The 41,291-nt window shown below is 46.7% G+C and carries 49 protein-coding genes and 1 tRNA gene; 29 read left to right on the top strand and 21 right to left on the bottom strand.

Features of this window, described 5'->3' with window-relative positions; all coding sequences use genetic code 11:
• Positions 1-600 (top strand): DUF8196 domain-containing protein (locus H528_RS14135; RefSeq protein ID WP_084677697.1); only part of this gene is annotated, 600 nt, incomplete at its 5' end.
• 56 nt (positions 601-656) lie between these two features.
• Entirely contained in the window at positions 657-1,250 is a 594-nt protein-coding gene (locus tag H528_RS0109110; protein WP_022854013.1) for an RlmE family RNA methyltransferase, read from the top strand.
• Here the strand turns inward: H528_RS0109110 and H528_RS0109105 are convergent.
• From H528_RS0109105 to H528_RS0109090, 4 genes are read right to left on the bottom strand one after another with little or no spacing between them, the layout of a single operon-like run.
• Positions 1,240-2,322, bottom strand: coding sequence for a M24 family metallopeptidase (locus tag H528_RS0109105; RefSeq protein WP_022854012.1), 1,083 nt, complete (start codon positions 2,320-2,322; stop codon positions 1,240-1,242). The two genes, H528_RS0109110 and H528_RS0109105, sit on opposite strands and share 11 nt — an antisense overlap.
• The gene (gene coaBC, locus H528_RS0109100) at positions 2,297-3,493 is read right to left on the bottom strand and encodes a bifunctional phosphopantothenoylcysteine decarboxylase/phosphopantothenate--cysteine ligase CoaBC (protein ID WP_218969830.1); all 1,197 of its coding nucleotides are present in this window, start codon (positions 3,491-3,493) and stop codon (positions 2,297-2,299) included. Before coaBC ends, H528_RS0109105 begins: the two co-directional genes overlap by 26 nt.
• Before the next feature lie 10 nt (positions 3,494-3,503).
• Positions 3,504-3,944 (bottom strand): hypothetical protein, encoded by a 441-nt coding sequence (locus H528_RS0109095; RefSeq protein ID WP_022854010.1) that lies wholly within the window; start codon positions 3,942-3,944, stop codon positions 3,504-3,506.
• Between the two features lie 58 nt (positions 3,945-4,002).
• Positions 4,003-6,318, bottom strand: a complete 2,316-nt coding sequence (locus tag H528_RS0109090; RefSeq protein ID WP_033396472.1) for an excinuclease ABC subunit UvrA — start codon at positions 6,316-6,318, stop codon at positions 4,003-4,005.
• A gap of 82 nt (positions 6,319-6,400) precedes the next feature.
• On the opposite strand from H528_RS0109090, the gene H528_RS0109085 reads away from it, so the two are divergent.
• The 6 genes from H528_RS0109085 (at position 6,401) to H528_RS0109060 (ending at position 10,743) form a co-directional block, all read left to right on the top strand.
• Positions 6,401-7,261, top strand: a complete 861-nt coding sequence (locus tag H528_RS0109085) for a glycine--tRNA ligase subunit alpha (RefSeq protein ID WP_022854008.1) — start codon at positions 6,401-6,403, stop codon at positions 7,259-7,261.
• Positions 7,254-9,332 carry a glycine--tRNA ligase subunit beta gene (gene glyS / locus H528_RS0109080; RefSeq protein ID WP_022854007.1) on the top strand — a complete coding sequence of 693 codons (2,079 nt, stop codon included), beginning with the start codon at positions 7,254-7,256 and terminating at the stop codon, positions 9,330-9,332. The genes H528_RS0109085 and glyS overlap by 8 nt, the downstream gene beginning before the upstream one ends.
• 159 nt (positions 9,333-9,491) lie before the next feature.
• Positions 9,492-9,719, top strand: coding sequence for a type II toxin-antitoxin system RelB family antitoxin (gene relB, locus H528_RS0109075; protein ID WP_022854006.1), 228 nt, complete (start codon positions 9,492-9,494; stop codon positions 9,717-9,719).
• Positions 9,703-9,975: a type II toxin-antitoxin system RelE family toxin gene (locus tag H528_RS0109070; RefSeq protein ID WP_022854005.1), complete on the top strand. Its 273-nt coding sequence runs from the start codon at positions 9,703-9,705 to the stop codon at positions 9,973-9,975. The genes relB and H528_RS0109070 overlap by 17 nt, the downstream gene beginning before the upstream one ends.
• 142 nt (positions 9,976-10,117) lie before the next feature.
• The gene (locus tag H528_RS0109065; protein WP_022854004.1) at positions 10,118-10,342 is read left to right on the top strand and encodes a hypothetical protein; all 225 of its coding nucleotides are present in this window, start codon (positions 10,118-10,120) and stop codon (positions 10,340-10,342) included.
• Entirely contained in the window at positions 10,342-10,743 is a 402-nt protein-coding gene (locus H528_RS0109060) for a type II toxin-antitoxin system death-on-curing family toxin (RefSeq protein ID WP_022854003.1), read from the top strand. Before H528_RS0109065 ends, H528_RS0109060 begins: the two co-directional genes overlap by 1 nt.
• Here the strand turns inward: H528_RS0109060 and H528_RS0109055 are convergent.
• From H528_RS0109055 to H528_RS0109040, 4 genes are read right to left on the bottom strand one after another with little or no spacing between them, the layout of a single operon-like run.
• On the bottom strand, positions 10,733-11,194 hold the full coding sequence (locus H528_RS0109055) for a hypothetical protein (RefSeq protein ID WP_022854002.1): 462 nt from the start codon (positions 11,192-11,194) through the stop codon (positions 10,733-10,735). The two genes, H528_RS0109060 and H528_RS0109055, sit on opposite strands and share 11 nt — an antisense overlap.
• A gap of 14 nt (positions 11,195-11,208) precedes the next feature.
• Positions 11,209-11,940 carry a Sir2 family NAD+-dependent deacetylase gene (gene cobB / locus H528_RS13340; RefSeq protein ID WP_022854001.1) on the bottom strand — a complete coding sequence of 244 codons (732 nt, stop codon included), beginning with the start codon at positions 11,938-11,940 and terminating at the stop codon, positions 11,209-11,211.
• A complete protein-coding gene (locus H528_RS0109045) occupies positions 11,937-12,623 on the bottom strand; it encodes a haloacid dehalogenase type II (RefSeq protein ID WP_022854000.1) in 687 nt (228 codons plus the stop codon). Before H528_RS0109045 ends, cobB begins: the two co-directional genes overlap by 4 nt.
• Positions 12,613-12,909 carry a hypothetical protein gene (locus H528_RS0109040; RefSeq protein ID WP_022853999.1) on the bottom strand — a complete coding sequence of 99 codons (297 nt, stop codon included), beginning with the start codon at positions 12,907-12,909 and terminating at the stop codon, positions 12,613-12,615. Before H528_RS0109040 ends, H528_RS0109045 begins: the two co-directional genes overlap by 11 nt.
• Positions 12,910-12,991: 82 nt before the next feature.
• On the opposite strand from H528_RS0109040, the gene H528_RS0109035 reads away from it, so the two are divergent.
• The 5 genes from H528_RS0109035 (at position 12,992) to H528_RS0109015 (ending at position 16,639) form a co-directional block, all read left to right on the top strand.
• Positions 12,992-13,759 (top strand): MBL fold metallo-hydrolase, encoded by a 768-nt coding sequence (locus tag H528_RS0109035; RefSeq protein WP_022853998.1) that lies wholly within the window; start codon positions 12,992-12,994, stop codon positions 13,757-13,759.
• 370 nt (positions 13,760-14,129) lie between these two features.
• Positions 14,130-14,366, top strand: a complete 237-nt coding sequence (locus tag H528_RS0109030) for an AbrB/MazE/SpoVT family DNA-binding domain-containing protein (protein WP_022853997.1) — start codon at positions 14,130-14,132, stop codon at positions 14,364-14,366.
• Positions 14,353-14,745, top strand: coding sequence for a type II toxin-antitoxin system VapC family toxin (locus H528_RS0109025; protein WP_022853996.1), 393 nt, complete (start codon positions 14,353-14,355; stop codon positions 14,743-14,745). The genes H528_RS0109030 and H528_RS0109025 overlap by 14 nt, the downstream gene beginning before the upstream one ends.
• Before the next feature lie 140 nt (positions 14,746-14,885).
• A tRNA-Arg gene (locus H528_RS0109020) sits at positions 14,886-14,959 on the top strand.
• Positions 14,960-15,043: 84 nt separating this feature from the next.
• On the top strand, positions 15,044-16,639 hold the full coding sequence (locus H528_RS0109015) for an imidazole glycerol phosphate synthase HisHF (protein WP_022853995.1): 1,596 nt from the start codon (positions 15,044-15,046) through the stop codon (positions 16,637-16,639).
• On the opposite strand, the gene H528_RS0109010 is transcribed toward H528_RS0109015, so the two are convergent.
• Genes H528_RS0109010 through H528_RS0108980 form a run of 7 tightly spaced genes read right to left on the bottom strand, consistent with a single transcriptional unit; the run spans position 16,636 to position 22,252 of the window.
• A complete protein-coding gene (locus H528_RS0109010; protein WP_022853994.1) occupies positions 16,636-17,385 on the bottom strand; it encodes a dihydroorotate dehydrogenase electron transfer subunit in 750 nt (249 codons plus the stop codon). The two genes, H528_RS0109015 and H528_RS0109010, sit on opposite strands and share 4 nt — an antisense overlap.
• Positions 17,382-17,906 carry a YeeE/YedE thiosulfate transporter family protein gene (locus H528_RS0109005; protein ID WP_022853993.1) on the bottom strand — a complete coding sequence of 175 codons (525 nt, stop codon included), beginning with the start codon at positions 17,904-17,906 and terminating at the stop codon, positions 17,382-17,384. The genes H528_RS0109010 and H528_RS0109005 overlap by 4 nt, the downstream gene beginning before the upstream one ends.
• Position 17,907: 1 nt before the next feature.
• On the bottom strand, positions 17,908-18,438 hold the full coding sequence (locus H528_RS0109000) for a YeeE/YedE thiosulfate transporter family protein (RefSeq protein WP_022853992.1): 531 nt from the start codon (positions 18,436-18,438) through the stop codon (positions 17,908-17,910).
• Positions 18,439-18,447: 9 nt separating this feature from the next.
• Positions 18,448-19,494, bottom strand: a complete 1,047-nt coding sequence (locus tag H528_RS0108995; protein ID WP_022853991.1) for a hypothetical protein — start codon at positions 19,492-19,494, stop codon at positions 18,448-18,450.
• Between the two features lie 59 nt (positions 19,495-19,553).
• Entirely contained in the window at positions 19,554-20,189 is a 636-nt protein-coding gene (locus H528_RS0108990; protein WP_022853990.1) for an RsmG family class I SAM-dependent methyltransferase, read from the bottom strand.
• On the bottom strand, positions 20,179-21,852 hold the full coding sequence (locus H528_RS0108985; RefSeq protein ID WP_022853989.1) for a CTP synthase: 1,674 nt from the start codon (positions 21,850-21,852) through the stop codon (positions 20,179-20,181). Before H528_RS0108985 ends, H528_RS0108990 begins: the two co-directional genes overlap by 11 nt.
• Positions 21,824-22,252: a hypothetical protein gene (locus H528_RS0108980; RefSeq protein ID WP_028845881.1), complete on the bottom strand. Its 429-nt coding sequence runs from the start codon at positions 22,250-22,252 to the stop codon at positions 21,824-21,826. The genes H528_RS0108985 and H528_RS0108980 overlap by 29 nt, the downstream gene beginning before the upstream one ends.
• Positions 22,253-22,369: 117 nt before the next feature.
• Between H528_RS0108980 and H528_RS0108975 the strand changes: the two genes are divergently transcribed.
• From H528_RS0108975 to H528_RS0108955, 5 genes are read left to right on the top strand one after another with little or no spacing between them, the layout of a single operon-like run.
• The gene (locus H528_RS0108975; RefSeq protein ID WP_022853987.1) at positions 22,370-23,881 is read left to right on the top strand and encodes a YifB family Mg chelatase-like AAA ATPase; all 1,512 of its coding nucleotides are present in this window, start codon (positions 22,370-22,372) and stop codon (positions 23,879-23,881) included.
• 26 nt (positions 23,882-23,907) lie between these two features.
• The gene (locus tag H528_RS0108970; protein WP_022853986.1) at positions 23,908-24,834 is read left to right on the top strand and encodes a dihydroorotate dehydrogenase; all 927 of its coding nucleotides are present in this window, start codon (positions 23,908-23,910) and stop codon (positions 24,832-24,834) included.
• Between the two features lie 5 nt (positions 24,835-24,839).
• On the top strand, positions 24,840-25,673 hold the full coding sequence (gene ybgF / locus H528_RS14130) for a tol-pal system protein YbgF (RefSeq protein ID WP_022853985.1): 834 nt from the start codon (positions 24,840-24,842) through the stop codon (positions 25,671-25,673).
• Between the two features lies 1 nt (position 25,674).
• Positions 25,675-26,790 (top strand): ABC transporter substrate-binding protein, encoded by a 1,116-nt coding sequence (locus H528_RS0108960; RefSeq protein ID WP_169352791.1) that lies wholly within the window; start codon positions 25,675-25,677, stop codon positions 26,788-26,790.
• Between the two features lie 15 nt (positions 26,791-26,805).
• Positions 26,806-27,210, top strand: a complete 405-nt coding sequence (locus H528_RS0108955) for an Hsp20/alpha crystallin family protein (protein WP_022853983.1) — start codon at positions 26,806-26,808, stop codon at positions 27,208-27,210.
• On the opposite strand, the gene waaC is transcribed toward H528_RS0108955, so the two are convergent.
• From waaC to waaF, 3 genes are read right to left on the bottom strand one after another with little or no spacing between them, the layout of a single operon-like run.
• The gene (gene waaC / locus H528_RS0108950) at positions 27,190-28,194 is read right to left on the bottom strand and encodes a lipopolysaccharide heptosyltransferase I (RefSeq protein ID WP_022853982.1); all 1,005 of its coding nucleotides are present in this window, start codon (positions 28,192-28,194) and stop codon (positions 27,190-27,192) included. The two genes, H528_RS0108955 and waaC, sit on opposite strands and share 21 nt — an antisense overlap.
• Entirely contained in the window at positions 28,191-28,736 is a 546-nt protein-coding gene (gmhB, locus tag H528_RS0108945) for a D-glycero-beta-D-manno-heptose 1,7-bisphosphate 7-phosphatase (RefSeq protein ID WP_022853981.1), read from the bottom strand. Before gmhB ends, waaC begins: the two co-directional genes overlap by 4 nt.
• Positions 28,733-29,722 carry a lipopolysaccharide heptosyltransferase II gene (gene waaF, locus H528_RS14125; protein ID WP_022853980.1) on the bottom strand — a complete coding sequence of 330 codons (990 nt, stop codon included), beginning with the start codon at positions 29,720-29,722 and terminating at the stop codon, positions 28,733-28,735. The genes gmhB and waaF overlap by 4 nt, the downstream gene beginning before the upstream one ends.
• Before the next feature lie 345 nt (positions 29,723-30,067).
• Between waaF and H528_RS0108930 the strand changes: the two genes are divergently transcribed.
• The 3 genes from H528_RS0108930 (at position 30,068) to rsmI (ending at position 32,499) form a co-directional block, all read left to right on the top strand.
• The gene (locus H528_RS0108930; RefSeq protein WP_022853978.1) at positions 30,068-30,808 is read left to right on the top strand and encodes a DUF4197 domain-containing protein; all 741 of its coding nucleotides are present in this window, start codon (positions 30,068-30,070) and stop codon (positions 30,806-30,808) included.
• A 262-nt stretch (positions 30,809-31,070) separates the two neighbouring features.
• A complete protein-coding gene (locus H528_RS0108925; protein ID WP_022853977.1) occupies positions 31,071-31,661 on the top strand; it encodes a CDP-alcohol phosphatidyltransferase family protein in 591 nt (196 codons plus the stop codon).
• Entirely contained in the window at positions 31,636-32,499 is an 864-nt protein-coding gene (rsmI, locus tag H528_RS0108920; protein WP_022853976.1) for a 16S rRNA (cytidine(1402)-2'-O)-methyltransferase, read from the top strand. The genes H528_RS0108925 and rsmI overlap by 26 nt, the downstream gene beginning before the upstream one ends.
• Here rsmI and ispG read toward each other — a convergent pair.
• Complete coding sequence (ispG, locus tag H528_RS0108915) at positions 32,483-33,559, bottom strand: flavodoxin-dependent (E)-4-hydroxy-3-methylbut-2-enyl-diphosphate synthase (RefSeq protein WP_022853975.1); 1,077 nt, start codon at positions 33,557-33,559, stop codon at positions 32,483-32,485. The two genes, rsmI and ispG, sit on opposite strands and share 17 nt — an antisense overlap.
• A gap of 97 nt (positions 33,560-33,656) precedes the next feature.
• Here ispG and H528_RS13325 point away from each other — a divergent pair, with 97 nt between their 5' ends.
• The 7 genes from H528_RS13325 to H528_RS0108880 all read left to right on the top strand — a co-directional run bounded on the left by H528_RS13325 (position 33,657) and on the right by H528_RS0108880 (position 38,025).
• Positions 33,657-34,043: a YkvA family protein gene (locus H528_RS13325; protein ID WP_022853974.1), complete on the top strand. Its 387-nt coding sequence runs from the start codon at positions 33,657-33,659 to the stop codon at positions 34,041-34,043.
• A gap of 102 nt (positions 34,044-34,145) precedes the next feature.
• The gene (locus H528_RS0108905; RefSeq protein ID WP_022853973.1) at positions 34,146-35,252 is read left to right on the top strand and encodes an inositol-3-phosphate synthase; all 1,107 of its coding nucleotides are present in this window, start codon (positions 34,146-34,148) and stop codon (positions 35,250-35,252) included.
• 8 nt (positions 35,253-35,260) lie between these two features.
• Positions 35,261-36,424 carry an LL-diaminopimelate aminotransferase gene (locus tag H528_RS0108900; protein WP_022853972.1) on the top strand — a complete coding sequence of 388 codons (1,164 nt, stop codon included), beginning with the start codon at positions 35,261-35,263 and terminating at the stop codon, positions 36,422-36,424.
• Positions 36,425-36,435: 11 nt separating this feature from the next.
• The gene (folK, locus tag H528_RS0108895) at positions 36,436-36,927 is read left to right on the top strand and encodes a 2-amino-4-hydroxy-6-hydroxymethyldihydropteridine diphosphokinase (protein ID WP_028845880.1); all 492 of its coding nucleotides are present in this window, start codon (positions 36,436-36,438) and stop codon (positions 36,925-36,927) included.
• On the top strand, positions 36,915-37,196 hold the full coding sequence (locus H528_RS13320) for a YHS domain-containing protein (RefSeq protein ID WP_022853970.1): 282 nt from the start codon (positions 36,915-36,917) through the stop codon (positions 37,194-37,196). Before folK ends, H528_RS13320 begins: the two co-directional genes overlap by 13 nt.
• Positions 37,142-37,741 carry a lytic transglycosylase domain-containing protein gene (locus H528_RS0108885; RefSeq protein ID WP_022853969.1) on the top strand — a complete coding sequence of 200 codons (600 nt, stop codon included), beginning with the start codon at positions 37,142-37,144 and terminating at the stop codon, positions 37,739-37,741. The genes H528_RS13320 and H528_RS0108885 overlap by 55 nt, the downstream gene beginning before the upstream one ends.
• A 71-nt stretch (positions 37,742-37,812) precedes the next feature.
• Entirely contained in the window at positions 37,813-38,025 is a 213-nt protein-coding gene (locus H528_RS0108880; protein ID WP_022853968.1) for a hypothetical protein, read from the top strand.
• Here the strand turns inward: H528_RS0108880 and folE2 are convergent.
• Together folE2 and H528_RS0108870 are read right to left on the bottom strand one after the other, a co-directional pair.
• On the bottom strand, positions 38,022-38,804 hold the full coding sequence (folE2, locus tag H528_RS0108875) for a GTP cyclohydrolase FolE2 (RefSeq protein WP_022853967.1): 783 nt from the start codon (positions 38,802-38,804) through the stop codon (positions 38,022-38,024). The two genes, H528_RS0108880 and folE2, sit on opposite strands and share 4 nt — an antisense overlap.
• Positions 38,791-39,558, bottom strand: a complete 768-nt coding sequence (locus H528_RS0108870; RefSeq protein WP_022853966.1) for an ATP-binding protein — start codon at positions 39,556-39,558, stop codon at positions 38,791-38,793. The genes folE2 and H528_RS0108870 overlap by 14 nt, the downstream gene beginning before the upstream one ends.
• A gap of 463 nt (positions 39,559-40,021) precedes the next feature.
• Between H528_RS0108870 and H528_RS0108865 the strand changes: the two genes are divergently transcribed.
• Positions 40,022-41,291 (top strand): ATP-binding protein (locus H528_RS0108865; protein ID WP_022853965.1); only part of this gene is annotated, 1,270 nt, incomplete at its 3' end.

Raw genomic sequence — 41,291 nt, 5'->3', positions numbered from 1 at the left:
GAATTCCAGACTGAGATGAAAGAAATGCGCGAAGAATTCCGGGCTGAGATGAAAGAGATGCGCGAAGAATTCCGGGCTGAGATGAAAGAAATGCGCGAAGAATTCCAGACTGAATTGAAAGAGATGCGTGATGAATTTCAAACTGAGATGAAAAAAATGCGCCAAAAATGGGGTGAGATTGCAGAGCGAATGGGCACCCTTGCAGAAGATATTTTTGCTCCTGGAGTTCCTTATCTGGTAGAATCTTTTGGATACACCATAAGCAAACGCATGCTTGATGTAGGATACAAAAAAGCAGGAAAATTTCGCCAGTACGACGCTATCGTGGTGGCAGAAGATGAAAAGGGCCAAGAATTAATATTTGCCGCCGAAGTAAAAAGCCAGGCACGCAGTGAAGATTTCAATCAGCTAAAAAACGCCTTAGAAGACTTGATGTTTTTTGAGCCAGCATACCGGGAAAAGAAAATTATTCCAGTTCTTGCAGCTTTTCGTATCCCTGAAGACTTAATAAACCTTGCCAACAAGCGGGGTGTGCTTTTGGTGCGCATGGGAGGGGAATACTTAGAACCCCTTAATCCTGAAATAGTTAAGAACACCTAAAAGCTGGTAAGCCTGTAGGACCAATTTTAAATCTGTGCTATTTGGGGATAGCCTCTATGCCTTATAAACCCCGTGATTACTATGCCAAAAAAGCCAAGCAGGAAAAATATCCCGCCCGCTCTGTTTACAAACTCCAAGAAGCAGACAAAAAATACCGCCTGCTTAAACGCGGCCAGATAATCCTTGACCTTGGAGCTGCGCCTGGCTCCTGGAGCAAATATGCCCTTCAAAAGGTAGGTAAAACCGGAAAAGTCGTGGGCGTTGACTTAAGCCCGGTAAAAATCACCGCCCCGAATTTTGTCTTCCTCCAAAAAGACATTTTTGAAATTGGACCAGAAGAAATTCTCAAGGCTACAGAAACCGAAGCCTTTGACGCGGTATTAAGCGACATGGCCCCTAAAACCACAGGCGACCGCTCAGGAGACCACTTTCGCTCTATAAACCTTGCTGAAAGAGCCCTTGAAATTGCTGAAAAAACCCTTAAAACCGGGGGAGTTTTTTTCGTCAAAGTTTTTGAAGGAGAGGCCTTTCCGCGTTTTGTTGAGGAAGTAAAAAAAAGGCTCGGACCAGTCAAAAGATTCCGCCCAAAGAGCACCCGTTCAGAAAGCCGCGAAATTTTCGTCTTAGCCCGCAAAGAAGTTAAAAACTAAGAAATCCAAGGGAATTTAAACGTTTAAAGCCCTGCTTAGTTATCACGACCATATCTTCCAGGCGCACCCCGCCCCATTCGGGAAAATAAAGCCCGGGCTCAACGGTAACTACCTGGTTTGGCCTCAAATGGCGGCGGGAGCGAAAAGAAAGGGTAGGGGCTTCGTGGATGGCGAGCCCTACGCCATGGCCCAAAGAATGCCAAAAGTTTTTATCAACGCCTTCTTTTTTAAATACCTCCCTGGCAGCAAGGTCAGGAAGAGCCCCTTTTACCCCGGCTCTTATCTGAGCCTCGGCGGCCTCTTTGGCTTTCTTAACCAGGGAATAGACCTTTATAAAACGCTCATCGGGCTCCCCTACCCAAAAAGTACGGGTGATGTCAGAACAGTAGCCCTGCCACTTAACTCCCATGTCGATGATAAGGGGCTCGTGAAGGGCTAGCTTTTTGTCTGATGGCTCCGCATGAGGCCGAGCAGCATTCCTTCCACTTGCCACGATAGGCGGAAAAGACGGCCCTTCTGCCTTCAAATGGCTCAACATAATGATCCTGGCAGCGATTTCTTTCTCAGAAACCCCCGGCCGAATTTCTTTGGCAACGACAGCCAAAATCTCTTCTGCAATGCGAAGAGATTCCTGAATGAGTTTTATCTCGTGTTCGTCTTTTACCGCACGGAGCTTTTCTACTAAAGGCCTGGCCTCAACGATTTCACAGGAAAGTTTTTTTTCCATAAGTCTAAAAGAGGAAAGAGAAACATACGATGGCTCAACCAGAAGCTTTTTTACCCCGAGTAAAGGGAGAAGCTTTTCAAGCTCAGCAACAAGGCCTTTGCGATAAATACAGGGCTCAAAAAGAGGCGCACATTCTTTGGCTTCTTCCTGATAGCGGGGATCTGTGAGCAAAAAAGCTTCTTTGCTGGTTATCAAAAGTGCCCCTGAACTCTCCGTAAGGCTAACATCACTAGGGGAAAAACCTGAAAGATAGCGCCTGTTTTCCGGACAGGTGATGAGGATGGCATCCGCCAGGCGTGCCAGGGAAAGCCTTAACCTCTTAAGCCTTTGCTGATAAAATTTCACCAAGCTGCTCCTTTAACGCATCAAGTATCTGCCAGGCTATCTTCTCTTTCGGGGCCAGGGGAAGCTTAAGCTCTTTACCATTGGCAAAAAAGAGAAAAACTTCGTTCGTCTCGGTTTCAAAACCGGTTTCACAACGAGTAATGTCGTTAGCAACGATTAAATCGAGGTGTTTGGCCTTTAACTTACGCCTGGCTTCTTCAGGCAGTTTTTCTCCTTCTTCTGCTGCAAAGCCTACAACTACCTGGCCCGGGCGCTTCTTAGCGGAAACTTCTGCCAAAATGTCAGGGGTCTTTTTGAGGGTGAACACGAGTTCTTTTTCCTTCTTTTTGAGTTTTCCTGAAAAGGTTTTCACAGGGGTGTAATCAGCCACGGCAGCAGCCATAACTAAGATATCAACTCCGGGAAAAAGCTCATTTACCACCTGATACATCTCCTGCGCGGTTTCAACAGGCCTTTGGGATAAATAAGAGGGGATTTTTACCGAAAGCGGCCCGTGCACAAGCATGACCTCTGCTCCGCGTAGCCAAAACGCCTTGGCAAGGGCAAGCCCCATCTTCCCTGAAGAGCGGTTTGAGATAAAACGCACCGCATCAATGGGCTCCCGGGTAGGACCTGCAGTTATCAAAACCTTTTTGCCTTGATAATCAGCAGGCGCAAGGAGCCGTGCTAAAAAATCGGCGATTAGTTCTGGCTCAGGGAGCCGCCCTGGGCCGACATCACCACAGGCAAGTTCCCCCCCGCACGGCGCCAAAACCTCGTAGCTCCAGGAACGGAGCTTGGCAATATTTTCTTTTACCGCAGGGTGCTCCCACATGTTTACATTCATAGCAGGGCAAAGCAGCACCGGGGCTTTGGTAGCCATGATGGTTGCCACAAGAATGCTCTGGGCATCACCAGAAGTAAGAGAGGCCAGGAAAGAAGCAGTAGCAGGCGCAACTACCACCGCTTCAGCAAACCGGGCTAACTCGGTATGGGGGATGAAACCTCCCTGAGGCTTTAAAAAATCGGCCTGAGTAAAGACTTTTTCCTGGGAGAGGGCCTCAAAGGTAAGGGGAGAAATAAAAGCCTCTGCGCCTTCTGTGAGGATAACCCGCACATTGGCGCCTACTTTTTGTAAAAGCCTTAAGAGGGCTGCGGCCTTATAAGCCGCAATCCCTCCAGTTACTCCCAACAGAATCCTTTTATTGGTAAGAAACATCTTCTAAGGTTTCGCTTGCCCAGATTTGGGCTTCGGTGGTCATGGGATGATCAACGATATAGACCATGCAAAAACCGTTAGCGCGTTTAAAAGTGAGCAAAATATTTTTGTAGTAGATGCTTCCGGTGAGTTCCCAACCACGAGAAGCTAGCTGGTCTTTAAAAAAGCGTTCAAGAGAGCGGGCCTTAACCCGACCTTTTAACACCAAAACCCCGCCTATGTAATTCTTGGTGCGGACAATCATAGTCTTTTCCTGATCAACGCTCATATCTCTTGGGGCGACTATGTTAGGGAATTCCGTTCCCGTATAAAGAGGACGCTGAACCTGAGGGGTAGTTTTGGGCCTTTCTTGCCCTGGGAGAGTACAACTTGCCACCAAAAAAAGCACCACTAACAAAACGCCTAACTTGGGCCAGTTCTTCATAGCTAAACCTCCTTGTTTTATTTAGGCTAAAGAATAACATCTTTTCGGCAAAGAAAAATCAGCTTTCTATAAACGACCGATATTTGTCAAAATACCTGGCAAAATGATCTCTCCTGGAAAGCCAATCGTTAGGACTGCCGGAAAAGATGACTTCCCCTTCTGAAAGTTCCCATAACTCGTCTGCAAGGAGCACAAAAGCGGGATGATTATCAGCCACCACGATGGAATAGCCCTCTGCCATTAAACGTTCAAATAGAATGAGAAGCTTTTCCACGTCTTTTAAATGAAGCCCAACGGTAGGCACATCAAAAAGAAGAAGCTTGCTTTTTTCGCGCTTAAGAAGGAGCCTGGCAAGTCTTAAGCGCTGACGCTCACCCCCAGAAAGACTTGCAAGCTCTTGGCCAAGAATCAAGTAGCCAAGCCCAACTTCAGCAAGTAAAGAAAGCCTTTCTACCAAGGATGGCACTCTGGCAAAAAAAGAAAATGCTTCGTCAACAGTGAGCGACAAAACTTCGTGGATGTTTAACCCACGGTACCTTATTTCAAGCACATCGCGTCTGAATCTGGTTCCCAGGCATTCTTCACAAACAGCCCACAGGGAAGGAAGGTAAGGAATTTTTACTTCATATTTTCCCTGCCCTTTGCACAAAGGGCAGCGCCCCTCTTTGGCAAAAAAACTAAAATGCGAGGGCTTAAGCCCTCTGGCGCGGGCTTCTTTGGTGGCTGCGAAAAGCTCTCTTAACGGGCGCAAAGCCTCGATATAGCTTGCTACAATGCTTTCTCTTCCCCGGGCCTCTGCAGGCGTAATAAAATTTGCTAAAGGGCTCCTGGCAAGTTCCTTAAGAAGAGATGTTTTCCCTGCCCCTGAAGGTCCACAAAGGCAGGTAAGCCCGCCTTGTATAATTTTTTTTCCACAAACCTCCAGGTATTTCTTGGCCGCTATTTTTCTGCGCGAAAGTCTTTTCTTGCCAGAAAGAAAACTCCCGGTGGGAAGCTCTGCTCGCCTTGCGAGTTCTTCAGGAGGGCCGACAAAAAGAATTTCTCCGCCTTCTTTACCAGCCCCTGGCCCCATCTCCACCACCACATCCGCCGCGGTTATAAAAAAGGGATCATGTTCCACTAAAATCACGGTATTGCCCTGAGCGACAAGCTCCCGGAAAAGAAAAAGAAGCCTTTCTTTTTCAAAAGGCGAAAGACCCACCCCAGGCTCGTCAAATACATAAAGGCAACCAGAGAGCCTTTCTCCAAAAAACGCAGCGACCCTTAGGCGCTGAAGCTCGCCCAAAGAAAGCCTGGTAGCAGGACGGAAAAGTTCAAGATGCTCCAGGCCTAAATCAAGAAGTGCACGCAGCCGCGGGGCAATTTCGGTAAAAAGCCCTTCAAAAACCCGGGCCTTTTGCCCTGAAAACGAACACTGGGACAAAAAGCTATCCAGTTCTGCAAGAGGCCTTTGGCAAAGCTCAACGAAGTTTTTTCCATTAACAAAAACATTTTGCGCTTCTTTTTTGAGGCGAGCGCCCTGGCAAATCGGACAAATTTGACCTTCTTTTTCTCCCAAACCTTTGCAATGGGGACAGGCACCAAGCGGATGATTAAAAGAAAAAGACTCAGGCCGAATTTCCGGAATACGTGCCCCACAAAACGGACAAAGTTCCCCCCGAGTTAGCCTAAGTTCTTTTTCCCCTTTAAAGGCCTTTAACCAGATAAGCCCACGTGTCAGGGAAAGCCCAAGACGTAAAGCCTCTTCAAGGCGACTTTTAGCGTCTTCTTTAAGCACCAGGCGATCCACCAGCACCGCAAGCTCCCTCAGATCCTGAGGAAGTCCTTCTTCTGTAGTGTCTATCAAACGGCCGGAAACATAAAACCGAAAAAAACCCTGAGAGGTAAGATAAGAAACAGCTTCTTTGCCAACATTGAAAAGCGGCGCAAGCACAAGAAGCTTTTCATTCTCTGGGAAAAAAGAAAAAATGTCATCAAGCATTTCCTGTAGCGTAAAGCTCGCCACCATTTGGCCACAGGATTCACAGCGAAAGCTTCCTAGCTCCGCAAAAAGCACCCGCAAAAAATTCAAAATCCCGCTAAGGGTGCCCACGGTGGAGCGCGGCGAAGGCGTAGGAACCTTTTGAGGAAGTCCCACTGCAGGGGGAAGACCCTCTGCCGCGTCAAGGGGCGGAGCTTCCCCAAAAAAGGCCTGGGGTTCAGAGACCTTGAGCATGGAAAGATAGCGCCTGCGCGCTTCCTGGCAGATGGTATCAAAGGCCAGACTTGACTTGCCAGAACCAGAAACCCCGGTAACACAAATAAGAGCCCTTTCCGGTAGCTCAAGGGATACGTTTTTTAAGTTGTGAATCTTGGCCCCTTTTATGCGCATCATGTTCTATGTTTTAAGATAAACCCCTTGAGAAATCAAAGGGTTGCGTCTAAGCTTTGTGCCAAGACGTAAGCGGAGGCGGAAAATGTATTTTCAGGACGTAATCAAAACCCTTAACAAGTTCTGGGCAGAAAAGGGTTGCCTTATCCTGCAACCTTATGACATGGAAGTAGGCGCGGGGACTTTCCATCCAGCCACTTTTCTGCGTTCTCTGGGGCCTGAGCCCTGGAAGGCAGCCTACGTACAACCCTCCCGCCGCCCTACAGACGGCCGCTATGGAGAAAACCCAAACCGCCTGCAGCACTACTATCAGTATCAGGTGGTCATTAAACCTTCGCCAGACAATATTCAGGAGCTCTACCTTCAAAGCCTTGAGGCCTTTGGCCTTGATCTTCGTAACCACGACGTGCGCTTTGTAGAAGACGACTGGGAGTCCCCTACCCTGGGAGCATGGGGCCTTGGCTGGGAAGTCTGGCTTGATGGCATGGAAATCACCCAGTTCACCTATTTCCAGCAGGTGGGAGGCTTTGACTGCTACCCGGTAACCGTGGAAATAACCTACGGCCTTGAACGGCTAACCATGTATCTCCAGGGCGTTGACAACGTCTTTGAACTTGCCTGGAATGAACATGTTAAATACGGCGAAGTGCATCACCGCGGTGAGGTGGAATATTCCATCTACAATTTCGAAGCCGCAGATGTAGACATGCTGCGTAATCTTTTCGATGCCTGGGAAAAAGAAGGATTTCGCATCCTGGACGAAGGCCTGGCGCTACCTGGCTATGATTGTTGCATAAAATGCTCGCATATTTTCAATCTCCTTGATGCCCGCAAGGCCCTTTCTGTGGCAGAGCGCACCACGTACATCGCAAGAGTGCGGGCCCTTGCCAAAAAATCTGCTGAAGTTTGGCTTAAAAATCCCCTAAAAGGTGAGCAAAATGGCTAAAGATTTGCTTTTTGAAATTGGCACCGAAGAGCTTCCGGCAAGGTTTATAGACCCTGCTCTCAAGGCCTTAAAAGACCTGGCCAAAGCTGAGTTTGAAAGGCTCTCCCTTTCTTTTGGGGGTATAAAAACCCTTGGCACCCCCCGGCGGCTTACCCTTTACGTGGCTGAACTTTCTGACAAACAGCCAGATAGAACCGAAGAAATCATGGGACCCCCTAAACAAGCTGCCTTTGACCAAGAAGGAAACCCTACCAAAGCAGCCCTTGGTTTTGCTCAGAAACAGGGAGTTTCCGTAGAAGAACTCAAAATAAAGCAAACGCCCAAAGGCGAATACGTATACGTGCAGAAAAAAGTTCCCGGAGAAGAAACCATCAAGCTCTTGCCCAAGGTGCTGGAAAAGCTTGTGACAGAGCTTCCTTTTCCCAAGACCATGCGTTGGGGGGCTTATCGTTTGCGTTTTGCAAGACCCATTCGCTGGTTTTTAGCTCTTTATGGAAAGCAAATTGTCCCCTTTGAGATAGCAGGACTTAAGGCTAGCAACGTCACCTATGGACATAGGTTCATGGCGCCCAACCCTATTGAAATCGAAGATTTTGTGGGCTATGTGCGTAAGCTCCGTGAGGCCTTTGTCATTGTTGAGCCAGAAGAAAGACTTGCGCGCACCAAAGACGAAATAACCGACGCAGCCCTTGATGTTTCCGCAAAAGTGCTGGAAGATGTCGAACTTCTTCACGAAAATGCCAACCTAATAGAGTTCCCCTATGCCACCCTGGGAAGCTTTGACGAAAAGTTTTTGGCACTACCAAGGCCGGTGCTCATCACTGCTATGAGGGAACACCAGCGATATTTTGCCGTGGTGAACGAAAAAGGCGAACTCCTTCCCCATTTCATCGCAGTAAACAACACCAGGCCCGAAGACCCTTCGCTTCTTAAGGCAGGGCATGAAAGAGTTCTTCGCGCACGCCTTGAAGACGCAAGTTTTTACTTTGAACGCGACAAAAAAATCCCGCTGGAAGAACGAGTGAAAGAACTTGCCCACGTGGGATATCATGCTGAACTTGGAAGTCTTTACGACAAAACTAAGCGCATGGAAGCGCTTTCTGCCTGGCTCGCCCGGGAGTTTGCTCCAGACAAAGTCGAACTTGCTTTAAGGGCTGCCCACCTTGCCAAGGCGGACCTCGTAACCGAACTTGTCCAGGAATTTTCAAGCCTGCAGGGAATCATGGGCAAGGAATACGCCCTTCTTTCAGGAGAACCTGAAGAAGTAGCCCAGGCCATCTACGAACACTACCTGCCAACTACTTCAGGCGGAGAGCTTCCCCAAAGCATTTTGGGAGCTATCGTAGCCCTAGCAGATAAAATGGACACCCTTTGTGCGTTTTTTGGAATTGGAGAAAAACCAACGGGCGCCACAGATCCCTTTGGCCTGCGCCGTGCAGCTTACGGTATCATCGAAATAATCCTTGATAAGGAACTTCACCTATCTCTTTCTGCATTCATAAACGAAGCCCTTAAGCTGCTTGAGGAAAAATTAAAACTCCCCAGGGAAGAGATTCACCAAGAAGTTAAGCAGTTCATAGGAAAACGCTTTGAAGGGAGCCTTGCTGCGCGAGGTTTTCGCGAGGACATTATCAAGGCGGTCATGGCTACTGGTTTTGACGACCTGGTAGATGCCCTCAATAGGGCTTCTGCCCTTAAAAAAGTCTATGAAAGTAAGGACTTTCCTGAACTTGCCGTGGCTTTTAAGCGTGTCATGAACATGGTGAAAAAGTTAGACTCCCGCCTTCCTTTTCAGGAAAAATTCCTGGTAGAAGAGGCCGAACAAAAACTCTACGAAAGCTACCTTGCGGTAAAAGAAGAAACCATGCCGCTTATTGAAGCCGGCAAATACGAAGAAGCCTTGCGCGGGTTTATCAAGCTCAAGGAGCCCATAGACTTCTTTTTTGACAAAGTCTTCGTGATGGTTGAGGATGAGGCCCTGAAAAACAACAGGCTTGGCCTTCTTCAGCGCATTGCTGAGCTATTTCTCTCAGTGGCTGACCTCTCCCATCTTCGCGAGGAGGCGGGATAAGGGTTTTTTAACAGGAAAAAATAACCAGATTGCTTCATAAGTTTATGTGTATTATTTTGAATACAAAGCATACAACGCACAACCGTAAGGGATCCCATAGCAAACCTTAAAAGTGTTTTGTAAAGGTCTCAAAAACTACAAAGGACGGAGGCAGTTAAAATGCCCATTACGGTGCGTCTTCCTAGAGAGGTAGAGGAAAGGATTGATCGGCTAGCCAGGCTTACAGGGCGCACCAAGAGTTATTATTTGAGGGAGCTGATCCTGAAAGGGCTTGATGACCTTGAGGATTACTATCTTGCGGCTGAAGTTTTAGAAAAGATAAAGAAAGGCGAAGAGCCGACTTTCTCTTTAGACAAAGCGGAGAAAGAACTTGGGCTGGAAGATTGAAATTTCCCGTTCGGCTCTGAAAGTTTTGAAAAGACTTGATCCCCAGGAAGCAAAACGCATCAGGGATTTTCTGAGAAATCTCAAAGAGTTAAAAGATCCCCGCCTTAAAGGAAAACCTTTGAAGGGACCTTTAGGAGAATTTTGGCGTTATCGTGTGGGAGACTATCGTATCATTTGTGATATCCAAGATGATAGATTAGTGGTACTCGTGTTGAGAATAGGCCACCGACGAGAAATATACCGTTTTAATAGTTGAACATAAATATTTCAGGTAAAGCTTAAGGTGAATTCCTCTCAGTGGCTGACCTCTCCCATCTTCGCGAGGAGGCGGGATAAAATTTGACACTTGAATTAAAATCAATATCTTTATGTTTAAATAAAAGAAGTAGGGACAAAAAATGTTAAGATTAAGCAAAAAAGGGAAAGAATTAGTGCTTGTAATGGATGATGATCTAGCAAAGAAGCTTCAAATTGATATTGATACCCCTTTTGATATTTTTACAGACGGAGAAGTTATCATTATTCATCCTATTCGAGATACTTCTCGTCAACAAAAATTCGAAAAAGCTTTAGAAAAAATTAACCAAAAATACGCCCGCGCCCTCAAACACCTAGCTGAATAATGACTTATTACTTCCTAACACTTGGTGAAGTATTACGTATCCATTCTGATCAAATAAAAAGATATGGAGGGGCACCAGGTCTCCGTGACTTAAATCTCTTGAAGTCCGCTATAGAGGTACCAAAAGCAGGGTTTGGTAAAAAACTATTCCATGAAGACATATTCGACATGGCTGCGGCGTACATTTTCCACATTATCAAAAATCATCCCTTTGTGGACGGGAATAAAAGAACAGGAGTTGTTTGTGCCTTAGTTTTTTTGGAAATGCACGGAATAGAAATTGATATGAACGAAGATGATTTAGTAGATTTGGCTTTAAAGGTAGCGGAAGGGAAAATCGAGAAAACAACAATTAGAACTATTTTGCAAAAACACGCGGTAACAAATTCTCTCAGTGGCTGACCTCTCCCATCTTCGCGAGGAGGCGGGATAAAACAAACTGGATGTACTTGCGGAGATCTGGACCAAATTTGTCAAGATCTGTTTCGGTTTCCTGGGAAATTTCTTTGCGCAGGAGCTCAAGCCCGCTGCGAAAGTAAGTTATAAAATAGTCGTATTCTGCCTCAGTGGGCTCTCTTTCTAAAAAATCCTCAAGGATGATGCGCCCAAGGGCCAGAAAAATCTCGCGCTCTAAGTCTTCGGCCTCCTCAGGAGATATTTTTTTATAGGTGGAAGAAGATGCTAATAAAAGCGTTTGAGAAAAGCCAATAAGTGCGTCTTGATATTGCTCGCGGGTAAGGGTTACCCCTTTTTCTTGCATCATTTTGGCAAATTTTTCCACAAGAAGATAAGCCTCTTCCCAGATTTCCCGGGCAAGTGTTTCTGGAGAGGCTTTAAATGCGTTTTTTTCCATCAAATTTTCCTATATCAAGGACTTTTTTCTGTGTCAAAACTTATCTTAGTTTGTAAGAGTTTTTCTACAAAGGTTGGGACAATTTTGGTTGCTGGTCCATAATGATGCTCATGGAAATAATCCGCCATGGCAGATGGCTCAAGGTTTAACTCCACACAATAAGCCCCAGCTTTTCGGGCCACCACCACAAAACCTGCAGCAGGATAAACCGTACCTGAAGTGCCTATAGCGACGAATAAATCGCATTCATTAAGGGCGCTATAAATTTTTTCTAAAAAAAGAGGCGTCTCGCCAAACCAGACCACATGGGGCCTTAGGCCACCTGATTTCCCACAGGAAGGACAAGGATTATCCACAAAGATATCGCCTTCTTCCCGAAAAATAGCTCCGCAATGTTCACAGCGGACTTTTAAAAGCTCACCATGCATGTGGATTAAATTTTTGCTGCCAGCCCGCTCGTGAAGGTCATCAACGTTTTGGGTAACCAAAAGCACCTTCCCTGGGTATTCCTTTTCAAGGCGCGCCAGGGCAAAATGGGCCGCATTGGGCTCAACTTTGAGCAAATCTTTTTTGCGCTTGTTATAAAAATCAAGCACAAAAGCGGGATTTTTGCGAAAAGCTTGAGGGGTCGCTACATCTTCAAGGCGATACTTTTCCCAGAGCCCGCCCTTGTCACGAAAGGTCTGTATCCCTGATTCAGCAGAAATTCCAGCCCCAGTCAAAATAACAATGTTTTTTGGTCTCATAAAAGCCCCTTTAACAATTCTGGAATTTCTGCAAGGCTAGAAACAGTATAATCAGGAAACGCCTCAGCCTTGGGTGTGGCCCCAAAAGTATCACGCCCAGGGCGTCTTACCCAGCAGGTTGTCCAGCCTCTTTGGCGTGCGGGAGCTACGTCGTGAAAAAGGCTTTGGGCCACGTGAAAGATCTCCTGGGGTGCAGAGGAAAATTTCTTTTCTGCCAGAGCAAAAATTTCAGGATATGGCTTGTAGCACCTAGCCTCATAGGCGGTTACCAATTCATCAAAAGAAGCCCCTATCTGCTCAAGGCTTTTTTCAAGCAAATCAGGGTCGATGTTTGAAATAATCGCGATTTTGAATCCCTGAGACTTTAGGCTTAAAAGGGCGGCTTTTACCTCGGGAAAAGGCTTCCAAGAAGGCAGCGTTCGCCAAAACAATTCTTTCATTTCCTTAGTGACCGTAAGGCCAAATGTTTGAAACATGCCCTGGGCAACTTCTTCAAGCACCAGACGATAAGGCTTCCAGGTCTTTTCTGCAAGACTCTCAAGCCTGGCATAAAGGCGCAGAATTTCTCTCTCGGTAGGTGAACTTTGGAGCATGGCAAGATAGGGACTTAGCGCAGAAATTATCCCTTTTTCCCAGTCGATCAAGGTGCCGTAACAATCAAAGCTTACCCACTTAAAGCGCATGAAATTTTATTTCCTCCAGGTCGTCTTGATAGCATAGGATTACTTCTAGGCCGAAATTTTCTAGCTCTTCCACTAAAAAATCCACCTCTGCTACCCTTATGGGACTTCCTTCAGAGTGCGCCGGAATCTTAACTAAAATCCTTGGTGGATAAACACTTACCACCTCTGCCTCTATGCGAAAGCCTGGCGGAAGCCCTTTTAAAGACTCCCGAAAAAACTTCTGAGTTAAAAGACGTAGATCTTTTTCGGTACGGGCTTTTTGAAAACGTTTTTGCCACTCATTCACTCTTTAAGTGTGGGGCAAAATCTTTTAATACGCAAGCTTTACAACAAAGTTTTTAAAACTTAATTTCCCATAAGGAGCAGCCATGGCCACGATAAAAATCCTTGGCACAGCTGGAGCTAGATTCGTTGTTGCCAAGCAACTGCGTTCTTCTGCAGGCACCTATATTGAACATGACGGCACTCGTATTGTGCTTGATCCAGGCCCTGGCACCCTGGTGGCCATGGCCAAACAAAAACCCCGTTTGGCAGTAGAAAAACTATCTGGCATAATCCTTACCCACGCCCATCTTGACCACTCAAACGACGTAAACATTTTGATCGACGGCCTAACCGAAGGAGGGCTGAAACGCCGTGGTGTTCTTTTTGCCCCGCGGGAATGCCTGCAAGGCGAAAGCGCCGTGGTTTTAAAATACCTGCGGCCTTATCTCAAAGAGATAAGAATCCTTGAAGCAGAAAAAGAATACAAACTGGGGAACATCCCGTTCCGGACTTCCTGCCGGCATTACCACACCGCAGAAACTTACGGCCTTGTCTTTAAGTTTGGCAAAAAACAGGTCGGCTTTTTGGTAGATACTTTGTTCTTCCCAGGGCTTTTGAAGTCCTATGAGGGCTGTGACATCCTGATTTTAAATGTGGTGCGCTACAAGCCACATCCCTCACCAAATGTACAACATTTGTGTCTAAGAGACGCAGAAGAAATCCTGAGCAAACTAAGGCCTGAGAAAGCCATCCTCACACATTTCGGCATGACTATGCTTCAGGCAAGGCCCAACCAGGTAGCATCAAAACTTTCCCGCAAGCTCAGGCTTGACGTGGTAGCAGCCTACGACGGCATGAGTATTGAGGTATGATTATCGACAAGGTGTCCTCGCAAGGCGACTTGTACGCCCGTGCGATCTCATGGGATTGCTTCGGCACGTCGTGTCTTGCAATGACCATGAAAAAGAACTCTCGCTCGCAATGATCCTAACATTGGTCATCGCGAGGCAAGCGAAAGCTTGCCGTGGCGATCCCTGCCCGAATACAGTGAGGGAGCTAGATTGCTTCGCTCACTACGTTCGCTCGCAATGACGGATCAAAACGGCGCTCGCAATGGGTGTCAACGGCACTGCCGAAGGCCTTATAGCAAAATAACTTCTAGGAACTAGGCGCTGATTTACGCTTGACATGGACGAGGAAAGGATAAAAAATAAAAGTAATGATTTTAATCAGGAGTAAGTCATGGAAGCCCTAGCAAAGATTACTTCTAAGGGACAGGTTACCATTCCCAAGAAAATGCGGGAGCTTCTGGGAACGAATGTGGTGCGTTTTAGGGTTGAGAAGGGAAAAATTATCCTTGAACCGGTGAGGGATGTGGGGGGGATATTCAAAAAATATGTCAAAAAGCCTCTTTATCATGAGAAAGAGCGCGAAATCGCCTGGCAAAAAGTAGCGGATGAGTACCGTGACCTTCCCTGATACCAACGTCATTTTACGCTACCTTTTGGCTGATGTTGAGGAACAGTACCAAGAAATTCGGCCTTTCTTTGAAGCCTTGAAACAAGGCCATCAGAAAGCCGTTATTCTCTCGGAAGTTTTGCTGGAGACCTTTTATGTTCTCACCAAGACCTACGGTGTTCCTGCCATAGAAGCCGCGGAAGCGCTGAAAGATCTCCTGCTTTATAAAGGCGTAGTCAACCGAAATAAGAAGCTATTGCTCGAAGCCTTTAATCTCTTTCTTGAAGCTAAAGGGCTCAGTTTGCTCGATTGTTTCCTGTGCATAAAAGCACGAAAACAGAAAGGACAACTTTTGACCTTTGACCAACGGTTGCAACAGAGATGTCTTCAATTCGAATAATCGAATAATAAGAACTTTGAAATATTCGCCAACAATCTCTTTGGAGCAAAGAGAACGGACCCTTCCTGGTAAAAGATCTTTTGGCGAAAAGCAAACTAATTGCATAAATCCATTTCGGTTGTTATTTTTTAGGTGTCTTTGCCCCCGTAGCTCAGGCGGATAGAGCACGAGATTCCTAATCTCGGTGTCGCAGGTTCGAGTCCTGCCGGGGGCATGTTTTAAAATCCCTCTTGGAGACCTTTGCCCTCTTGTTTCTTACTTCGTAAAAGTTTAAGTTTAGCCCCCAAAGGAGGGCATTATGGTCACGCTTTTAGATTACGGCGCAGGGAACGTAAGAAGCGTAGTTAACGCCATTGAAAGACTGGGATATCAAGTAAAATTCGTTAAATCTCCTGAAGACATCCTCACTGCAGAAAAGTTAGTATTCCCCGGGGTTGGAAATTTTTCCTCCCTTATCGAAACCCTTCGCAAAAAAGAATATTTTGAACCGCTAAGAAGATATCTTCAGGAAAATAGGCCATTTTTGGGTATTTGCCTTGGGCTTCAGGCCTTGTTTGAAAAATCTGAAGAAGCCCCAGGAGTCTCAGGCCTTGGGGTCTTTAAGGGATATGTTAAGCGTTTTGACCCCGGGCTTTCTGTGCCACACATTGGCTGGAACGGCATAAAAGTAAAAAAGCCTTCAAAACTCTTTTATGGCTTAACCGGAGAAGAAAAGTTTTATTTCGTGCACTCATACCACGTGGTACCTGAAGAACACGATATTATCCTCTGCACCACGGATTATGGCTACGAGTTCGTAAGTGCCATCAAAAAGGGAAATATCTTGGCAACCCAGTTTCATCCTGAAAAAAGCGGCCAGGCAGGCTTAAAGATACTTAAAAACTTCCTTGCTGATAATGTCGAAGAGGTTATCCCTGAAAACTGCCCCTCAAAGACAAGGCTTGCCAAGCGCATTGTGGCCTGCCTTGACGTGCGCACCAATGACGAAGGTGATCTTGTTGTTACTAAAGGTGACCAGTACGACGTGCGTGAAGCTGGCCGGGTGCGTAATCTGGGTAAACCCGTTGACCTTGCCAGGCGTTATTACACCGAAGGGGCAGACGAAATAACCTTTCTCAACATTACCGGCTTTCGCGATTTTCCCTTAAAAGACCTGCCCATGCTAGAGGTGCTTAAGCTTACCTCGCAAAACGTTTTTGTCCCTTTGACCATAGGTGGTGGTATCAGGGACTTTATGGACCGTGACGGACGCTTTTACTCTGCCCTTGAAGTGGCTGCTGCCTATTTCCGCTCAGGAGCAGATAAAGTCTCCATTGGAAGTGACGCCGTGCTAATTGTTGAAGATTACTTGCGCACCGGAAAAGCCACTGGCAAGAGCTCAATCGAAACAATTTCAAAAGTTTACGGGGCCCAGGCCGTGGTAATCTCTATTGATCCCCGCAGGGTCTATGTGGATTCGCCTTCCAAGACCAACCACCCGGTTATTGAAACGGAAATCCCCGGGCCAAATGGTGAAAAATATTGCTGGTTTCAATGCACCATCAAAGGCGGCCGGGAAGGACGAGATGTAGATGCCATCACTCTTGCCCAGGTTTGTGAAAAACTTGGGGCCGGAGAGATACTTCTTAACAGTATTGACCGCGATGGCACTAACCTTGGCTTTGATATTGAGCTGATAAAGACTGTTAAAGAAGCTGTCTCTATCCCGGTGATTGCTTCAAGTGGTGCAGGATCCCCAGAACATTTCTACGAAGTCTTCACTAAAACAGACGTAGAAGCCGCCCTTGCCGCAGGGATTTTTCACCGTAAAGAAGTCTCTATTGAAGAAGTAAAGAAATACTTAAAAGACCGCGGAGTTGAAATAAGACCTGTTTTTAAAGAAGAGCTCCTTTAAAAAACAGCCTCTGCCGGCACCACCGGGCCTTCGCTGCATACGTGCAAAAAGCCTTTTTCTTTGCGCGCCACTGTGCAGCCAAGGCACATGCCCAGACCACAGGCCATGTGAGCTTCAAGGGACACATACGCCTTGGTATTAAAGTGCCGGGCAACTTCTGCTACCGCAGAAAGCATCGGCATGGGCCCGCAGGCATAGACGATTCCCTTACCATCCTGAGAAAGATAGGTTTGAAGAAGGTCGGTTACCAAGCCTTTTGCGCCTTTTGAGCCGTCTTCAGTAGAAATTTTTAGGGGAATGTTTAAGCTTTCGAACTCTTCAAGGCAAAGCAGGTCTCCCTCTCCCCGGGCACCATAAAAAAGTACGACCTTGCGCCCGACTTCCAAAAGCCTTTTGGCGAAAAAAAGAAAAGGCGCTATGCCAATTCCCCCAGCTACTAAAAGTGCAGGGGCATTTTCTTCAACAGGAAATCCCCGCCCAAGCGGCCCCAAAACTTCGATTAAATCCCCTGGCTTTTTTTGGGCAAGAAGCGTTGTCCCCCTTCCACGAACCTGGAAAAGAATTTTCAAAAGGCCAGGGGCTGCGTCATGGATAGAAAAGGGCCTGGCAAGTAGAGGATCAAAGGCTGGCCAGGCCCTTAACATCACAAACTGCCCCGGCTGGGCAGGGGCAAGGTCTCCTGCCAGGGTGAGCAACACATAGCCAGGGGCTATTTCTTCTTTAGCTTTAACCAAAAACGGCTTCATAGGTCTTTTTTCTCAAGAAAATAACAAAATCCTACTAACATAGCGGCAAAAACTAGTGCTGCCAAAAGGGGATGTACAGAAAGCAACTCAGGAATACGCACCTTTCCCATGGCTCCTATCCCATAAACATGGGCTTTCCACCAATCATAAGTATGAGCAAAGGCTATCGCCCCACATATTCCCCCTAAAATACCAAAAAAGGCGTCAATAGCACCTTCAGCCAAAGCTCCCGTGGATGTCCCCGGACAATACCCCAAAAGCGCCCAACCTAGGCCGAAAATAATCCCGCCAATAAAATTAGCCATGGCGTAAGTTGGCTTGACAGCGTAAGAAATAACTCCAAACTGAGCCAGAAGGTTAACCCCTATGGTGCCAACGGTAACCGCTGCCAAAAGGTATTTGAGCACGGTGAAGTCTTTCAAAAGCAAAAGACCAACTTGCTTGTTAAAGCGAATGATGCGCGTGCGCTGAAAGATATATCCCCAGACTATCCCGGCTACTAATCCCATGAAAAGTTCCATGTTATCCCCTCCGCTTCCTGTAAAGAATTAAAGCCAGAGGAATTCCCCCTGCGAAAAACCCGGCTATACTTATAAAACTCGACAGAGAAAGTTGGGACATCCCCGAAAGTCCATGCCCACTTGGGCACCCCCCGGTAAGCCTTGCCCCATAGACCAGGAGGAAACCTCCGATAAAGGCCATAAAAGCGCGCAGGGCTGGTTTGTCGCCAAAGGCAGCACGAAAGCGTTCATGGGTCATGCGCACGCGAAATTCGTTATTTTTAACAGCAGCAGCAAAAGCCCCCAAAGGCACCCCAACAAACACCAGCACCAACTTCCAATCAACCTTTGGCTTGTATTTTTGGTAATAGGAAAGGGTCTTAACCGCATCGGGATTTACGGCATTTTCCACCAAAGACGCCACCCGGACAAAGGCCGTCGAAGCCCCTAAGAATTTGGTCTTACCAAGAAGATAAGTAGTTGCAAGAACCCAGGTTATTAACAAAAGTCCTGTTAAAACCCCGCCAAAGTACGGGGACCAACCATTTCTCATAAACTCCTCCTAGAAAAATTTCTTTATTGCCTGGGCCACTTGTTCAGGCGGTGTGATAATTAGTTCCGCCCCCAGTTGCCTTTGCAAGAAATAATCATCAGTGCGGTAATTTTCATATAAATTTTGTCGGGTAATCAAACGCATGTGGGCGTAAAAATAAGGCGGATTCTCCAAAAGTGCAGGCAAAAACAGGGTAAAATTGAAAGTTCCATAGCCAAGGGCGTTATATCCTTTCAAAACAGCACTAACCCCACGGGCAAGATCCCAGATGTCTTCGGTGGTAATCTCAAAAAGGCCGCGAGCTCCTTCGATAACGGCAAGGACTTCATTGCCCCCTAAAGGGGCAAAACTGGTAATGAAAACTACCCGGCCGTACTGCCCGATAAATCGTTTTCCTTCTTCTTTTTCCGTGGCGCACAGTTCTTCCCAAAAATTCTTACCGTGGCGCAAAAAATACGCCTGGCTTTTTTTAAGAAGCTCGTTTTGCCTGGGAAAGGCTTCTTTATTTGCCACTGCCTGAAAATGAGGATGCACCAAGCTTGCTCCTGCGGGAAGCAGGTAATTAGCACAAAGGAGCCCAAAATTAAGCCCAGGGTCTTTTTCTGCGATAAGGCGCAAAAATTCTATGCCAAGCGAAAGCCCATCTGCCAAAATCTCAGGTGAAAATTCGTCTATTTTGCGAAAATGGGCCTCACCCACGGCAATAACAGCGTGTCTTGGGGCGGTAGGGAAAAGATTCGGAAAAAGGGTGCACTCTCCTTTGACAAGCCGGCCTTCTTCTAAAAAATCTTCAGGATACTTGGGAGTTATCTCCCGCACCTTAGGCGGGCACATAAAACAATTTTCTTTGCTCGCTTCGGCAAGCTTTTTTACTAACTCCCAATCCTGGGCCCCAAAAAAGAGACGGGCTTTATCTTCAAGGGCAGGGTTAAACACTGCAAAATGATCAAGCAAGGGATCAAACCTTACCTCTACCTCCTGAGGCTCGGGCATAAAATTGTTAAGAGGATTATGAAAGGTCTTGATGTGTTTTTCTGAACGGAATATTACCGCCATGGCCCCCTCCTATAAGGCTTTTGTTTTAATATGGGGTTTTGTGCTACCCAAGGCAATAGCTAAGCTTGCCAAAAAAGAAGCTCAAGGGGCTTTCCTGGGAAAGGCAGCCTTCGCACCAAACGAAGGGGTAAGTCGTTGGTTGGCCAGGGTTCCACGTCTTTGCGCCAGAGATAATAGGCCTCTTTTGCCTGGCACAAATGCGCTGCGTGTGTCACAAATTTGGCCACACTTCCGTAGCCACGCCCTATGGCCACCGGGACTTTGAGGCTAAAAGATTCAAACCCAAGGTGACATTTAAGGGCATAGGCTTTTTCAAGCCCAAGTTTCTGGATAAGCTCGCGCATAAAGGCCACCCGCGGAGCATAGGCTTCCACCAGGTAAACCGTAAGGTCAGGGCGTGCAATTTTTACGATAAACCCAGGAAATCCTGCCCCGGTGCCAAGATCAGCACATATAGCCTTCTCGGGTAAATGGCCTGCCAAAAAAAGGGCATCAAGCACAGGGCCTTCTATCAAGTCGCGTCGAGTTTTGGCAGCAGTGAGTTTTAAAGAAGCTGCCTGGGCTTGAAAAGCAGAAAGATAAATTTTTAAAGGTGCCCAAAATTTGTCTAAATCAAAAGGCAAAGCAAGCTCTTTAATCCTTGTGGCAAGAATTGTTCTGGCTTCGTCCCAGGTCAAATCTTCCCTAGGATTCATTTGCTTGGCCAGATTTTTTAAGAGCCGCATTCACAAAGGAAACGAACAAAGGATGCGGATCCATAGGCTTTGACTTAAACTCCGGATGAAACTGGCACCCCAGAAACCAAGGGTGAAGTTCTCTTGGCAACTCAATTATTTCAACCAGCTCATTATCCGGCGAGACCCCGCTAATTACCAGGCCTTTTTCCGTTAAAATATCACGATACTCGTTGTTAAATTCGTAACGATGGCGATGGCGTTCAAAGATTTCGTCTTTTTGATAGGCTTCTTTGGCAATGGTTCCGTCTATCAAGCGGCAGGGATAGGCCCCAAGACGCATGGTCCCGCCTTTTTCGGTGGTTTCATCGCGCACTTCCACCCGCTGCGTGCGATAATTAAACCACTCACGCATAAGGTAAATGACAGGATGAGGAGTCTCGGGGTTGAATTCTGTGGAATCCGCCTGGGCAAGCCCGGCCACGTGTCTTGCAAACTCAATTACCGAAAGCTGCATACCTAGACAAATACCGAAATACGGAAGCTTATTTTCTCTTGCGTGCTTAATAGCAAGAATTTTTCCTTCGATTCCACGTGAGCCAAAACCTCCTGGGACCAAAACAGCATGCACTCCGTTGAGAAGCTCTGCTATGTTTTCTTGGGTAATTTCTTCTGAATCGATATAGCGGATATTTACTTTGGTGCGCGAAGGAATCCCCCCATGGACCAGGGCTTCATGTAAGGACTTATAGGAGTCTTTGAGATGAACATATTTACCCACCACTGCGATGGTAACCTCGTGCTTTGGGTTTTTAAGGCGCCAGACCAGCTCTTCCCAGGCTGTTAAGCGCGGCTCACGGGTCCAGATATTGAGAAGTTCGATTATTTTTTCGTCAAGCTTTTCTTTGTGGAAAATAAGAGGAATCTCATAGATACACTCTACGTCTTTGGCCGTGATAACCGCGTCTTCATCCACGTTACAAAAAAGCGCGATCTTTTTCTTGACCTCAGGGGGCAAAAAGCGCTCGGTGCGACAAAGCAAGATATCAGGCTGGATACCTATGGCGCGCAATTCTTTAACACTGTGTTGTGTGGGCTTGGTTTTCAGTTCGCCAGCGGTTTTTATGTAGGGAACATAAGTAAGGTGGATGTAAAGGGTGTTTTCCCGGCCAAGGTCATAACGCAACTGCCTGATGGCCTCAAGAAAAGGCAGTCCTTCAATGTCTCCCACCGTACCGCCAATTTCGATAATGGCGATATCAACATCGCTTCCTGCAAGCTGAAGAATAGAGGCCTTTATTTCATCGGTGATATGGGGGATAATTTGAACCGTACCCCCGAGATAATCCCCTCGGCGTTCTTTCATTATGACCGAATAATAGATTTTTCCTGAGGTGAAGTTGTTTTTCTGCCCCATCTTGGCCGAAGTAAAGCGCTCATAGTGGCCGAGATCCAGGTCTGTTTCCGTGCCATCGTCGGTTACGTAAACCTCGCCATGCTGAAAGGGGTTCATGGTGCCGGGATCAACGTTGATGTAAGGGTCAAGTTTCTGAAGGGTCACGGTAAGGCCACGGGCCTCAAGAAGGGTTCCAATGGCAGCCGCAGCAAGGCCTTTGCCAAGGGAGGACAAAACACCACCTGTAACAAAGATGAACTTAGTGTGCAGTTTGTGTTTGCGCGCCATTTTTTGCTCCTTTGGGACTAGTCAAATTGACCTCTGCCAAAATACGCCCTGAAATTGCCGAACGCAATTGGATTTTTTTAAGTTTTTCAAAAGATAGGTTGGTCGGCAAGCTATAAACAAAAGTGGCCCCAGAGAAGCGGCCCAGTTCTCGTCCTATTCCTTCTTTATCAAACAGGATCACGATAGTCTTTTCAGGGGGAGCGTCTTTAAGCCTGATAACAAGCACCTGGGAGCCATCACCTCGTTTTTTAAAAATGGCCTCACCAGCAATGCCGTTTAAAGGAGCGATGGGAAATCTAGCCAATTCAACTGTTTGGGACCGCTGGGCCCGCAAGGAGATAAAGTAAAGAATTACTACCAAAAACAAAAAATAGATAAGAGTTCGCGAAATGCCTCTCACGTCATCTCAATATAACAAACTTTTGCCACTTACGAGAAGGCAATTTTTCGCCTGTCCCCATATCGAATCAAGTCTTTAGATGAAAAGTCCGAAATAAAGCAGAAAAAAGGAGTCCCTTTGCTTGCCAAAACTTATGCTGCTTCCCTTTGGGGAATAGACGCCAAGCCCGTTGAAGTAGAAGTTGACATCTCTTACGGGCTACCAGGTTTTTCCCTGGTAGGGCTTCCCCAGGGCGCGGTGAAAGAAAGCAAAGAGCGCCTGCGCGCAGCCTTTAAAAACTCAGGGTTTGATTTCCCTGACCAAAAAATCACGGTAAACCTTGCCCCTGCTGACCTTAAAAAAGAAGGAAGTGGTTTTGATCTCCCCATTGCCATAGCTCTGTTGGTTTCCATGAGACGTCTTCCCCAGGAAGCCGCAGGAAAGTTTCTTTATCTTGGCGAACTGTCCCTTGAAGGCACCCTTAAGAAAGTAAGGGGAGCCCTTCCCGTAGCCCTTCTTGCCAGAGAAATGGGGCTTACACTTCTTTGCCCGCTAGAAAACGCCCGTGAAGCAGCCCTGGTCAAAGGGCTTAGTATTTTTCCCGCTAAAAACCTGGGTCAGGCTGCAGCCTTTATCCTGGGTCAGGAAGAACCTCCCGCGGTAGAAGAAATGCTTCCGCAAAAAGACGAAAAGCTCCTTGATCTTGCGGACATTATAGGCCAGGAGCAGGGCAAAAGGGCTCTTGAGATAGCCGCAGCCGGAGGCCATAACGTGCTTTTTGTAGGGCCGCCAGGCGCAGGAAAAAGCATGCTTGCAAAGCGACTCCCAAGCATTTTACCCGGGCTTTCCTACGAAGAGGCTCTTGAAACCACAAGGATTTACAGCGTAGCCGGACTCCTTACTGAAGAACAGCCCATCCTCTGGCAAAGGCCCTTTCGCGCGCCGCATCACACCGTCTCAGATGCCGGTCTAATAGGTGGTGGTAACCCGCCAGGTCCAGGGGAAATTTCCCTGGCCCACAACGGGGTGCTATTCCTGGATGAGCTTCCTGAATTTCGTAGAAACGCCCTTGAAGCCCTGAGACAACCCCTTGAAGAAGGGGTTATTACGGTTTCGCGCTCAAACGCCTCGCTAACTTATCCGGCCAAGTTTATCTTGCTTTCCGCTATGAATCCCTGTCGTTGCGGTTATTACGGAGACAAACGCAAAGCCTGCCAGTGCACCCCGCAGGAGGTTCGCCGCTACCGGCAAAAAATCTCAGGCCCTCTTCTAGACCGCATTGATCTCCAGCTTGAAATCCCTGCCGTAGAGATAAAAGAACTCTCTCAGGCGAAAAAAGGCGAAAATTCGTCCACGGTGCGCCAGAGGGTGCTCTCCGCACGCAAAATTCAGGAAAAACGCTTTGGCACCCCGGGGAAACTAAACGCCCACATGGGAGCAAGTGAAATCAGAAAATTTTGCCCGCTAAGCGCCAAAGACCAAAGCCTTCTTGAGAAGGCCTCTGAGAGACTCAATCTCTCAGCCCGGGCCTATCATCGCGTTTTAAAAATCGCCCGCACTATCGCAGACCTTGAAGGCGTAGCAAATATTGCCAGCCATCATTTGCTTGAGGCCCTGCAGTACCGGTTTTTTGACCGGCCCTTGTGGTGAGGGCTTGCTGTTGTTAAAAAGAAGCTATGGACCTTTCTGTTCAAATCGGGCCTTTAATGCTAAAAAACCCGGTGCTACTTGCTTCAGGCACCTGGGGGTTTGGAGAAAAACTAAAAAACTATATCAACTTAGGCTCTCTGGGCGGCCTGGTCTCCAAAGGCATTTCTTTTGAGCCCCGCGAAGGGAACCCCCCGCCAAGGCTGGCAGAGACCCCCTGTGGCCTGATTAACGCCATTGGCCTTGAAAACCCCGGTGTAAAAGCCTTTAAAAAATACATCCTCCCAGAGATGCTTTCCTGGCAAACTCCGATACTGGTAAATATCTTTGGGGAAAATATCGAAGAGTTCCTCAAGGTAGCAGAAGAACTAAAGCATGAGCCCGTAGCAGGATTTGAACTAAACGTATCATGCCCTAACGTGGCTAAAGGGGGGCTTTCTTTTGGGCACGATCCTGAAGCCGTTAAAAACCTGGTTAGTGAGCTACGCCTTTTTTACAAAGGCTTTCTCGTAGTCAAACTCCCACCGGTGGGGCCTGTTTTCAAAGTAGCAGAAGCAGCATTGAACGCAGGGGCTCACGCTTTGACCGTGGCCAATACCTACCCTGCCCTTGCTGTTGACCTTTTGCACAGAAAGCCTGCTCTTGCTCGCGGAAGTGGAGGGCTTTCCGGCCCAGCCATAAAGCCCCTTACCCTGAAACTTGTTTATGATCTCTACAGGCAATTCAAAGCCCCTATAATTGGCTGTGGTGGCATTGTGTCAGGCAAGGACGCCCTTGAATACATTGCCTGTGGAGCCAAGGCTGTACAGGTAGGCACAGCTACTTTACTTGATCCTGAAAACCCAAAGCGCATTCTCCAGGAAATCGCCGAAGAGTTACAAAAACTTCAAGAAACTAAAATTAGCTCACTTTATGCGGCGCTTCACTTGACGGATAACAAAGACAAAGCTAAGTAAAAGATATGTTTTCTATTAAAAAAGCAATATTTTTGATAAGCCTGACTTTTTTGTTAGGTGGTTGTGTTGCCCAACAACAGGACATAGAAACCTTAAACGCAGACATTTACACCCTTAACACCCGCCTGGACTCCTTTGAAAACCGCCTTTCGGCCCTTGAAAAAGAAGTCGCTCGGCTTTCCCAAGAATGGAAGGCCTGGCAAAAGAAGATGGAAAAACAAACCCAGGCCCACCAGGAAAGGCTTGCAGCGCGTCAGGCAGAACTTGCCCAGGAGTTCGAAAAACTCCAGGCTGAACAACTGCGCATGAGCGGCCAACTTGAGCAGCTTTCATATCTCCGCGAACAAGATCAAGAGCTTTTTCAAGAGTTTCAAAACGAGGTTTTAAATCGCCTGCAAAAAATCGAACAACAAATAACTCCTAAAAAACAAAAGAAAAAAACAGCAACTACTCCTAAAACGACTCCAGATGACCTTTACAAAAAAGGCCTTGATCTTTTCCGCAAGCGCCAATACGAAGACGCCCAAGCTGTTTTCGAAGAATATTTACGCCGCTACCCCAAAGGCAAAAGGGCTCCCAACGCCCTTTTCTGGATCGGGGAATGCCTTTACCAGCGCAAACTTTACGAAGAGGCCATTCTTCAGTACCAAAAAGTCATTGATGAATTTCCTAAAAGCCCGAAGGTGCCAGCAGCGCTGCTTAAGCAGGGACTTTCTTTTCTACGCCTAGGGGATACCGAAGCTGCCGCCATTGTCTTCAAAAAATTGGTCCGCCAGTATCCCCGCACCGAACAAGCAAGAATAGCCCGAAAATACTTAGCTAAGCTTGATAAAAAATAGCTTGATAAGAAAAACAGCTTTTCTCATTTTTTTTGTCCTTTTTTTGGCCCAGAGCACCTGGGCTGCGCTAAAAGTAGGCGTGGTTCTTCCCCTTTCAGGAAAAGACGCCCAGGCTGGGCAAGAATTGCAACTCTGGATTACGGACCTGAGCAGGTATTTCGCTAAAAAAGGCGTTTACTTTGAACTTTTCTTTTTTGATTCCCAGGGAAACCCTTATCGCATTAAAAAAGTCGTAGAAAACGCCTTTTTTAAGCGCATTGATGTTCTTATTGGTCCGTTTACGGGATCCTGTGCAGGGCCTTTGGTCAAAGAGGCCAAATCTCTAAATATTCCGGTGATCATCACCGCAGGGGAAATAAATCCCATAAAATTTTTACGCAACCCATTAGGGCCCGTTTTTCGTACCGGTATTTCTACCCGTGCCGCAGTCAAAGTACTTTATCATTGTTTACAAAAACAAGGCATTCACCGCATAGGTCTTCTTCTTACCAAAGACCCTATTGGTCAAGAGGGAGAAAAATGGCTTACCGCCTACGCCACGGAACACGCCATTAAAATTACCAAAAAACGCTATTTTGGGGTCTCTGATACCGACGTTAGCTACCACCTGGAACAAATGCTTGACTGTGAAGCTGTAGTGTGCTGGGCGCCACCCAGGTCTTGCGCTAATGTAGCCCGCAATGTTTTCCGGCAAGGATACAAAATTCCTATTTATTTTCCTCATTTTGTAGCAGACGAACCATTTCTGCGTGAAAATCAAAATCTCTACGCCTTTCCCTTTGTGGGAGCGGCGTTTCTCACCCCTGACAAATTCCCCGGGGATAAAAACATCTTGAACTTATGGCTAACCTTTCACTCAGCCTTTGGAATACCGTACAGAGCTTCTTTTGCCTCCTATGCCGATGCCCTTATCTTTTTAACCCATGCGGTAAAAAAAGGCGGATATAGACACTGGCTTAGGGAACTTGACAAGCTAGGGCTTGTCAAAGGTTTAACAGGACTTTACTTTCTATCAACAGACGATCATTACGGGCTTATTGCTCCCAGCGCGGGAGTTTTTAGCTATGACGGTTTCAATTATGAAGCTGTGTGCAAACCCCAAAGAGGAATATTTTAAGCGGAGGAACCAAAAATGGCGGTAATCCAAATCCTTTGGAGTGAAGGTCTTGAACGTTTAAGACGTCAAATGCACGCCTACATCGCCGAAGCGATATTCTGCCATTTTAGGTGTTTACCCTTGCAAGAATCCTGGATTCCGCCTGTTGATATTTTTGAAAACCCCAATGCCTTAATTGTTATGGTTACCTGTCCGGGAGCTAAAAGAGATAGCCTTGAAATTCGCCTGGATGGCCGTTTTTTATACGTGAAAGGTTACCGTTATCTTCCCTTAAGGGGCTCTCGTATCTATCAACTAGAAGGTGAATATGGCCCTTTTGAACGCTTAATTCGGTTGCCTTTTCCCGTAAGCGCCCAGGGCGCAGAGGCCCTTTTTGAAGACGGCATTTTAAAAATTCTGCTACCCAAACAGGGCCATTGAGTCTAGCGCTTCGATTATCTCTTCTGCCGCTATTTCTTGCATACAGCGGGTTGTGTCACAGGTTCTTTGAAAGCAGGGCACACAGGGCAGCTTCTTTTGTATCACCCTGTGCCTTTCACCCAAAGGCCCTGTGCGCCAGGGGGCCGTGGGCCCAAAAAGGGCCACCACCGGCTTGTTCAGCGCCGCTGCAAGATGCATGGGACCGGTATCTACCGAGACTACCAGGGTGGCCTGAGAGATAATGCTTGCCAACTCAAGAAGAGAGGTCTTGCCACAAAGGGAAAGGCCCTCTCCTTTGGCCAGAATCTTTGCCACATAGGACTTATCCGCCGCACTCCCTACAAACACCGGAGCGAGGCCCTTTTGCGTGAGCAAAAGGGAAAGCTCCTGCCAGCCGGATATGGTCCAGTGTTTTGTTTGCCAGCGCGTGCAAGGGATCAAAACCGCAAACTTTTCGGGAAGGGCAAATTTTTGCGCAAGCCCCTTAAAAGGCGGAAAAGGGGGAAAGACAAAGTCAATGTGGTTGGTCTCAAGGCCCAAAATATTCAAAGTAGACAGATACCGGCGCACGGCATGTTCATCCGGGCTATAGGGGGCGAGTTTTACGTTGTAAAAAAAAGTGCTTGCCTCACGATGATTGGCAAAACCGATTTTGTAGCGTGCCCGACTTAAGCCGGCCACCACCCCGCTTTTAAGTAAACCCTGCAAATCAATTACCACGTCATAGGTTTTAGCCCGGATTTCTCTCACAAGGGAGTAAGTTTCACGAATAGCCGCAAAATCCCTGGCCTTTAGCCTTTTTAATAGACGCTTACGCGGCCAGACAATAAGCCTTGAAAGATAAGGATGTCCGCGCAGGAGGGCTTCGTTTTCTTCTTCAACAACCCAATCCACCTCTGCCCCGGCACCTTTTAGCACCGAAAGCACAGGCAAAGAATGAATAACATCTCCCAGGGATGAAAGTTTGATAATAAGTACCTTCATGATTGCAAAATACGTTTGGCAGCGTCCAGAAGATCACGGGCAATGATATCAGGCTCAAGGCCTATCTCAGGGAGCTTTTTTTCTAGCTCTTCCCGGCCATAGCCTGTTAAGACCAAGACCCCTTTGGCCCCAATGTTTCGTGCAAGCAAAAGGTCAAGATACCGGTCTCCGATCACGTAAGATTTTTTAAGATCAAGCCCGAGCTCCTTGGCAGCCCTTTCCACAAGCCCTGTCTTTGGTTTACGACAGGAGCAATGGTCATCGGGATGATGGGGGCAATAATAAATGGCGTCTATCCTGGCCCCATGCGCAGCCAAGTCTTTACACATTTTCTGGTGAATCTTTTGCAACGTCTCTTCAGTAAAATACCCCCTGGCCAGGCCGCTCTGGTTAGTAATCACTACCACGGCAAAACCAGCCTGGTTAAACAAACGGATCGCTTCTCCTGCCCCGGGGATGAGCTTAAACTCTTCTGGCGAAGAAAGATAATTTACCTCTTCGTTGATAGTGCCGTCTCTATCCAAAAACACCGCAGGTCTCATGAAACTACCTCTTGGCAGGCCTGAAGCACCTGGGAGACTTGAATTTTTTCGAAACACTCGTAACCGCGTTTACAGGTACGGGAAAAACAGGGGCTACAAGAAACGTTGGCAGAGACCACCCGCGCCTTGGGATTAATGGGCCCGCTGGCCTCAGGGCTTGTGGAACCAAAAATGGCTACCTGAGGGACTTTAAGCGCCGCAGCCACGTGCATAAGCCCGGAGTCGTTACTGACAAAAAGATCAAGCAGAGAAATAACCGCAGAAGAGGTGGCCAAATCTAAAAGGCCACAAAGATTTCGGCTCCGGGGCAAATCTTTAGTGATTTCTTCCCCAGCAGGGGCTTCTTCCTTGCTTCCCAAAACCAGCACCGAAAAGCCAAGGCGCCTAAGATGAAAAGCAAGGGCCCGGTAGCGGGAAACAGGCCATTTTTTGGCCGGGCCAAAGGCCGCCCCTGGCGCAAGCCCCACCCAGGGCCTGGGCAGGTTTGAAAGAAAAAGCCTGGCCCTTTCTTTGGCCTTTTCTGGCAAAAAAAGCCGATAATCTCGCTCTTTTATCTCAAAGCCAAGCTTTTCAATGAGATGCAGATAATAATCCCGCTGATGTATAGGGTTTTCTGGCTTTTTAACGGCATGGGTCAAAAAAAGCCGCCTGGCATCGGTATTGTATCCTGCTCTTGCCTTTAGCCCGGCCAAAAAGAAAAGAAGGGCCGAAGAAAGGGAATTTGGAAGCAAAATCCCGGCTTCGTAGCGACCTTTTAGCTCTTTGGCCAAAGAAAAAAGGCGCTTATTGCCAGGCAAAAGGGGGTAGGCTTTTTCAAGCTTTGGACACGCGGCAAAAAGCCCAAGCACATGGGGACGGCCTATAAGGGCAATTCCATCAAAATAATGGGAAAGGGTGGCCAGCACCGGCGAGGCCATTACCGCATCGCCAATCCAGTTGGGAAGTCTCAGCAGTATTTTCCCTTTTTTGGGGAACTCTTTAGACATGGAATGAAAAGATACAGCCCTTTAAAGGAGGTGAAAAGTCATCTTTTGCGAGCCCGCCATTCGAGATAGAGCCACAAAATCCCCACGAAAATACCAATGGCAAGCATCTCAAGTAAAAAATCTTTCATAAGACGAATTTTAAACCTTTGTCACACAAAAACAATTAATTTATGTTAATTATTAATTTGAGACCTTTGCAAAATTGATCAGTATTGCAAGCACAGCCGCAAGGGATCCGTTCCCATTTTTCGGAACGAAAAACAGGAACGGATCCTTGAATGGGCCTAAAGAAAAGATGTTTTGCAAAGGTCCTGTCTTATTTTTTCAAACTGAAAAGAAAAAAACATGAAGAAATTTACTTTAATCCTTTTAATATTTTTGCTTGCAGGGGAATATTCTTACGCTAGTTTTTGGGAAAGTTTCCAAAAATTATTGGAAACCCCTTCTCAAAAAACACAAAACAAACTTTCAGATTCTGAAGTAAGAAAAGGCCTACAAGAGGCGTTAACCCTAGCTTTAAAAAGGGCAGTTTCCAAAGCGAGTCAGGAAGGTGGTTTCCTCAACAATCCCGATATCCGTATCCCCTTGCCTCCTAAGCTTGCACGAGTTGCAAATTTTTTGCGCAAATATGGCCTAAGAAGCCAGGTAGAAGCTTTTGAAGCAAGCATGAATCACGCAGCGGAAAGGGCGGCGAAGGAAGCTTTTCCTGTGTTCCTAAAAGCCGTTAAAGACCTTACGTTAAAAGATGTCAAAAACCTTCTTTATGGCGGAGATCATGCGGTGACTGAGTATTTTCGCCAAAAAACATGGGATGATCTTTATGTGAAATTTCAACCAATTGTGAAAGAAAACTTAGATAAAGTGGGCGTTACCAGAAAATATCAGGAGATTATTTCTGATAGCCTGGTAAGCACTTATCTCAAAAACACAGACCTAGAACTTGATCACTATGTTACCCAAAAAAGCCTAGAAGGGCTTTTCAAGCTTTTGGCCGAAGAGGAAAAACGCATCCGTCAGGACCCTGCCGCACGCACCACTGCGCTTCTCAAAAAAGTGTTCAGCTCCCTTAGCAAAAACACAAAATAAACATCAAGAGACCTCTGCAAAATTGTCGAGGTCAGTATTGCAAGCACAACCGCAAGGGATCCGTTCCCATTTTTCGGAACGGAAAACAGGAACGGATCCTTGAATGGGCCTTAAGAAAAGATGTTTTGCAAAGGTCTCTTTTTCTTAAGTCCCATGTAGTTAGCTTACAACACTGACTTTGCAAAATTGCAAAGGTTTCATCAAAAATATTGGCCTAGAATTTTTTTCAAGGTTATTATAGCCAAAAAGCAAGGAGCACTGTATGTCGTCATATACACTCACAGACCGTGTGCGTGAGTTAAGCAAGCCTTTTTTAATTCCCATAGCGGACTTTTTGGCCCGCTTAAAAATACCTCCCAACGCCGTTTCTTTGGCCGGTTTTCTGGGTTGCGTGGCCACGGGCATTGCCCTTGGGCTTGGCTACTTTCGCCTGGCAGGATTATTACTCCTTATTTTTGGCCCCCTTGACGCTATTGACGGTCTTTTGGCCCGCAGGTCAGGCAAAAAATCAACCTTTGGGGCATTTTTTGACTCCACCCTTGATCGCTATGCGGAAATAGCTATCTTTGGCGGCTTTATCTTTTATGCCTTTCAAATCGGCCACATGCTTTTGGGCCTGGCCGCCTTTTTGGCACTGTGTGGCTCGCTCATGGTAAGCTATACCCGAGCGCGCGCTGAGGCCCTTGGCATAGAATGTAAAGTAGGGCTCCTTACCAGGTTCGAACGCCTGGCCATTTTAACCGCAGGGCTTTTGCTTGAATGGTTCTTGCCAGTGCTTATTTTCATTGCGTTTTTTGCCAATCTCACCGCTTTACAACGCATAATCCATGTCTGGCGCGCCACAAAAAGCTGAACCAGGCACCCTTTACGTGGTGGCCACCCCCCTAGGGAACCTGAGCGACATAACCCTAAGGGCCTTAGACATATTGCGCACCGTTGATATCATCGCTTCAGAAGATACGCGCACTACCTTAAAACTCTTAAACGCATACGACATAAAAGGCCCGACCCTTTGGGCTTATCACGAACACAACGAAAGAGAAAAAGCCTCAAAACTTATAGCAAAACTCCTTGAAGGCAAAAGCATCGCCCTGGTAAGTGAAGCGGGAACCCCGGGAATCTCTGACCCAGGGTCCCACCTTGTAAAACTTGCCCATGAAAATGATCTTCCTGTGCGTCCTATCCCAGGGCCTTCGGCGATTGCCTGCGCTTTAAGTGTAAGTGGCCTTGAGCTTAAGGCAGGCTTTCTTTTTCTCGGTTTTTTGCCAAACAAAAAAGGGGACAGGCAAAAAATTTTAAACGAGATAAAAAACGAAACACGGCCGATTCTTTGCTATGAATCCCCCCATCGCCTGCTGGCAACACTTAAAGACGCCCTTGAAATCCTTGGCCCGAGAAAAGTCTTTATGGCCAGAGAAATGACCAAAAAATTCGAAGAATATTTCTGGACAGACATTCCCTCGCTCTTGGCCAAGTACAAAGAAAATAAACCCCGAGGGGAATTTACTTTAATCTTTGAAGGGGCCTTATTAGAAAAACAAAAAAGCGCAAAAGAAATCGAAAGGGTTTTAAAAACCTTGCTTGAAGAGGGACTTAGCATAAAGGAAGCTTCTTCTCGCCTGGCCGAAGATTTTGGAATCTCAAAAAAGGAAGCTTACCAGTTTGCTCTTAAACTTAAGAAGTCTCTTTGAGCAACTCTTCTACTTCAGCAAAAAAGGCCGGAAGGATTTCTTCTTCTCTTACTTTTTTAATAATTTGCCCTTTGCGAAAGATAAGCCCCACGCCTTTTCCGCCAGCAAGGCCAATATCTGCTTCGCGGGCCTCCCCTGGGCCATTTACCACACATCCCATTACGGCAAGTTTTATGGGAGCCTTTATCTTGCGGGCATATTTTTCTACTTCTTCGGCAATGGAGAAGAGGTCAATTTCGCAACGCCCACAGGTGGGGCAAGAAATAATCTCTGCCCCACGGTTACGCAGGCCCACCGCCCGCAAAATTTCATAGGCCACGTGAATCTCTTCTTCAGGATCTCTGGTCAGGGAAACTCTGATAGTATCCCCTATGCCTTCTGAGAGTAAAAGGCCAAGGGCAAAAGCGCTTTTTACGGTCCCGGGGATAAGCCCCCCTGCTTCGGTTACCCCTAAATGCAACGGGAAATCACTTTTTTCCGCAAAAAGGCGATAAGCCTCTATCGTGGTCCAGACATCAGAAGACTTAAGCGAGACTTTTAGGTTTTCAAAGCCAAGGTCTCCCACGATAAAATCAAGATGGCGCAAGGCGCTTTCCACCAAGGCATGGGGCTTTGGCCCTCCGTATTTGCGTAATAGATCCTTTTCAAGGGAGCCGGCGTTAACACCTACGCGCACACAGGCCCCGGTTTCTTTGGCGGCTTCTATGACCTTCCTTACGTTATCAAGGCCTTTGATATTTCCGGGATTTATGCGCAAACCATCTGCCCCTGCGCGCAGGGCCGCGATAGCAAGGCGCCAATCAAAATGGATGTCTGCAATGAGAGGGATATTTATTTGGGGCTTTATTTTGCTAATGGCCTTGGCAGCTTCTTCATCAGGCACAGCTACCCGAATAATTTCGCAACCAACTTCTTCCAGGCGTTTTATCTGGGCCAAAGTCGCCTTAACATTGCGGGTATCAGTATTAGTCATAGACTGCACCACAACGGGACGACCGCCGCCAATAGGCACCTCACCCACCCAAATTGTTCTGGTCTTTTTCCTGGCAAATTTCTTCATTTCTGTTACAAATTTGGTTGCAGAGGTTTTTCTTTGATTATAACATCTTTTAGCCTATTTATAATGTGCGGTACTAATCCAATTATGGAGGGCCGTTTTGAATCTGATACAGGCCAAAACAAAGGCCAAACGCTACGTAAAATTGGTACCAAGGCTTTTAAAATTACTTTTAAAGCTACTGAAAGACCCACGTGTTCCTGCGAAGGATAAAACCATCCTTGCCGCTGCGGTTGTCTATCTCATGAATCCTATGGATTTTATACCGGACATGATCCCATTTTTCGGCATGGTAGATGATTTGTATCTCGTAGGGCTTGCTTTGCTGCGTCTCTTATACCACACAGACGAACAGGTTCTTAGGGACAACTGGGACGGCGAAGAAGATATCGTTGAGCTCATAAAAAGCATCGTGGAGGTGGGGGCAAAACTTTTGCCTCCAAGGGTCCGCGAAGCTGTTTTAGGAAGTTTCGAAAAAAATTCGTAGCGCTTTGATAGAAAAAGGATTAAAGAAACCCTTGATTAGGGACGTAATGCGCTCTAATTTTGGGCTGTAACAGTTTTGTAAAAATTTCGAGGGGGGACGGAAATGTCAGAGAAAAAAGTCAAGCTGGCAGTAGCAGGAGTCGGAAACTGTGCCAGCTCACTTATCCAAGGGATTTATTATTACAAAGAAAAGGGACTTGATACCACTCAAGGCGTAATGTTTCCTGATATTGGCGGCTACGCCCCCTGGGACATCGAAGTTGTAGCTGCCTGGGATATAGACGAACGCAAAGTCGGAAAAGACGTATCCGAAGCCATTTTTGCCCCTCCCAATTGCACCACGATTTTTTACCGTGATGTGCCCAAAATGGGGGTAAAGGTGCGCAAGGGTAAAGTCCTTGATGGATGCGCACCTCACATGAAAGAATATCCCCCGGAAAAATCATTCGTACTCTCTCAGGAAAAAGAAGACGAGCTTGATGATGTGGTAGCAGTCTTAAAAGAAACCGGGGCGGATGTCTTGATAAACTATGTCCCCGTTGGCTCTGAACAGGCTGCCAGGTTTTACGCTGAAGCCTGCCTTAAAGCAGGCGTTGCCTTTGTCAACGCCATGCCCACTTTTATCGTTTCTGATGAATGGGGCAAACGATTTGAAGAAGCAGGGATCCCTGCGGTAGGCGACGATATCAAGAGCCAGGTAGGCGCAACTATCGTCCACCGCGTCCTGACCAAACTTATGGTGGACAGGGGCGTACCGGTTAAACGCTCTTACCAGGTTAACTTTGGAGGCAACACCGACTTTCTCAATATGCTTGCCCGGGAAAGGCTAAATACCAAGAAAATTTCTAAAACCGAAGCGGTAACCTCTCTTCTCCCGTATGACATTGGTTCGGACAATATCCACATTGGCCCTTCTGACTGGATTCCCTGGTTGAAAGACAACAAGATTGCCTATATTCGCCTTGAGGGAGAACTTTTTGGCGGCGTGCCCATGTACATTGAGCTAAAACTAAGCGTTGAAGACTCTCCGAACTCTGCAGGCTCAGCCATGGACGCTATTCGTTGTGCCAAGCTTGCTAAAGACCGCGGCATTTCCGGTCCTCTTCTTTCTATCTCAGCTTACACGATGAAACATCCTCCTAAGCAATTCCCTGATGACATTGCCAGACAAATGGTTATCGAGTTTATCGAAGGAAAACGCGAAAGATAGGAGGCCTTATGTTTTCTTTCTCTGAAAGATTGGCCAAACTTCCGCCTTATCTCTTTGTTGAGCTTGACCGCATGAAGGCCGAGGTCAAGGCCAAAGGTGTTGACGTTATCGACTTAGGGGTGGGGGATCCAGACCTCCCTACCCCGTCTCATATTGTTCAGGCAGCGATTGAAGCGGTAAAAAAGCCTGAGAATCATCATTATCCCTCAAGTGCGGGGATGCTTGCTTTTAGGGAAGCTGCGGCTAATTGGTTCAAAAACCGCTTTGGGGTGGAAGTTGATCCTCAAAAAGAAGTAGTCACGCTTATCGGCTCAAAAGAGGGTATCGCGCACTTTCCGCTGGCCTTTGTAAATCCGGGAGACGTAGTGCTTGTGCCCACCCCCGCGTATCCGGTTTATCATATCGGAACACTTTTTGCCGGTGGCGAAACATATTATCTTCCGCTTCTTCCAGAAAATAATTTTCTCCCAGACCTTGAGAGCATTCCCGAAGATGTTCTTAAGCGAGCCAAGATACTCTGGCTCAACTATCCTAATAATCCCACGGCTGCGGTGGCAGATAAGGCCTTTTTTGAAAAAGTAATCGAATTCGGCCAAAAAAATAACATTATTATCGCCCATGATGCGGCTTACACCGAACTTTTTTACGATGATTACACACCCCCTAGCATTCTAGAGGTGAAGGGAGCTAAGGAAGTTGCCATTGAGTTTCACAGCCTCTCAAAAACATATTGTATGACTGGCTGGCGTATTGCCTTTGCCGTTGGGAACGAAAAACTTATCGCTGGTCTTACCAAAGTTAAAAACAACGTTGATTCTGGAGCCTTTCAGGCAGTACAGGAAGCAGGAATCGCCGCCCTTTCTGGGGACCAAAACTGTGTAGCAGAATTTCGCAAGGTCTTTAAGGGGCGTCGTGATGTTTTAGTCGCAGGCCTTAAAGAACTTGGCTTTGAAGTGGAACCCCCAAAGGCCACTTTTTATGTTTGGGCAAAAGTACCTCAAGGTTATACTTCTCAAGACTTCGCCGCCAAACTTCTTAAAGAAGCCGGTATCGTGGTTACCCCTGGAAACGGCTTTGGAGAACCTGGCGAGGGATTTTTCCGCGTAGCCTTAACCGTTGACGAAAAGCGCCTTGAGGAGGCCATTAAACGGATAAGTGCCCTCAAGTTCTAAAAAAGGCCCTTATCGCCCTGGGCTCAAACCTGGGGGATAGATATTTCTTCTGCAAGAGGGCCCTTTGGGCCCTTAAATCTTATCCTGGTATCACTCTTAAACGCTGGTCTAACATTTATCTCACCCCTCCGGTGGGGTTTTCTTCTGCGCATGAATTTTTCAATCTGGTGGCAGAGATAGAAACATCTCTTTCTCCCTGGGCTCTTCTCTTTGTTTTGTGGCAAATCGAACTATCTCTGGGAAGGATAAGAAAAGGTTTTGTGGCCGACCGGAACATTGATTTAGATATTTTGACCTATGGAGATGAAGTCATTGATGATGGTGTTTTAAAGATTCCGCATCCGGGCCTGGCTAAGCGAGCCTTTGTGTTAATGCCTCTTAACGAATTGCAACCCTATCAAAAACATCCTATGTTAAAAAGAACTTATCGGGCTCTTTTAAAGAGTTGCCCAGAAGCCGAAAAAAAGGCAATTAAGCGTTTGGGGCCTTTATGCTTAGATTGATCCTGATCATTATTCTTATTTTGTTTATTTACGCGGTTTTGCGCTCTATCTGGCGGGACCTTCGCAAGAGCCGGCCTAAAGAAAAACCTTCAAGCCCCCTTCCTGAAGTAACCGATAAGCTTGTAAAAGACCCTGTTTGCGGGGTTTATTGCCCGCGCAAAACAGCCTACACCGCGATATGGCAAGGAAAAGTTTATTATTTTTGCAGCGAAGAGTGCCGTCAGAAGTTTTTAGGACAAAAGGGCTCGCAAGCCTCTGCCTCACGCTAGCCTTTATTTTTCCTGCTCTGGCCTTTGCAGAACTTTTTTACTACCGTGCTCCTAACGGGACCATCTGCCTGACAAATATCCCCACTAACCATGTAATCTGGCAAAAAGAAAAAAGAACACCCCACAAAAAACATCTGGACAAAGAACTCTTCGAGAAAGTTGGTTTTCACTTTGGCTTAGACCCCGAGCTTCTTAAAGCTGTTGCCAAAGCAGAGTCTAATTTCGACCCCTATGCCATTTCCCCTAAAGGGGCCAAAGGGCTTATGCAGCTCATGCCACCTACCGCCAAAGATTATGGCGTAAGGGATATTTTTGATCCAGAAGAAAACCTGTGGGCTGCCGCGGCATATCTCAAGGACCTCCTGGAAGAATTCGGCGATCTAAGACTTGCTTTGGCGGCTTATAATGCCGGGCCTGCCAAGGTCAGAAAGTACCAGGGAATCCCTCCTTACCACGAAACCAAAAGCTATGTAAATAAAGTTTTGCAAACTTATTTTTTCTATCAAAAACAAAAAAATTCTATTTTTTTCTCTTCCAGGCCTTAAAAAATGGAATGTAAAGCTTTACAATATAAGGTGTAATGCTAACATCAAAGCGGACAGCAAAGGAGGAAGCCGTGAAAATATACTTTGATCCCGACATCCCTGAAGAGTTGCAGGACGATATCAAAAACGTTGTAGAAGAACAAATAGAAGGTCCTTGCCCTTCCTGTGGGTGTGATGAAATATACGTGTCATTAATTGGCAACACCTTAGACGTTAAATGCTACGATTGTGGTGAGAGCTTTTTTGAACTGGAACTGGAAGTCGAAGAACAACAAACTGCTTAAGATTTATGGCGCTCAATGAAGGCATAGGCATTGTGAGCGTGTATGGATTCGTAGTTTTCCGCTTCCACGGTAAACCACGTAATTTCAGGATGGTCAAGTAACCTTCGGCACACCTCCCTTACTACATCCTCAACAAACATAGGATGCTCGTAAGCCCACTCGGTCACAAACTTTTCGTCTGTTCGTTTAAGCAGAGGGTAAACCGGAGAAGACCCACATTTTTCAACGATTTCTACCAACTCTTCAATCCAGATAAATTTTTTGAAACGCACTTTAACCTTGACCACGCCTCGCTGGTTATGAGCCCCAAAAGAGCTGATTTCCTTGGAGCAGGGGCAAAGGGTCATAATAGGTACATGCACTTCTAGAACAAGATCCCGCATCTCATCGCCTAAAGAACCATAAATTTTGCACTGGTATTCCATAAGTCCTTGTGCCTGAGACACCGGGGCCTTTTTTTCTATGAAAAAAGGAAAAGCCATTTCAAGGTGAGCTACTTTTGCCGCCAGGCGCTTACGCATTTCCTGTAAAATACAGATGATTTTTTTGATGTGTATCTCATGGCGGAATTCGTTAAGGATCTCCACAAAACGGCTCATGTGGGTGCCTTTAAAATGATGCGGAAGGTCAACGTACATATTGATTTCCGCCACGGTGTATTGGATGCCTTTTTTGCGATCAAGCACCGAGATAGGGTATCGAATGCCTTTTATGCCGACTTTGTCGATTTCTATACGGCGATGATCCGGAAGACTTTGAACGTCTTTAAGATTTTCCATGGGTTAAAGCAGTCTCAAGTTTTTCTGCAAGGCAAAGGGCTTTTTGGCGCACTTTACCCTGGGCATCAATTAGCGGTTTACCAGAACGCTCTAAACGAAGAAGTTCCTCATCCCGAGGGAACCATTCAAGCACCGAAACTCCCAGTTCCTTTTCTATAAAAAGAAGATCTTCTTTGTCCAGGATATTGTTTGCTACAAAGAAAATGTTTTTCACGCCGAGATCTTTGGCCATTTTAGCGATTTGCCTGGCAGTTTCTATGCTTCCCCGGTAGGGCTGAACTATTATGAGCACGGCATCAATGGCAGAAATAGTGGCACGCCCAAAGGGTTCAACACCGGCCTCAAGGTCAATAACTATGGCCTCTTTGCTTTGTAACAAAAGAAGCGAAAGGAGCCTGCGCAAAACAGTCTGCTCTGGGCAGGCACAGCCACCACCTGCCTCGCGCACCGCTCCAAGAACCATAAGCTTTAAACCGTTACGTTTTAGCATGAATTTCTCGGGGAGATCATCGACCTTGGGGTTAAGGGAATAAAAAGGCCCGTCTTTTTCGGCTCGCTGTTGTAATAAGTCCCGCATTTCGGCGATAGGGGTGATTTTTTCTGCTTCTTCAAAACCTAATAACCGTGCCAGATGCGGGCTTGGATCAGCATCTATAGCAAGGACCTGATAACCCTTCTCACAAAGGGCCTCACAAAGAAGGGTAGCAATGCTAGATTTGCCAACACCACCTTTTCCACAGATAGCTATCTTCATGTTTGGAATTATTAGCAGCTAAAAATAATGTTCGCTAGCTTTTTATTATTGGGGCACATTTTATCCGACAAAGTGTCATCGCAAGGCGACTTGTATGCCCGCGCGAACCCAGCTACACCGTCATCACGAGGCGTGCGATAGCACGCCGAAGTGATCCCACGGGATTGCTTCGCTTCGCTCGCAAGATACTTTGTCGGATAAAATGTGTTTCCATTGATATATGTTCGGAGATCCGTTCCCATTTTCGAAATGAAAAATAGGAACGGATACTTGTATATTGAATCTGTGGTAGGATTAAAACATGAAAAGAAAAAAGGCCGTTATAGATCGTACGGATCCTTGAAGCCTAAGAAATGGTGTTTTTTAAAGACTTCGGAAAAAACATACAAATAGGGGAGAAACTAAGCTAAAAAGTTATTAGGCTTTATAAAGAGCCATAAATCTTCCAGGAGCATCAAACATAATGAAGAAACTCCCCGTTGGCATTCAGAGCTTCGAAAAAATACGCACCGATCACTTTTATTACGTTGATAAGACTCCTTTTGTGAAGAAGCTCGTTGACGAAGGAGGAGGCTACTTTTTCCTCTCCCGCCCAAGGCGTTTCGGAAAAAGCCTATTCCTCGATACCCTACGCCAGGCCTTTCTGGGAAAACGTGAGCTCTTCCGCGGGCTTTTTCTAGAAGAGAACTGGGATTGGTCCAAGAAGTATCCCGTGGTCTATATTTCCTTTGGTTCCGGGGTGATTAGGTCTCGTGATGAGCTCCAATTAAAAATTGAGACAATTCTTGAAAAGAACGCCCACTTCTATAAGGAAAAGCTCTCCAAACCACTCATTTCCGACCGCTTCGATGAACTCATTTTACGTCTTAATGAAAAATATAACCAAAAAGTAGTTGTGCTTATCGACGAATACGACAAACCCATCCTGGACAATATTGACAAACCAGAGCTTGCCGTAGAGATCCGTGAAGAGCTAAAAAACTTCTACTCCGTGCTCAAAGACGCAGACCCTTATCTCAAGTTTTGCTTTCTAACCGGCGTTACCAAGTTCTCCAAAGTCTCTATCTTCTCAGGGCTCAATAACCTCAAAGACATCACCTTCCATCCTGGCTATGCCACCATCTGTGGCTACACCCAAAAAGAGTTTGAAACGACCTTTGCCGACCGATTGGAAGGAATTGATCTTTCCGAGGTGCGCCGCTGGTACAACGGCTACTCCTGGCTGGGAGAGCCTGTCTATAACCCCTTCGATATTCTGCTCTTTCTGGATGCTAAAGAGTTCAGGCCCTACTGGTTTGAAACCGGCACGCCTACTTTTCTGATTAAGCTTCTTACGGAAAGAAAGTTTTTTATCCCTGAGCTTGAGCACCTTGAAGTTGGCGAAGAACTCGTAGAAAGCTTTGAAATAGAGACGATTAAGCCCGAGACGATTCTTTTTCAGACGGGTTATCTCACCATAGAAAAAAGATACGAAATCATGCCAGGTGAGGCAGTTTACGTCTTACGCTTCCCAAATATCGAAGTGAGAAAGGCCTTCTCTGACCACCTTTTGAATTACTTTCTGGAGGACCTTTCAAAGAAAACAGCAAACAAGATACGTATGGCACGGGTTCTCAAGGCAGGAAGAGTTTCTGAGATGATGGAGGTATTTCGCGCGTTTTTTGCTTCCATACCCCACGATTGGTATCGAAAGACAGAGCTTGCGGGCTATGAGGGCTTTTACGCGAGCATTT

Origin of the sequence: Thermodesulfatator atlanticus DSM 21156, from assembly GCF_000421585.1 — a bacterium.
In the GTDB taxonomy this organism is placed as follows: Bacteria; Desulfobacterota; Thermodesulfobacteria; order Thermodesulfobacteriales; family Thermodesulfatatoraceae; genus Thermodesulfatator; species Thermodesulfatator atlanticus.
This window is presented reverse-complemented; position numbering and strand designations above follow the sequence as displayed.

Excerpts from the sequence above, each read along its gene's own strand:
- H528_RS0109110 (WP_022854013.1), top strand. The coding sequence starts at position 657 with ATGCCTTATAAACCCCGTGATTACTATGCCAAAAAAGCCAAGCAGGAA.
- H528_RS0109095 (WP_022854010.1), bottom strand. The coding sequence starts at position 3,944 with ATGAAGAACTGGCCCAAGTTAGGCGTTTTGTTAGTGGTGCTTTTTTTG.
- H528_RS0109090 (WP_033396472.1), bottom strand. The coding sequence starts at position 6,318 with ATGATGCGCATAAAAGGGGCCAAGATTCACAACTTAAAAAACGTATCC.
- H528_RS0109085 (WP_022854008.1), top strand. The coding sequence starts at position 6,401 with ATGTATTTTCAGGACGTAATCAAAACCCTTAACAAGTTCTGGGCAGAA.
- glyS (WP_022854007.1), top strand. The coding sequence starts at position 7,254 with ATGGCTAAAGATTTGCTTTTTGAAATTGGCACCGAAGAGCTTCCGGCA.
- relB (WP_022854006.1), top strand. The coding sequence starts at position 9,492 with ATGCCCATTACGGTGCGTCTTCCTAGAGAGGTAGAGGAAAGGATTGAT.
- H528_RS0109065 (WP_022854004.1), top strand. The coding sequence starts at position 10,118 with ATGTTAAGATTAAGCAAAAAAGGGAAAGAATTAGTGCTTGTAATGGAT.
- H528_RS0109060 (WP_022854003.1), top strand. The coding sequence starts at position 10,342 with ATGACTTATTACTTCCTAACACTTGGTGAAGTATTACGTATCCATTCT.
- H528_RS0109055 (WP_022854002.1), bottom strand. The coding sequence starts at position 11,194 with ATGGAAAAAAACGCATTTAAAGCCTCTCCAGAAACACTTGCCCGGGAA.
- cobB (WP_022854001.1), bottom strand. The coding sequence starts at position 11,940 with ATGAGACCAAAAAACATTGTTATTTTGACTGGGGCTGGAATTTCTGCT.
- H528_RS0109045 (WP_022854000.1), bottom strand. The coding sequence starts at position 12,623 with ATGCGCTTTAAGTGGGTAAGCTTTGATTGTTACGGCACCTTGATCGAC.
- H528_RS0109035 (WP_022853998.1), top strand. The coding sequence starts at position 12,992 with ATGGCCACGATAAAAATCCTTGGCACAGCTGGAGCTAGATTCGTTGTT.
- H528_RS0109030 (WP_022853997.1), top strand. The coding sequence starts at position 14,130 with ATGGAAGCCCTAGCAAAGATTACTTCTAAGGGACAGGTTACCATTCCC.
- H528_RS0109015 (WP_022853995.1), top strand. The coding sequence starts at position 15,044 with ATGGTCACGCTTTTAGATTACGGCGCAGGGAACGTAAGAAGCGTAGTT.
- H528_RS0109010 (WP_022853994.1), bottom strand. The coding sequence starts at position 17,385 with ATGAAGCCGTTTTTGGTTAAAGCTAAAGAAGAAATAGCCCCTGGCTAT.
- H528_RS0109005 (WP_022853993.1), bottom strand. The coding sequence starts at position 17,906 with ATGGAACTTTTCATGGGATTAGTAGCCGGGATAGTCTGGGGATATATC.
- H528_RS0109000 (WP_022853992.1), bottom strand. The coding sequence starts at position 18,438 with ATGAGAAATGGTTGGTCCCCGTACTTTGGCGGGGTTTTAACAGGACTT.
- H528_RS0108995 (WP_022853991.1), bottom strand. The coding sequence starts at position 19,494 with ATGGCGGTAATATTCCGTTCAGAAAAACACATCAAGACCTTTCATAAT.
- H528_RS0108990 (WP_022853990.1), bottom strand. The coding sequence starts at position 20,189 with ATGAATCCTAGGGAAGATTTGACCTGGGACGAAGCCAGAACAATTCTT.
- H528_RS0108985 (WP_022853989.1), bottom strand. The coding sequence starts at position 21,852 with ATGGCGCGCAAACACAAACTGCACACTAAGTTCATCTTTGTTACAGGT.
- H528_RS0108970 (WP_022853986.1), top strand. The coding sequence starts at position 23,908 with ATGGACCTTTCTGTTCAAATCGGGCCTTTAATGCTAAAAAACCCGGTG.
- ybgF (WP_022853985.1), top strand. The coding sequence starts at position 24,840 with ATGTTTTCTATTAAAAAAGCAATATTTTTGATAAGCCTGACTTTTTTG.
- H528_RS0108955 (WP_022853983.1), top strand. The coding sequence starts at position 26,806 with ATGGCGGTAATCCAAATCCTTTGGAGTGAAGGTCTTGAACGTTTAAGA.
- waaC (WP_022853982.1), bottom strand. The coding sequence starts at position 28,194 with ATGAAGGTACTTATTATCAAACTTTCATCCCTGGGAGATGTTATTCAT.
- gmhB (WP_022853981.1), bottom strand. The coding sequence starts at position 28,736 with ATGAGACCTGCGGTGTTTTTGGATAGAGACGGCACTATCAACGAAGAG.
- waaF (WP_022853980.1), bottom strand. The coding sequence starts at position 29,722 with ATGTCTAAAGAGTTCCCCAAAAAAGGGAAAATACTGCTGAGACTTCCC.
- H528_RS0108930 (WP_022853978.1), top strand. The coding sequence starts at position 30,068 with ATGAAGAAATTTACTTTAATCCTTTTAATATTTTTGCTTGCAGGGGAA.
- H528_RS0108925 (WP_022853977.1), top strand. The coding sequence starts at position 31,071 with ATGTCGTCATATACACTCACAGACCGTGTGCGTGAGTTAAGCAAGCCT.
- rsmI (WP_022853976.1), top strand. The coding sequence starts at position 31,636 with ATGTCTGGCGCGCCACAAAAAGCTGAACCAGGCACCCTTTACGTGGTG.
- ispG (WP_022853975.1), bottom strand. The coding sequence starts at position 33,559 with ATGAAGAAATTTGCCAGGAAAAAGACCAGAACAATTTGGGTGGGTGAG.
- H528_RS0108905 (WP_022853973.1), top strand. The coding sequence starts at position 34,146 with ATGTCAGAGAAAAAAGTCAAGCTGGCAGTAGCAGGAGTCGGAAACTGT.
- H528_RS0108900 (WP_022853972.1), top strand. The coding sequence starts at position 35,261 with ATGTTTTCTTTCTCTGAAAGATTGGCCAAACTTCCGCCTTATCTCTTT.
- H528_RS13320 (WP_022853970.1), top strand. The coding sequence starts at position 36,915 with ATGCTTAGATTGATCCTGATCATTATTCTTATTTTGTTTATTTACGCG.
- folE2 (WP_022853967.1), bottom strand. The coding sequence starts at position 38,804 with ATGGAAAATCTTAAAGACGTTCAAAGTCTTCCGGATCATCGCCGTATA.
- H528_RS0108870 (WP_022853966.1), bottom strand. The coding sequence starts at position 39,558 with ATGAAGATAGCTATCTGTGGAAAAGGTGGTGTTGGCAAATCTAGCATT.